General features: G+C 57.3%; 49 protein-coding genes, 1 tRNA gene and 1 riboswitch (1 of these 51 running past the window's edge). Of the genes, 15 read left to right on the top strand and 35 right to left on the bottom strand.

Features of this window, described 5'->3' with window-relative positions:
• Together ACN080_RS00250 and ACN080_RS00245 are read left to right on the top strand one after the other, a co-directional pair.
• Positions 1–3,016: the 3' portion of an SNF2-related protein gene (locus ACN080_RS00250; protein ID WP_419112744.1), read on the top strand. Its footprint begins 671 nt before the window's first position; 3,016 of the gene's 3,687 nt are visible here — the last part of the coding sequence; its start codon lies beyond the left edge, outside the window; it ends in the stop codon at positions 3,014–3,016.
• Between the two features lie 103 nt (positions 3,017–3,119).
• Complete coding sequence (locus tag ACN080_RS00245; protein WP_419112743.1) at positions 3,120–4,433, top strand: MFS transporter; 1,314 nt, start codon at positions 3,120–3,122, stop codon at positions 4,431–4,433.
• A 99-nt stretch (positions 4,434–4,532) separates the two neighbouring features.
• Here ACN080_RS00245 and ACN080_RS00240 read toward each other — a convergent pair whose 3' ends face one another.
• Together ACN080_RS00240 and ACN080_RS00235 are read right to left on the bottom strand one after the other, a co-directional pair.
• A complete protein-coding gene (locus ACN080_RS00240) occupies positions 4,533–5,372 on the bottom strand; it encodes an aldo/keto reductase (RefSeq protein WP_419104366.1) in 840 nt (279 codons plus the stop codon).
• Between the two features lie 100 nt (positions 5,373–5,472).
• Entirely contained in the window at positions 5,473–7,836 is a 2,364-nt protein-coding gene (locus ACN080_RS00235) for a Tex family protein (RefSeq protein ID WP_419112742.1), read from the bottom strand.
• Between the two features lie 282 nt (positions 7,837–8,118).
• On the opposite strand from ACN080_RS00235, the gene ACN080_RS00230 reads away from it, so the two are divergent.
• From ACN080_RS00230 to ACN080_RS00220, 3 genes are all read left to right on the top strand, one after another.
• The gene (locus ACN080_RS00230; protein ID WP_419112741.1) at positions 8,119–9,567 is read left to right on the top strand and encodes a TY-Chap domain-containing protein; all 1,449 of its coding nucleotides are present in this window, start codon (positions 8,119–8,121) and stop codon (positions 9,565–9,567) included.
• Positions 9,568–9,639: 72 nt separating this feature from the next.
• Entirely contained in the window at positions 9,640–10,470 is an 831-nt protein-coding gene (locus ACN080_RS00225) for an HNH endonuclease family protein (protein ID WP_419112740.1), read from the top strand.
• Positions 10,471–10,546: 76 nt separating this feature from the next.
• Positions 10,547–11,803, top strand: a complete 1,257-nt coding sequence (locus ACN080_RS00220) for an MFS transporter (RefSeq protein WP_419112739.1) — start codon at positions 10,547–10,549, stop codon at positions 11,801–11,803.
• Between the two features lie 81 nt (positions 11,804–11,884).
• On the opposite strand, the gene ACN080_RS00215 is transcribed toward ACN080_RS00220, so the two are convergent.
• A complete protein-coding gene (locus tag ACN080_RS00215) occupies positions 11,885–13,342 on the bottom strand; it encodes an amino acid permease (protein WP_419104361.1) in 1,458 nt (485 codons plus the stop codon).
• Between the two features lie 224 nt (positions 13,343–13,566).
• Here ACN080_RS00215 and ACN080_RS00210 point away from each other — a divergent pair, with 224 nt between their 5' ends.
• Together ACN080_RS00210 and trmB are read left to right on the top strand one after the other, a co-directional pair.
• Positions 13,567–15,249 carry an alanine/glycine:cation symporter family protein gene (locus tag ACN080_RS00210; protein ID WP_419112528.1) on the top strand — a complete coding sequence of 561 codons (1,683 nt, stop codon included), beginning with the start codon at positions 13,567–13,569 and terminating at the stop codon, positions 15,247–15,249.
• A gap of 96 nt (positions 15,250–15,345) precedes the next feature.
• A complete protein-coding gene (gene trmB, locus ACN080_RS00205; protein ID WP_419099960.1) occupies positions 15,346–16,167 on the top strand; it encodes a tRNA (guanosine(46)-N7)-methyltransferase TrmB in 822 nt (273 codons plus the stop codon).
• Between the two features lie 165 nt (positions 16,168–16,332).
• Here the strand turns inward: trmB and ACN080_RS00200 are convergent, their stop codons facing one another.
• The 10 genes from ACN080_RS00200 to ACN080_RS00155 form a co-directional block, all read right to left on the bottom strand.
• Positions 16,333–16,692 (bottom strand): hypothetical protein, encoded by a 360-nt coding sequence (locus tag ACN080_RS00200; RefSeq protein ID WP_419112738.1) that lies wholly within the window; start codon positions 16,690–16,692, stop codon positions 16,333–16,335.
• A gap of 14 nt (positions 16,693–16,706) precedes the next feature.
• Positions 16,707–17,291 carry an ABC transporter ATP-binding protein gene (locus tag ACN080_RS00195; protein WP_419111229.1) on the bottom strand — a complete coding sequence of 195 codons (585 nt, stop codon included), beginning with the start codon at positions 17,289–17,291 and terminating at the stop codon, positions 16,707–16,709.
• A 47-nt stretch (positions 17,292–17,338) separates the two neighbouring features.
• Positions 17,339–19,282 (bottom strand): hypothetical protein, encoded by a 1,944-nt coding sequence (locus ACN080_RS00190; RefSeq protein WP_419112526.1) that lies wholly within the window; start codon positions 19,280–19,282, stop codon positions 17,339–17,341.
• Positions 19,283–19,382: 100 nt separating this feature from the next.
• Positions 19,383–19,688 (bottom strand): lactococcin 972 family bacteriocin, encoded by a 306-nt coding sequence (locus ACN080_RS00185; RefSeq protein WP_419112737.1) that lies wholly within the window; start codon positions 19,686–19,688, stop codon positions 19,383–19,385.
• A 203-nt stretch (positions 19,689–19,891) separates the two neighbouring features.
• Positions 19,892–20,317: a heat shock protein transcriptional repressor HspR gene (locus tag ACN080_RS00180; RefSeq protein WP_419099961.1), complete on the bottom strand. Its 426-nt coding sequence runs from the start codon at positions 20,315–20,317 to the stop codon at positions 19,892–19,894.
• A gap of 2 nt (positions 20,318–20,319) precedes the next feature.
• Entirely contained in the window at positions 20,320–21,324 is a 1,005-nt protein-coding gene (locus ACN080_RS00175) for a DnaJ C-terminal domain-containing protein (protein WP_419112736.1), read from the bottom strand.
• Between the two features lie 185 nt (positions 21,325–21,509).
• Entirely contained in the window at positions 21,510–22,103 is a 594-nt protein-coding gene (locus ACN080_RS00170; RefSeq protein WP_419099963.1) for a nucleotide exchange factor GrpE, read from the bottom strand.
• Positions 22,104–22,105: 2 nt separating this feature from the next.
• Complete coding sequence (gene dnaK / locus ACN080_RS00165; RefSeq protein WP_419099964.1) at positions 22,106–23,953, bottom strand: molecular chaperone DnaK; 1,848 nt, start codon at positions 23,951–23,953, stop codon at positions 22,106–22,108.
• Positions 23,954–24,715: 762 nt separating this feature from the next.
• Positions 24,716–25,438 (bottom strand): hypothetical protein, encoded by a 723-nt coding sequence (locus ACN080_RS00160; protein ID WP_419112735.1) that lies wholly within the window; start codon positions 25,436–25,438, stop codon positions 24,716–24,718.
• A 94-nt stretch (positions 25,439–25,532) separates the two neighbouring features.
• Positions 25,533–28,292 (bottom strand): DEAD/DEAH box helicase, encoded by a 2,760-nt coding sequence (locus ACN080_RS00155; protein WP_419112734.1) that lies wholly within the window; start codon positions 28,290–28,292, stop codon positions 25,533–25,535.
• A gap of 127 nt (positions 28,293–28,419) precedes the next feature.
• Between ACN080_RS00155 and ACN080_RS00150 the strand changes: the two genes are divergently transcribed.
• A complete protein-coding gene (locus ACN080_RS00150) occupies positions 28,420–29,067 on the top strand; it encodes a hypothetical protein (RefSeq protein ID WP_419111224.1) in 648 nt (215 codons plus the stop codon).
• A 13-nt stretch (positions 29,068–29,080) separates the two neighbouring features.
• Positions 29,081–30,301 (top strand): multidrug effflux MFS transporter, encoded by a 1,221-nt coding sequence (locus ACN080_RS00145; protein WP_419099968.1) that lies wholly within the window; start codon positions 29,081–29,083, stop codon positions 30,299–30,301.
• A gap of 48 nt (positions 30,302–30,349) precedes the next feature.
• On the opposite strand, the gene ACN080_RS00140 is transcribed toward ACN080_RS00145, so the two are convergent.
• The 5 genes from ACN080_RS00140 to ACN080_RS00120 form a co-directional block, all read right to left on the bottom strand.
• A complete protein-coding gene (locus ACN080_RS00140; RefSeq protein ID WP_419112521.1) occupies positions 30,350–31,231 on the bottom strand; it encodes an aminotransferase class IV in 882 nt (293 codons plus the stop codon).
• A 51-nt stretch (positions 31,232–31,282) separates the two neighbouring features.
• On the bottom strand, positions 31,283–32,083 hold the full coding sequence (locus ACN080_RS00135; protein ID WP_419099970.1) for an energy-coupling factor transporter transmembrane component T family protein: 801 nt from the start codon (positions 32,081–32,083) through the stop codon (positions 31,283–31,285).
• Positions 32,073–33,683, bottom strand: a complete 1,611-nt coding sequence (locus tag ACN080_RS00130; protein ID WP_419112733.1) for an ABC transporter ATP-binding protein — start codon at positions 33,681–33,683, stop codon at positions 32,073–32,075. Before ACN080_RS00130 ends, ACN080_RS00135 begins: the two co-directional genes overlap by 11 nt.
• Before the next feature lie 4 nt (positions 33,684–33,687).
• On the bottom strand, positions 33,688–34,314 hold the full coding sequence (locus tag ACN080_RS00125; RefSeq protein WP_419112732.1) for an ECF transporter S component: 627 nt from the start codon (positions 34,312–34,314) through the stop codon (positions 33,688–33,690).
• Between the two features lie 55 nt (positions 34,315–34,369).
• A riboswitch (TPP riboswitch) is annotated at positions 34,370–34,472 on the bottom strand.
• A gap of 352 nt (positions 34,473–34,824) precedes the next feature.
• The gene (locus ACN080_RS00120) at positions 34,825–35,193 is read right to left on the bottom strand and encodes a thiol-disulfide oxidoreductase DCC family protein (RefSeq protein WP_419112731.1); all 369 of its coding nucleotides are present in this window, start codon (positions 35,191–35,193) and stop codon (positions 34,825–34,827) included.
• A gap of 267 nt (positions 35,194–35,460) precedes the next feature.
• Here ACN080_RS00120 and ACN080_RS00115 point away from each other — a divergent pair, with 267 nt between their 5' ends.
• Positions 35,461–35,730 (top strand): DUF4235 domain-containing protein, encoded by a 270-nt coding sequence (locus ACN080_RS00115; RefSeq protein WP_419099974.1) that lies wholly within the window; start codon positions 35,461–35,463, stop codon positions 35,728–35,730.
• A 124-nt stretch (positions 35,731–35,854) separates the two neighbouring features.
• Entirely contained in the window at positions 35,855–37,180 is a 1,326-nt protein-coding gene (locus tag ACN080_RS00110; RefSeq protein WP_419104346.1) for an MFS transporter, read from the top strand.
• 119 nt (positions 37,181–37,299) lie between these two features.
• Here the strand turns inward: ACN080_RS00110 and ACN080_RS00105 are convergent, their stop codons facing one another.
• Positions 37,300–38,454, bottom strand: coding sequence for a hypothetical protein (locus ACN080_RS00105; RefSeq protein ID WP_419112730.1), 1,155 nt, complete (start codon positions 38,452–38,454; stop codon positions 37,300–37,302).
• 12 nt (positions 38,455–38,466) lie between these two features.
• Complete coding sequence (gene dcd, locus ACN080_RS00100; protein ID WP_419104344.1) at positions 38,467–39,063, bottom strand: dCTP deaminase; 597 nt, start codon at positions 39,061–39,063, stop codon at positions 38,467–38,469.
• A 398-nt stretch (positions 39,064–39,461) separates the two neighbouring features.
• On the opposite strand from dcd, the gene ACN080_RS00095 reads away from it, so the two are divergent.
• A complete protein-coding gene (locus ACN080_RS00095; RefSeq protein ID WP_419112729.1) occupies positions 39,462–40,541 on the top strand; it encodes a MauE/DoxX family redox-associated membrane protein in 1,080 nt (359 codons plus the stop codon).
• A 109-nt stretch (positions 40,542–40,650) separates the two neighbouring features.
• Here the strand turns inward: ACN080_RS00095 and ACN080_RS00090 are convergent, their stop codons facing one another.
• Positions 40,651–41,346 (bottom strand): hypothetical protein, encoded by a 696-nt coding sequence (locus ACN080_RS00090; RefSeq protein WP_419099979.1) that lies wholly within the window; start codon positions 41,344–41,346, stop codon positions 40,651–40,653.
• A 65-nt stretch (positions 41,347–41,411) separates the two neighbouring features.
• Here ACN080_RS00090 and ACN080_RS00085 point away from each other — a divergent pair, with 65 nt between their 5' ends.
• Positions 41,412–42,392, top strand: coding sequence for a hypothetical protein (locus tag ACN080_RS00085; RefSeq protein ID WP_419099980.1), 981 nt, complete (start codon positions 41,412–41,414; stop codon positions 42,390–42,392).
• 244 nt (positions 42,393–42,636) lie between these two features.
• On the opposite strand, the gene ACN080_RS00080 is transcribed toward ACN080_RS00085, so the two are convergent.
• Positions 42,637–44,568 (bottom strand): NHL domain-containing thioredoxin family protein, encoded by a 1,932-nt coding sequence (locus ACN080_RS00080; protein ID WP_419112728.1) that lies wholly within the window; start codon positions 44,566–44,568, stop codon positions 42,637–42,639.
• 267 nt (positions 44,569–44,835) lie between these two features.
• On the opposite strand from ACN080_RS00080, the gene ACN080_RS00075 reads away from it, so the two are divergent.
• Positions 44,836–46,227, top strand: a complete 1,392-nt coding sequence (locus ACN080_RS00075; protein WP_419112727.1) for an amino acid permease — start codon at positions 44,836–44,838, stop codon at positions 46,225–46,227.
• Between the two features lie 248 nt (positions 46,228–46,475).
• Positions 46,476–46,652: a hypothetical protein gene (locus ACN080_RS00070; protein WP_419099983.1), complete on the top strand. Its 177-nt coding sequence runs from the start codon at positions 46,476–46,478 to the stop codon at positions 46,650–46,652.
• A gap of 72 nt (positions 46,653–46,724) precedes the next feature.
• Here ACN080_RS00070 and ACN080_RS00065 read toward each other — a convergent pair whose 3' ends face one another.
• From ACN080_RS00065 to ACN080_RS00005, 13 genes are all read right to left on the bottom strand, one after another.
• Complete coding sequence (locus ACN080_RS00065) at positions 46,725–48,938, bottom strand: cytochrome c oxidase assembly protein (RefSeq protein ID WP_419112726.1); 2,214 nt, start codon at positions 48,936–48,938, stop codon at positions 46,725–46,727.
• Between the two features lie 50 nt (positions 48,939–48,988).
• A complete protein-coding gene (locus ACN080_RS00060) occupies positions 48,989–50,332 on the bottom strand; it encodes a Dyp-type peroxidase (protein WP_419111215.1) in 1,344 nt (447 codons plus the stop codon).
• Positions 50,333–50,419: 87 nt separating this feature from the next.
• The gene (locus ACN080_RS00055) at positions 50,420–51,091 is read right to left on the bottom strand and encodes a copper chaperone PCu(A)C (RefSeq protein ID WP_419105451.1); all 672 of its coding nucleotides are present in this window, start codon (positions 51,089–51,091) and stop codon (positions 50,420–50,422) included.
• A gap of 33 nt (positions 51,092–51,124) precedes the next feature.
• Entirely contained in the window at positions 51,125–51,718 is a 594-nt protein-coding gene (locus ACN080_RS00050) for a copper resistance CopC family protein (protein WP_419112513.1), read from the bottom strand.
• A gap of 35 nt (positions 51,719–51,753) precedes the next feature.
• Positions 51,754–52,341, bottom strand: a complete 588-nt coding sequence (locus tag ACN080_RS00045) for a hypothetical protein (RefSeq protein ID WP_419105452.1) — start codon at positions 52,339–52,341, stop codon at positions 51,754–51,756.
• Positions 52,342–52,578: 237 nt separating this feature from the next.
• Positions 52,579–52,866 carry an HU family DNA-binding protein gene (locus ACN080_RS00040; RefSeq protein WP_419099989.1) on the bottom strand — a complete coding sequence of 96 codons (288 nt, stop codon included), beginning with the start codon at positions 52,864–52,866 and terminating at the stop codon, positions 52,579–52,581.
• 80 nt (positions 52,867–52,946) lie between these two features.
• On the bottom strand, positions 52,947–53,252 hold the full coding sequence (gene rpsN / locus ACN080_RS00035) for a 30S ribosomal protein S14 (RefSeq protein ID WP_419099990.1): 306 nt from the start codon (positions 53,250–53,252) through the stop codon (positions 52,947–52,949).
• Between the two features lie 3 nt (positions 53,253–53,255).
• Positions 53,256–53,426, bottom strand: a complete 171-nt coding sequence (gene rpmG, locus ACN080_RS00030; protein WP_185173514.1) for a 50S ribosomal protein L33 — start codon at positions 53,424–53,426, stop codon at positions 53,256–53,258.
• 2 nt (positions 53,427–53,428) lie between these two features.
• Positions 53,429–53,665 (bottom strand): 50S ribosomal protein L28, encoded by a 237-nt coding sequence (gene rpmB, locus ACN080_RS00025; protein ID WP_083090534.1) that lies wholly within the window; start codon positions 53,663–53,665, stop codon positions 53,429–53,431.
• A 557-nt stretch (positions 53,666–54,222) separates the two neighbouring features.
• Positions 54,223–55,026, bottom strand: coding sequence for an SGNH/GDSL hydrolase family protein (locus ACN080_RS00020; RefSeq protein WP_419112725.1), 804 nt, complete (start codon positions 55,024–55,026; stop codon positions 54,223–54,225).
• Between the two features lie 137 nt (positions 55,027–55,163).
• Positions 55,164–55,919 carry a siderophore-interacting protein gene (locus tag ACN080_RS00015; RefSeq protein WP_419111210.1) on the bottom strand — a complete coding sequence of 252 codons (756 nt, stop codon included), beginning with the start codon at positions 55,917–55,919 and terminating at the stop codon, positions 55,164–55,166.
• A 333-nt stretch (positions 55,920–56,252) separates the two neighbouring features.
• Positions 56,253–56,326: transfer RNA gene (locus ACN080_RS00010), tRNA-Thr, on the bottom strand.
• Between the two features lie 135 nt (positions 56,327–56,461).
• Positions 56,462–57,349: a DsbA family protein gene (locus ACN080_RS00005; protein WP_419111201.1), complete on the bottom strand. Its 888-nt coding sequence runs from the start codon at positions 57,347–57,349 to the stop codon at positions 56,462–56,464.
• Between the last annotated feature and the right edge of the window lie 322 nt (positions 57,350–57,671).

Raw genomic sequence — 57,671 nt, 5'->3', positions numbered from 1 at the left:
CATTGAAGCTCGCCCCCTGATGATGGGTGCCCGTGACCGCTGGATTAAAGGCGGGCTAAGCTGGGAAAAGTTCTCGGGAAACGCCGCGGGCTCCGCCGGAACCGGACTGCTAGCTGAGCACGCCACCTGGTTCAACGAGTTCTACGCCGTCATTCGCGGCTCCCAATCCATATACACCTCCCACCGCGACTGGGCATCGCTTTCCACCGTAGATTCATCCCTACTCTGGCAGATGCTCCGGGCCGCCGACGATATCAACCTGCCCATTCTGCTCCACGGCAAAGAAACCGGGCTGGTCATTGCCGACACCCCGCAGGTAGAACTGGAACTCACGCCCGTCCCCGAACGCGGCAGCTCCCAGGACGCCCTCCAACTCACTCCCCTGCTCCGCTGGGGCTCCTACACCATTCCGGCAAGCTACACCCACAAGATGGGCACCAACCGGCAGGGCTTAATCGCCCTGGGTGGGAGTGCCCAAGCTAATTACGTAGAAGCTGCCGCCGCCGCCCGCTGGGACTCCGCCCTGCCCTCGGCACTAGCCCATGTGGAGGAAAGCGCCCCCATTCACACCGGCCAGCCAGAAACTCAACAGGCCCACCAGGCACCCGTGCCCCACCAGCACCGCCCTCGCTGGCTCAGCCCAGAAGCCGAGCTAGTCCTTATTCCGCTGGACGAACCGCTCGATGCCGTCGCCGAATCCCTGATGTCCAGTCAACCGGTCACCGTTCCTTCCAAAGACCTACCGGCCTTTTTCTCTGACTTCTACCCCGCCCTCACCCGCGCCCTGCCGGTAGCGACCACCTCCGAAAAGCTGGAGCTCCCCACAGTACGCACCCCCTCCCTGGTTCTGACCATCACTTTTAGTGAACCCGGCCCGCCCTTTAGAGCCAGCACCGCCTGGCACTGGGAGTACCCCGCCAACCCCACCGGCACCGACGACGAAACCATCGTGCTCGATGCCCTGGGCTACCCCGGGGAAGACCGCGCCGATATCCGCGACACAGCCCACGAATATCGAGTACTCAAAGACGTCAAGCGAATCCGCCCCGGTGTGCCCTTTACCAAGCACATCATCGAAAACTGGGACACCCGAACCCTGCTCGAAACCTACCTACCCGCCTACCAGAAGATTGACGGGGTCAGGGTTCAGGTCCGGGGGCCACAGCCAGAGTTCAAGGAACTCGACCAGGCCCCAGACATTGTTGTGACCGTTGATGACACCCGCCGCCGAGACTGGTTCGGGCTGGGTATCGCCATCAAGGTCGGTGAATGGACTGTAGGCTTTGCCGACATCCTGGCCGCTCTGGCTAAAAACCAGACCCACCTGCTCCTGGGCAACGGCCAGTACTTTGCCCTGGACCGGCCCGAGTTCATGAAATTACAAGACTTGCTCCGTGAAGCCCAGCAGCTCACCGATAAGACAGGACCCCTGGAAATCAACCGCCACCAGGTAGGCCTGTGGGAAGAACTCGAAGAACTCGCCGCCGAAACCCACACCGTCACCGCCTGGGACGAGCAGGTCAGCGCCCTGCTTAACCTCGAACACCACCGTCTGGCGGAAGTACCCGCCTGCCTGCACACCACCCTGCGCCCCTACCAGGTAGAGGGCTACCAGTGGCTTACTTTCCTGTGGGAGCAGTCCTTGGGTGGCGTGCTAGCCGATGATATGGGCCTGGGCAAGACACTGCAAACCATTGCGCTCTTTGTGCACGCCGCCGAACAAGCCAGCGAGCGCCGGGAGCAGATGGCACCTTTCCTGGTAGTTGCTCCCACCTCCGTTGTACCCAACTGGGTACGGGAGATTAAGAAGTTTGCGCCCTCGCTGACCGTGGTAGGAGTCGAGGAATCTGTCCGTAAATCCAAACGCCCCCTGGAAAAGACCATTGCCGGGGCGCAGGTTGCGGTGACCAGCTACGCCCTCTTTAGACTCGATGAGGAAAGCTACTACTCTCTCGGTACCGCCCAGCCCTGGAACGGACTGATACTCGACGAGGCCCAGTTCGTTAAGAATGCCAAGACCAAGGCCCACCAGGCTGCCCGCGACTTACCGGCCCGCGTCAAAATTGCGGTCACCGGTACCCCCATGGAAAACAACCTCATGGAACTGTGGTCCATGTTCTCCATTACCGCGCCGGGGCTCTTCCCCTCCGCCCGCGCTTTTAAAGATTCCTACGCTACTCCCATCGAATCGGGCGAGGAAACTAAAGCTCTGGGCCGCCTGCGCCGCCGGATCCGCCCACTCATGAAACGGCGCACCAAGGAAGTAGTGGCCGCTGACCTACCTGAGAAGACAGACACCCGCATTGACGTCCCACTGGCCCCGGCTCACCGCAAGGCCTACGACACCCACCTGCAACGGGAGCGACAGAAGATTCTGGGCCTGCTACAGGATATGGACAAGAACCGTTTTACTATCTTCCAGTCCCTCACCACCCTGCGCCGTTTGGCGCTCGATGCCTCACTGATTGACCCCGAAAAGTACGCTCAGGTGGACTCATCCAAGCTGGACTACCTGGCAGAGAACCTGCCCGAGATCATTCACGACGGGCACCGGGCCCTCATTTTTAGCCAGTTCACCGGCTACCTGCGCAAGATTGCCGACCGCCTCGCAGAGTTGGGCATCCCCTACCTCTACTTGGACGGCTCAACCCGCAACCGGGGCGAGCTCCTGCGGTCCTTTGAAGAGGGCGCCGCCCCGGTCTTCCTCATTTCGCTCAAGGCTGGTGGCTTTGGGCTTAACCTGACCACCGCCGATTACTGCTTCATCATGGACCCCTGGTGGAACCCCGCCGCCGAACAGCAGGCTGTGGACCGGGTCCACCGCATCGGGCAGACTAAGAACGTTATGGTTTACCGCCTGGTTTCCGCAGGGACGATTGAGGAGAAGGTCATGGAACTCAAAGAGTCCAAGGCCGCCCTCTTTGATGCTGTTGTTGATGAGGGTGCCTTCTTTTCCTCCCAGCTCACGGCGGCACAAATCAGGGACCTGCTTACCGACGCGGAACCCACAAGCTAGGTAACCGGTGCGGGCTTTCCTTCCAGATGCGGGGGTACCGCGCGTGTTTAGCAGGAAACTGTGTATCTGGAACCAGGACAAGGGTACGAAAGGAGAATAAGGGGTGGCTAAACTGCTGATGGATCTGACCCCTCTGAGCTACTCCCCTGCCTTGAGGCGAATCTGGTTGGGCGGTATTTTCTCCACCGTGGGGTACTCCATTACCGGTGTTGCTATCTCGCTGGAAATCTACGCGCTGACCTCATCGGCGGCGGCAGTAGGAGCGGTTGGCCTGGTGGCGCTGGTGCCGCTTGTTCTGGGTGGCCTCTACGGCGGGGTTATTGCTGATACCTATGATCGGCGCAAGGTGGCCCTGGCCGCGACGCTGAGCATGTGGGTGCTGACCGCGCTCATGGCCGCTCATTCCTGGCTCAATATCCACTCGGTCTGGGTGCTCTATGCTCTGATTGCCGCCGAATCCCTGTTTCAGCCCATTAACCAGGCAGCTCGCGGTGCCATTATTCCCCGGCTGGTCAAGCCCCGCCTACTGCCAGCGGCCAATACTCTCATGATGTCGGTGGGTACTCTGGGCATGAGCCTGGGCCCCATTCTTGGTGGTGTTCTGGTGGCGACTCTGGGCTATCAGCTGACTTATTCCATTAATGTTCTGGCTATGACGGTGGGTATCTGGGCGCTCTACCGGCTCCCGGCCATGAAGCCTGAGGGCACCGCCGAGCAACCACGGCGCGGCGGCCTGTCGTCCATTGCTGAGGGCCTGCGTTTTGTGCGCGGTAACCAGGTGGTGGGCATGTCCTTCCTCGTGGATCTTTTGGGTATGTTCTTTGCCCAGGCCCGCCCTATTATTCCGGCGCTTGCGGCCCTGTCCTTTGGTGGCGGTGAGATAGGGGCAGGGTTCCTGCTGGCGGCTGGCCCTATCGGGGCTCTCACAGGTATTGCCTTCTCGGGTTTCCTCAAAGACCTCTCGCGCCAGGGCCGCTTTTTGACTCTGAGCTATGCGGGCTGGGGGCTGGGCTTTACCGCTTTCGGTCTAATTGCCTGGGTTTTTGACGGCCAGGGGCAGGGGGCCTCGGTGCGCGAGAGCCTCCTGAGACTTTCGCTGGCGGGGCTTGCTCTTGCTTTTATGGGCTGGGCCGATGCCCTGGGCGGGGTCTACCGTTCTACCATTATTCAGACGGCTGCCCCCGACCATATTCGAGGCCGGATGCAGGGGCTCTTCATTATTACCGTGGTCGGTGGCCCCCAGTTGGGCACCGCTGGGGTGGGGTTTGCGGCTGAGGCTATGGGTGCCCCACTGACGGCGGTTATGGGTGGTGCTCTGGTGATTATCACGATTGCCCTGGCGACGGTGCGTGTGCCGGCCCTATGGCGCTATGTGCCTGAGCCGGTCCCTGATACCCGGCAAATTCCCTCCGTCTAGCCCAGCGGTCTAACAAACACCCGCCCTTTATCTCTTGCCCCCGGACTTATACACCGGGGGCAAGAGAGAAAGGGCGGGTGTTAGATGTAACGGGCCGATTTAGAAGTCGATGGTTGCCGGGTCGGGGCCGATGCGTCCCTCGGCAGAAGAGAGCGCATCAATGGCGGTGATGTCATCATCGGTAAGAGTGACCTTCAGTGACTCAAAGTTAGAGACAATACGCTCGGGGGTCACAGATTTAGGGATAGCCACAATGCCGTGAGCACGATGCCAGGCCAGGATAACCTGCGCCGGGGTTGCGCCGTGAGCCTGAGCGATTTGACCAATGACAGGGTTTTCCAGCAGGCCAGAACGGTTACCCATACCCAGCGGGCTCCAGGCCTGGGTGATAATCCCCAGCTCTGCGTGCACCTGGCGCAAGCGCTCCTGGGCAAAGTAGGGGTGCAATTCAATCTGGTGAATCGCCGGGGTCACCCCGGTCTCGGCGATAATCTCGCGGAGCTGTTCTTCGGGGAAGTTGGACACACCAATCGACTTAGCCCTACCCTGCTTCTGAAGCTCGATCAGGGCCTTCCAGGTCTCCACGTAGAGGCCCTGAGAAGGCTTAGCCCAGTGAATCAGGAGCAGGTCAACATAGTCGGTGCCCAGACGTTCCAGGGATGCCTCCACAGCGGTCATAGCCTGCTCGTAGCCCTGCTCGTCGTTCCAGACCTTGGTGGTCACAAAAACTTCCTCGCGGGCAAGACCGGAAGCCGCGATAGCCTTGCCGGTGCCTTCTTCGTTCCCGTAGATTTTGGCGGTGTCGATGTGACGGTAACCGGCTTCCAAGGCCAGGCCCACCACCTTTTCGGCTACGTCGTTCTCTACCTGCCAGACACCGTAGCCTAGCTGGGGAATGGTCTTGCCGTCGTTAAAGCTTAGACGGGGTGCAGAAGTCATGGAAGGTATCCTTTCGCGGGGGGTTGGCTACCTCCCACTGTATGCCCGTGATCTGGCTCCCGGCTAGTAGTGTTCGGTAGTGGTGAACCAGATCTTAGGCTCAGGGACGTTTTTTACCTTTGTGCTGGGCGCCCCGCCCACGATGAGCCGATCGGGTATCTTCCAGAAGCAGGGAAAGCGAAATACGGCGGCGCTGAGGGTCAGCCTCCACCACCCGCACCTGCACAATCTGCCCCGAGTGGACGATGGTGTGCGGGTCTGAGACAAAGTTTTCGCTCATCTGCGACACGTGAATCAGCCCGTCCTGGTGAACCCCAATATCCACGAAAGCACCGAAAGCAGCCACGTTCGAGACGGTGCCCTCCAAAATCATGCCCGGGGCCAGGTCCTTGATGTTTTCCACGCCCTCAGCAAAGGCGGCGGTGCGGAAGCAGGGGCGGGGGTCGCGCCCGGGGGCGCTAAGTTCAGCAAAGATATCGGTAACGGTGGGCAGGCCCACGCTCTCGGTCACAAAGTTACGGGGGTCAAGCTGACTGAGGGCTTTTGAGGGCACCCGGCTACCGTCCAAGCCACCGGCGGCCTGCACGATGGTGCGGGCCAGCGGGTAGGACTCGGGGTGAACCCCGGAGGCATCCAGCGCTTCGCTCCCACCCACAATGCGCACAAAACCAGCGGCCTGCTCGTAGGCTTTAGGCCCCAGGCGGGGTACATTGAGCAGGTCACGGCGGCAGGTGAAAGGGCCGTGCTCGGTCCGGTAGGCCACAATATTCTCGGCAATCGTCTTATTGAGGCCAGCTACCCGCGCCAAAAGAGCCGGGGAGGCAGAATTGACCAGCACGCCTACCGCGTTCACGCAGTCCTCTACCACAGCATCTAGTGAGCGCGTCAGGGCTGCCGGGGTGACGTCGTGCTGGTACTGGCCCACGCCAATGGATTGGGGGTCAATTTTGACCAGCTCGGCCAGGGGGTCTTGCAGGCGGCGGGCGATGGAGACGGCTCCGCGCAAGGAGACGTCTAACCCGGGCAGTTCACGCGAGGCCAGTTCTGAGGCGGAATAGACTGACGCCCCGGCTTCGGAGACCACGACCTTTTGAACGCCCCGGTGCCCGGCGGCGGTCAGGCCTTGAATGAGCTGGCCGGCCAGCTTATCGGTTTCCCGGCTGGCTGTGCCGTTACCCACCGCAACCAACTCTACTGAGTGCCGGGTCACCAGTTCTTCCAGGGTGGTCAGGGCGGTCTCCCACTGGTTGCGGGGGGCATGCGGGTAGATCACGGCGGTCTCCAGCACCTGGCCGGTAGCGCCCACCACGGCCACTTTAACCCCGGTCCGCAGGCCGGGGTCCAGTCCCAGGGTGGGGCGGGAACCGGCCGGGGCGGCTAGCAGAACATCGCGCAGGTTAGAGGCAAAGACGGCAATGGCATCCTTCTCGGCCTGCTCAAAGAGCTGAGTACGCACCTGGCTGGCAAGACGCGGGAGCAGTCGTTGCCGCCAGGCCAGCCGCACCGTCTTGGCCAGCCAGCCCAGCACCATCTGCTCATCCGAGACAGTGTTGAGTACCTGGGCACCAATGCCCAGGGCCTCAGCTACGGTGCGTTCGTACCAGCCGCGCTCGCGCTCGTATTCCTCGGACAGGATCTCGGCGGCTTCGCGGGCCGCACCCTTGAGCTGGCTCTTGGGCGGGGGCAGAACATCTACATCGATATTGACTTTGACGGCCCCGGCTTTCTCCGCACGGAACAGGGCCAGCACCCGGTGGGAGGGGATCCGCCGGATTTCTTCGTTGAACTCAAAGTAGTCACTGAACTTAGCGCCGGTTTCCTGCTGTCCAGCAATGAGCCGGGAGGTAATCACACCCCTGCGAGTAAAGCGCTGGCGCAGGGTCTCTGCCAGGGTGGGGTCGCTCACGGCCTGTTCAATGAGCAGAGCACGGGCACCCTCCAGGGCATTCTCAACGGAGGCGACGGTGGCTTCTACGGTTCCGGGTTTAGCGTCTGCAAGCTCCGGCTCAACGTAGGCATCGGCAATATCTGCGGTGGGGGCAAAGGGTACTTCTAGCAGGTCCTCCACCAGAGAGTCCAGGCCAGCTTCGCGTGCTAGGTAAGCCAGGGTCTTGCGCTTGGTCTTGTGCGGGGCGTAGAGGGCTTCTAGCTCGTTCTTTGTCGGTGCCAGCGCCAAGGCCCGGGCTAGTTCCTCGGTCAGGACAGCCCGCTCGTGCAGGCTATTGACGATGGCTACCCGGCGCTCTTCCAGCTCGCGCAGGTAACGCAACCGCTCAGCAAGGGTACGAAGCTGGGTATCGTCTAACCCACCGGTCGCTTCCTTGCGGTAGCGGGCGATAAAGGGGACGGTAGCGCCGTCATCGAGCAGGGCAAGAGCCGCTATCACCTGCTCTGGCCGGACGCCCAGCTCCTGGGCAATCCGCTGCTCAATGGGGGAAAGTTCTGCCTCACCTGCTCTTGTCATAGTTTCTAGTTTCTCATTAAGACAGAGTGCCCAGAACCTATGCCGCTAGGCGGGCTATTTATACCGTGCTGACCGGCCAAGGCACCGCCTTGTACCATGGCAGGTTCGAGAGTCATAATGAGCTTATTTGTCTGTAACAGTTGGGCCTATGGTGGTCAGACAGGTGCCCAGCCACCTAAAGTGGTGTCAGGGGACTCAGGATCTCATATATCTATGGCCTAGCCTCAGCTACAGGTTTCTTCCCCCTCCAGTTCACCCGTCCCCTTTGCTTTGGAGAACCACGTGCCAGATGCAACCGATTTCGAATACGCCGACTTCTGCGAGAATTATGGCTCCTTGCTAACCGGCCTCGCCCGTATGGGGTGGACTGCATCTGAGGCCTTTAGCCGGATCGTTGTTCTTTACCCCAGCATTGACCGTGAGCTGCTAGAACGCGCTATCAACTCGGGCCGCTGGGTCTTTGAGGGCCGCAAAGAGCAGATTCACACCAATGTGCTGATGGCTTCAGCCCTCTGGTACGCGGTTGCTATCACCTACGACCTAGAAGCTGACTACGAGTACGCCGCGACGGGCCTTGACCCCACCATCGTCCAGGACCTGCCCCGCATGCTGGAATCTTTCTCAGTACCCGCTCAGGTGATCGCCGAGGTGGTGGGCCGCATCGGTGCCGCTCTCAAATACATGGCAGAGCACCCCTACACCGAGCTCGATGAGCAGACTTACGACGATTTTGTAGTCAACCTACCGGCAGAAGTTGATTACATCTCTCGGGACGACTTCGCCTGGCCGCCCTCTCGCGCTCTCATCGAAGACCGCCTGGGCAACCGTTCCTGGAGCAGGGCTCTGCTCAAAGTCGGCATCTGCCCGCCGCATGCGGACTCCCACGGGCTCAAACTGGCCGCAACGAGCCTGAGCGAACGCACCTTCCGCAATACCCTGGGCGATTTCCTCAGCTACTGCATCCGCTACGACCGTAAACCCTCCGTCCTGCTCTACGGTAGCTGGGCCGAAGACCCCGCCCGTACTGGCCGGGTGCCTCACCTGGGTGCTGTCCGCGCCAAATATGACTCTTGGAACCGGGCCCTACAGGTAGGCCGCCAGATGATTAGTGATGCCCTGAGCAGCGCGGCCGCCAGCATACCCGCCGGTGGAGGGCATCAGCAGGCTTCTACGCCCACAGGCTCCCTCAAAATCAAAGATATCCAGGCGCAGGGAATCGGCGTTGTCCGGCCCAAGCCTCTCACCGACGATGAACAGATAGCCCGTGCCTGGCAGGAACTCACCGATGTCATGCGTCAGCGCCTTGAAGAGCTCCCCTGGAACCTGTCCCTACGCCTTTACTACATCTCACCGGAGGTTGTAGAAACCGGTGACTACACCAGCTACGTCAATATCCTGCGCTCACCGGCTGGCTATTTCTGTGAACTCACCTCACCCGACGAGTTTGAGACAGTCCTGGTTCAGCTCGACACCCAAGCCCTGCTCAACCGGGGCTGGACCGCCCCCACGGGCTCAGGTCGCTGGACCCGGAACTTCCTCTCTGTGACCGACGCCGCCGATGGAATTATTAGCGCCATGCGCATGGGCATGGGGTGCGGCCAGCCTGACTACTACCAGTCTGATGACCCCACCGGTAGCGCCACCGTAGATGCCGCCCACCCTGGCACCGGGTCTATCCCCATGGTGCCGGTAACAGGCCAAGGCTACGTTGTGGTCGAGGACTTTAGCTAAAGCTCACCTCCCGCTCCGTTTGAGGTTCTGAGCCCTGCGCTTTCTTGCGCGCACCGCTAGAATGGTGTGCCTATGGCAATCTTCAAGAAGGCCCGCAGGGCACCACGTCTTCCCGCTTCCGGTTTTACGGGCAAGCGCCGGGGAGTTTCTTCCTCCTCGGGATACAAGCCAACCCTGGCGATCATTCTTCTGGTTCTTCTGCTGGTCACCGGTGTTCTATGGTTGCGATCCCATAACTGGGATCTCCGCGCCGGTTTTGAGAGCATCACCGGTGGTGGACGACCGGTCAGCACCGGCTTCGCGGGCTCAGGGGTCGAAACCTACTCGACTGCCTCCCAGGTCCTTGAAACCATCACCGTGGCCAAACCCTATAGCGGGGGCGGTTACAAGCGTTCAGCTTTCGGCCAGGCCTGGGAGGATATTGACGGCAATGGGTGTGACCAACGCAATGATATTCTGGCCAGGGACCTCACCGACCTGGACCTATCTAAGAACTGTAAGGTGCTTTCCGGGACCCTTACTGACCCCTACACCACCGAGATCATTAGCTTCAGGCGCGGTGAAAAAACCAGCGAAGCTGTGCCCATTGACCATGTTGTAGCGCTCTCTAACGCCTGGAGTTCAGGGGCCTGGCAGTGGAGTCTCACAGAGCGCACCCTCATAGCAAACGACCCGCTCAACCTCCAAGCAGCCGGGCAGTTCAGCAACACCACCAAGTCCAATAAGGACGCCGCTAGCTGGCTCCCCCAAACAGGCTACCGGTGCGAGTACGTTGCCCGGCAGATTTCAGTCAAGGCTGCCTATCATTTGACCATCACCTCAGCGGAAAAACGAGCCATGCAGGGGGTCCTGGCAACCTGCCCAGATCAGCCCGCCTACCGTTCCAGCTTTGCTCGTGGCTAGCGCTTTGACCGGCTTGCCGGTGTGTCACCCAGCGCAATAAAGACACTCACAGAGATCTCCCCGGTTAAGGTTAGATGTGCCACCTGTCACCAAGGCCCGGAGGAAGACCTTGACCTACACCTTTGAAGGCTACCGGGGCGGAAGCCGTGAATACCGGCGGCTGCTCACAGCCCTCTTTGCTGCGGGGGTCGCAACCTTTGCCCAGCTCTATTCCCCCCAGCCACTGATTCCCCAGATAGCCCGCGACCTGGCTATCTCAGCGGACCGCGCCGCTCTCACCATCTCCTGCTCCACCGCCGGTCTTGCCCTCTGCACCCTCCTGTGGGCGGCATTAGCTGACCGTTGGGGGCGGGTGCGCACCATGACCCTAGCTCTGTGCGGGGCAACCCTTCTGGGGCTCATAACCCCCTGGATCCAGCTCTACCCTCTGCTCCTTGTTCTTCGAACATTCGAAGGGGCCTTTCTGGGCGGTGTTGCGGGTCTGGCGGTAGCCGTCATTGTGACAGAAGCCCATATTTCGGTCCGGGCTGCGGCCGCCGGGCTTTATATCTCAGGAACCAGCGTGGGCGGGCTCATCGGTAGATTACTCTCCGGGGCACTGACCGAACTGTTAAGCTGGCGGGTAGCTATGTTCTCGGTCTCCTTCACCGGCTTCATGGCCGCGCTAATCTTTATCGTGCTCATGCCTGCCTCACATGACCGGCCCTGCCAAAGAACTGCAGCCTCTGCCCCCTACGCTGACAGCTCCTGGGCAAAAGTGGGGGCACTGCTGCGCAACCGTCAAGAAGTAACCCTCTTCACCGCAGGGTTTGCCCTCATGGGTGCCTTCGTCAGCATCTACAACTACATCGGCTTCAAGCTCCAGGCCGCTCCCTACCACCTCTCACCGCTCCTGCTCTCTTTTATCTTTCTGATCTACCTGCTGGGTACAGTTTCATCGGGGTTTGGCGGTAAGCTGGCCCAGCGCGGAGGGCTCAAACGGGTTTTCCTGGCGGCCTGTCTGCTCATGGCTGGAGGAATCCTACTCACCCTGGCCCGCCCCCTGCCACTGGTCATAGCTGGCCTAGCGCTTCTGACTGCGGCTTTCTTTGCCGCTCACGCGCTTGCCTCCGGCTGGGCAGGTGCGCTGGCTGGCCCTGCAAAATCGCAGGCGACTGCGCTCTATAACTCCTTCTACTACGGGGGTTCAGCTCTTATCGGTTGGGGGGCAGGGCTACTTCTGCCCCATGCAGGCTGGGAAGGGCTGGCGCTGAGCTGTACCGCCTTGGTTTTCTTCTGCTGTCTGCTCTCTGCGCTCTATCTCCCCTCTCAAGGGGCAGACACTGCGGGATAAGAACTTGTATGCCATCAGCTAGGGCAAAGGCCCGCCACCGGGTGTACCGGTAGCGGGCCTCAGCAACTTACCCTCTAGGGCCTATTGAGCTGATGAGTCATGTTCCTGGTGCTCCAGCGCCTTCTGGCGGGCACGGGCTTTCAGAGTTGTTCCCTGGTTGTTACGGTGAATGAAGAACCAGCCAAGGGCAAGCAAGGCGTACCAGAAAGGCATAGCAATCAGGGCCTGGCGGGTGTCTTCATAGCTAAAGAGCAGGACAATAACACCCACGAAGAAAGCCAGAACAAGGTAGCAGGTGTAGATGCCGCCGGGGAGCTTATAGACAGATGACTCGTGTAGTTCGGGGCGGGTCTTACGGTACTTAATGTAGCTGACCATAATCAGAGACCAGGTTACTACGGTGAGCACCGAGGCCACGGTGGTCACCAGTGTAAAGGCCTCAATTAAGGAGTCTCCCGAGTAGAGCAGGATAATGCCTGAGAAGAGTAGCACCGTGGTGAGGAAAAGGCCATTGCGCGGTACACCGTTCTTGGAGAGGCGGCCAAAGATAGCCGGGGCGCTACCGGTCTGAGCCAGACCGAAAATCAGGCGGGAGGTAGAGAAAATACCCGAGTTGGCCGATGAGGTAGCGCTGGTCAGCACCACAAAATTAATCAGGTGTGCGGCAATAGCTAGCCCTGCCAGGGTGAACATTTCAACGAAGGGGCTCTGCTCAGGGTCAATAGTGCGCCAGGGTGTGACCATCAGAATAACTGCCAAGGTCAAAACGTAGAAGACGATAATACGAAGAGGCACCGCGTTGATAGCGCGGGGAAGGGTCACAGTGGGGTTCTTGGTTTCGGCAGCTGTAGTGCCTATGAGCTCGGCACCCAGGAAAGCGAAAATACCGATCTGGAAGGCCGCGAAGAAGCCGCTGGCGCCCATGGGGAAGAAACCGCCGTCATTCCAGAGGTTTTCCACCGATGCCCGCTGTCCGCTGGGTGAGGTAAAGCCGGCAATTACCATAATCGCTCCCACGATGATAAGAAGGACGATGGCAACAATTTTGATCAAAGCGAACCAGAACTCGATTTCGCCAAAGTTCTTGACGCTGGGCAGGTTCAAGGCAAGGAGCAAGCCAATCAAGCAGACAGCGGGAATCCAGGCGGGTAAATCAGGCCACCAAAAGTGGACATAGCCGGTAATGGCGATAATATCGGCAACGCCGATGACAACCCAGGTAAACCAGTAGGACCAGCCCATGAGAAAGCCAGCACTGGGCCCCAGGATATCGGTGATGAAATCGTTGAAGGTTTTATAGCTCAGGTTAGAGAGGAGCAGCTCTCCCATGGCCCGCAGAACCAAGAAAATGACGACCCCAATAATCGCGTAGACCAGAAGCAAGGATGGGCCAGCCAGTGAAATCGTTTTGCCGGAGCCCATGAAGAGGCCGGTACCAATCGCTCCACCGATAGCGATCAGCTGAATATGCCGGTTGGAAAGCCCGCGTTGCAGGCCTTCCTTTTCTTCTAGGCCCGGTGTGTTCTCGGTTGTTGCCATAAGCACCCCCTGATGTTGTTGTGTCCTGTCTGCTTTTGCCCTCTTCATCCGGGGCCAGTGGGTCCCTGGGAGGGATGATCAGGCTCATAAGACTAAGTGGTTATGGTCAAGTCTAAGCCCTCTTGCTCCTCATATCTTTCAGTACCGGGTAGTAGGTAGGATTCATGATAAATTGATGAAAGTTCGCTCACTCCAAAAAACATAATTTAGATGGGAAAAATCGCGTGGACGCTCTCCAGCAGGTACTCGATGAAACCAGCCGTATCATTTGGGGTCCCTGGCTTTTGCTACCGCTTCTCGTGGGCACCGGCATTTTTCTGACTGTCCGCCTGGGCCTAATTCAAATCAGACTTTTTACCAAGGCAATGAGCCTGCAGTTTGGTCGCCGAGCCAGGCAGGAGGGCGCAAAAGGTGACATTTCATCTTTCCAGGCTATGAGCACGGCCCTGGGGGCAACGGTGGGTACCGGCAACATTGTGGGTGTCGCTCTCTCCCTGAGTATCGGTGGCCCCGGGGCGCTCTTTTGGATGTGGGTTACCGCTATTATCGGCATGGCCTCTAAATACTCAGAATGTTTTTTGGGTGTCCGTTTCCGTCACCGTGACAAGATGGGGGAACTGACAGGAGGCCCCCAAGCCTACCTGCAACGAGGCATCCCTAACCGCTTTGGCAAGTTCCTGGCAACAATGTTTGCTATCTGCTGTGTTTTCGCCTGCTTTGGCATTGGTAACATGACCCAATCCAATGCTATCTCCGCTAACCTGGAGCACTCTTTAGGGGTACCATCCTGGGCTACCGCCCTTGTCCTTGCCCTCCTAACTGCCTTGGCTCTTTTGGGTGGCATTAAGACAGTCTCGAAGATTGCCGCTTTTTGTGTTCCCCTGATGATTCTGCTTTATCTAGGCTTCGGTGGCTACATTGTGGCACGTAACGCCGCTATGATCCCGGAGGCCTTTGCTATGATTCTGCGGGGAGCTTTCACCGGGCAAGGAGCCCTGGGCGGGGCGGTCGGTGCAGGAATGATTTTTGCTCTACAGGTCGGTGCCCAACGCTCCCTCTTCTCTAACGAGTCAGGGATGGGTACCGCCTCTATCCCCGCTTCAGTTGCCACGACGTCGCACCCTGTGCGCCAGGGCCTGGCCTCCATGACCCAGACTTTCGTGGATACCCTTGTGGTGATTTCCATGACCGGTTTCATTCTGCTGACCACGGGCACCTGGACTAACTCCGAACCGGCTACTGCCACCGCCCAAGCATTTTCCTCCGGTATTCCTGGGCCCTGGGGCGGCTATGTGGTAACCCTCTGCCTGGTGCTTTTGGGGTATTCAACCGTGCTGGGCTGGTCCTACTACGGTGAGCGCGCCCTTGAGTCCCTGGGCGGCGGTAAACGAGCCATTACTGGCTACCGCATGGTCTTTGCCCTCATGTGCGGGTTGGGCGCAGTCGCTCCCCTGTCCGTAGTTTTTACTTTCTCCGATATCATGAACGGCCTGATGGCTATCCCCAACCTCATTGGCCTCATCCTGCTCTCAGGCCTGGTCGCCCGTGAAACCAAGAAGTACCTGACCCACGACCCCAACTTTGTTGCCACGGTCGATACTATTGACGGCTTCATGTACGGCCTACCCGGTGGCTTGGATGCCCAGATTGACCACGAGGTAGACCTCAGCCAAAGCGAACCCGCCCTAGAGCACCCCGACACCACCCGCCTCAAAGTAATCACTCAGAAGATGATTGAGGAAGACCTTATGACCAAGGAAGATTCCAAGGTCTACGATGTGTCCGTTGAGCAGGTGCATACCGGGAGCATCCCCCTGGTCACTGGTTCTCTGCCGATTATCCAGCAGGCCAAACCCACCTTTGGCTCCCCCACCGATCCCAGGGCAGCAGAGCCCCCTCAATCCTAATTAGGGGGGCGGGGTCTATAATGGGTGCCTTAGCTACCGGTGGCGCTTAGAGTTTCCGCGAGCACCGGCTACCCTTTCAACCTCGCAAGGAGAGTTATGGAAACCAATAAGCAGAAGCAAGACCTCGAGCAGAAGGCAGCACGCACCGCTGCCGGGGAAGATTTAAACGCTCCGGTGCCCGAGAAGTTCCACCGTCAGCCCTACTCTTTTGTTCGTCGCGGTGACCGCCTGACCGCCCGCCGCCAGAAAGCCTGGGATGCTTACGCCCCCACCCACCTGCTGGACCTCCCCCGTAATATTGGTGACACCTCAGTTGCCGAGGGTGCCGTCTTTAACCCGGAAGAGCTCTACGGCCGCGCCGGTGCGCCCCTGGTCCTTGAAATCGGCTCTGGCCTGGGTGAGGCCATTGTCCACCGGGCAAGTCAGGTCCCCGAAGCCAATTTCCTAGCTGTTGAGGTTTACACCCCCGGCATTGCCGACCTGCTGCTCAAGATGGGCCAGGCCGGGGTAGAGAATGTGCGTGTAGCGCAGGCTAACGCCCCAGAGCTACTCGATAACCTGCTTGAAGAGAACTCTGTCGATGAGCTGTGGGTTTTCTTCCCCGATCCCTGGCATAAGGCTCGCCACCATAAGCGTCGCCTGGTCTCCCCGGCTTTTGCCGATAAGGTAGCCCGCGTGCTCAAGCCCGGCGGTACCTGGCGACTGGCAACCGACTGGGAAGAATACGCCCTGGTTATGCGTGAAGTTCTCGATGCCCACCCCGACTTTGTGAACGCTCACGCCGGTGAGAACACCAGTGAGGATGACCCCGTTGGCGGTTGGGCTCCCCGCTGGGAGGGCCGTGTGGTGACTTCCTTTGAGCGTAAGGCCGGTGAGGCTGGCCGCCGCGCCCACGACCTGACCTATATCCGCCGCTAAAGCTCGGTATATAAAGAGACCATCATAGAAAAGCCCTGCCCATCTAACAAGGGCAGGGCACAGTGAAAGCATTTAAGGTCAAAACGGTTCCACGCAGATTATAGATAGTGGTAATAGTCTTTTCATCCGCTATTTCAGGTTCTCTTACAAATCCTGGCGACAGATTTATTTTTTTACTACCTCTAGTGCTACTCCATAACCACCAGTATTTTTGAGAAGATTTTGAATTTCTTCAAAAGTATCTAAATCACCGCTGTAGCTCACAGTGATGAGTGCTTTTTCATTGTCGCAGGTAACTGTCTTAGATACAGAAACTGATGGTGATATATTCTCTAAATTTTTTGTAATCGCAGAGTGGGAATCCAAAGCCGAATCAACATCTTCAATGCTCGATAAACCACTACAGGCGGGGCGATCTGTTTGCCCCTCAGATTTATTACCCAAAAAACCCAAAACACCCACGGCAAAAATACAAACAAAAAATAAAGCTGAAATAAGTACAAACAATGTTTTTTTATTTTTCATTTTTATCACCCATATTACCTTTGCTGAGTTTCAAGATGGTAAGTCATATCACAAGCGAGAATCATGTTTTCATCATGGGTGGCAATCACAACATGTGAACCCTGATCTGCAACGGCTCTTAATAATCTCTGAACATTATCCCGATTGCCTTCATCCAGACTGGCAGTAGGTTCATCAACAAAAAGGTAGGATGCCTCCCGATAAAGAGCCCGGGCAATTCCCACACGCTGTTTTTCACCACCGCTTAACCTACTAGCTTTCTCACCCTGTCGGCCATGAAGAGAAACACTATTCAAGACTTTCTCCATCTTATCTTTCTCCCTTCTTGGAACGTGCTGGGCTACGGCAAGGTTCTGCGCCACTGTCCATTCATCAATGATTCCATAATCCTGGAATACGAACGCCGCCTCATCTCTCCAAAATGATAATCTTTTTTTATTCGACGGATTACTAAAATCTCTACCGTCAATCTCAATAGATCCAGTAGTTATTGGCTGAAGAAGACCAAGGCAATTAAGTAATGTAGTCTTACCGCTTCCACTCTCACCTATTAAGCCAGTAACCCTCCCAGGCTCAATGAATATTTCATCAATAGCCATAATAGTTCGCCCCTTAATCTGAACACTAATATCGCGTCCTCTAATCATCAGGAAACCTTTCTAAGGACAGTTTTGGAAAATATAAATTGAGCAAATGATGGTTGCAATATCAAACTAAGGGTTACACACAGAAGAACAACTCCAAAACATGCAAAATTATAGGAGCCGGCTTGACCAATCACGCTTATCCAGGCAAGAACCCCAAGAGCTGTAGCTATTATCGCTTCACCCAAAAGACGCTTTCTAAGGATAGCTAGCCAGCTATTACCTGATACTCGCTGGGTATAGTGAGTCTTCGCCTTACGAAGAAGATAAATATAGCTTGCCAGTACAGTACTAAGGACAAGAGAAGTCATATTGAGCACAAGAGACAGAAGTAGCGACCTAGTACGCGCTTCTGCCATCTGGCTTGACTGCAGGCCAGCATCGCTTGCCCGATCTACGGAAAGTATGACCCCACTCAGTTCTGATTCTTGCACCTTCTTTGTAAGCTCAAAGGAATCGTCAAAAAATATATTATTTGTTGAAATAACTGACGTGATAAAAGAAGGTGAGTAGGTATCAGAGAGTGAGCTAACAGATACAACCAATGGAGTTTCATAGAGCTCTAACTGAGAGTTTCCAGTACCAGAAATAGCAGGCAGGGACCCTTGCTCAGCAGCCACGAGAAAACGAACTCTATCCTGCGCTTGGCTTGAGGGAATCCACAGTTTTAATTGCTCTAAAATAGACTCTCTCAAAGCAATCGGTATTTCTTTTTTATCAATATCCACATATTTACGATGGTAGCGATCTTCAAGTTTTTTCAGATAGCTATCATTAGTAAGCATAACTCCATCAAAAGGCTCAAGATTATCCCCTAGAAATTCACCTGGATTGACACCATAGGTGAAGTACAACTTATTTTCATCTTCTGCATCTGTAACCACCCTCAATAAATCTCCCTCTGCCTGGGTTAACTGCTCATCATTACCCCCTAGCCGTAAGCTCTGCGCCTGAGAGAGAGCATCCCAATACGATGCCTGCTGGGCAATTCCCAGCTGAGTGAATCCCTGCCCAACCAAGGCAGGAAGACTCACTGCAGTAATAAAAATTGCTAGGTATTTCGCTCCTTCTGAGGCAAACCGATAATTCTGAATCCCATCCTCCCGACCTGCTACATTCTCTAGCCGTGGTGCCGTCAAAATGCTGGTCAAGAATACACACAAGCCTGTTATTAGCACCATAGCGACAAAGGCAAGTAGCGCAACCCAAATAAAGGAGCCCAAGGCATGGAATCCCCTGAGAAGGAAGACGGCTAACAGGGCAACAAGAAAAGTTCCTAGAGCGGGAACACAAAAACAAAGCAAAATATTACCCAACTGGGCAGCAAGTATCCGCCAGTGAGGTAAGCCCGCAAGAGTCTGTAGTATATGGACTCTTGCTCGTGATGCAGAATAGGCTAAGGAAGCTATACCAAGAAGCAGGCATACGCTCACCAGAGCCAAGCCATAGCCGTTTGCCCACACTGTCTGTACGAGAACCTCAAACCATCCAGCTTTTTTATAGGAAAAAACTGCTCCTAGACTTGTCAGCTCTTTCGAGAGGATGTCAATATCGTCAGGTGAGGAGATGTGGGCGACATAAACCCCTTCTAAAGAAGCGTTTCCTAGGTCAGCTGCGACCTCTTGAGAACCGCTGTAATCTGGACGATACCAGTTGATTGGCCCTGTCTGAATATCTTTGTTGGTAAAGTAGTACAGAGACCTATCCTTGAGAAAATTTTCAGGATTCGGGACCACTTTTGCCAGTTTAATATTTCTTTCATCAGAAATATGTGAAAGACGGTCAATAATTTTGTTTTTGGTTTCTACGCTCTGCTTGAAGCTTGCTGAAATAACAAGATTCGCCCCTTGCGGAGTATTTTCATCCACGGTAGCACAATAGGTGTCAGCGACTAACAAAAAAACTGATGCAACAAGAACTGCTACTAAACGAACAATATATCTCACATCAACCCTTAAAAATAAATTTATTTTCGGTGCTAAGCTAAAGCCTAGGGAAAATTTAAATTTACCCTAGGCTTTAGTCCAAAATAGGCCTCAACTAAATCTAGCAAACCCTATAATAATACTTATTATTAGTAAAAATAGTACCGAATTTCTCCGCAACTGCACGTTTCCCAGCAGCGGTGTCGATGCTACGAACGGTACCCCAGTCATTCTGAGCTGTGGAACCATGACAGCGAGACCCGTGATCGTAATAGGAGCGGGCGTATGCGTTCCAAAAACCATATTCCCAATAGCCACCTTCAGCAGGCCATTGAGCTGCAGCATTAGCAGCAGTCATAGCTCCCAATCCAACCCCAGCTACCAAGGTAAAACTTGCAACCATTTTTCTAATCTTTGTGGGGAACATTTCTCTCCTTTGATTATATTCCGCTTAGGAATCCTGTGACTACCACAGGAACCTCAGGAAAATACATCAATAAAGTACGGAAAGTGATTTATAAATCACCACGCCTGATGTGTATTATCTCCTGACACCTATATCTAAAAGGTGTTGAAAATCATACTACAATAGGCTTTGCATGTTTGGCAACCCTGGACGTAATTAATCCCTTAGCGGGGGCGGTAGAGCACCACGGCCTGGGACTTGGGGCGGGGTGCCGGACGCTGTCCGCGCGCCAGGTGCACCGCACCGCCAGACGTCCCGGCGGCAAACACACGAGCGCCCTCCTGTAGGCGGTGGCGTAGGACCTCATTCTCACGCAACAGCTCCGCGTTACGGGCCTTGAGGGCCTCTACCCGGTTCTCCAACTGCATGATACGTTTAATCCCCTCGAGGGAAACACCGGACTGGGAAAGCTCCTGAATCTCTTGGAGCTTGAGCACATCCCGCTCCGAGTAGCGGCGAGCCCGGCCCGGAGCTCGTGAGGGCTGAACCAGCCCCATGCGGTCATACTGGCGCAGAGTCTGGGGGTGCATACCCGCCAACTCTGCGGCCACAGAAATCACAAAGACCGGCCGGTCAGATTCAAGTTCCATGGTTACTCAGCCGCCTTCCGCAAAAGCTCAGCCCGTAGGTTAACCTGAGGTGCCAGCGCCAGGAAGTTATCCAAGGCATCAGAGGCCTCCTGACTCAGGTCGGTAGGTACCTGAACCTCGGGAATGACCAGTAGGTCGCCGCTACCCTTCTTGGTGACGAAGCCCCGCCCCTTGGCCCGCAGTTTCCGGCCGGCTGGTGAGCCGGCAGCCAAGCGGAGTTTGACGGTAGAACCATCGAGGGTGGGCGCTTCAATAACACCACCGTGCAAGGCTTCTTGCAGGCTGACAGGAACCTTGACCAGCAGATGATCACCCTGGCGTTCAAAAACGGGGTGGGCATCGACTCTCACCCTAACGATGAGGTCGCCCGCTCCCCCGTGACCGGGGTGGCCTTTGCCGCGCAGGCGGACTTTCTGGCCGTCCTTAACTCCGCGGGGCAGACGGACCGTGGTTTGGGAGCCTCCGGGGCGGAAGACCGATACTTCACCGCCCTGGTAGGCCTGTTTCAGAGAAATGCGGACGCTAGTGGTGGCATCCTCGCCCTTGGGAGCCGGAGCGGAGAAGCCGCCCCCGCTGCTGGCGCCGAAACCGCCGCCACCGAACATGCCCCCAAGTAGGTCCTCAATATTAATGTTGGCGCCGCCGGAGGAGGTATGAAAGCCACCTGCGCCTGCGGGAAAGCCACCGGCGCTTCCAGGAAAGCCACCTGCGCCTGCGGCGCCTGCGGGAAAACCCCCGGGGAAACCACCACCAGCCCCTGCGAAGCCTGCAGCCCCGTACTTGCGGATCTGGTCGTATTCTTCTTTTTGCTTGGCATCTGAGAGGACGTCGTAGGCTTCGGAGACCTCTTTGAACTTCTTTTCTGCGGCCGTGTCCCCTGGGTTCTGGTCGGGGTGGTACTTGCGGGCTAGCTTGCGGTAGGCCTTCTTGATGTCTGCCTCGGAGGCAGACTCAGCTACGCCCAGTACCTTATAAAAATCTTGATGGAGCCAGTTTTCGCTCGCCATTGCCTCTCCTTCCGAGGTAGATCTTAAGTCTTTTATGCTGTTCTTATTATCTTGGGGTCTTACTCACGGCAAACCCCTCTTCATGTGTGCAGGTAGGGGCAACCCAGTATTCTGGTTCCCTGCCTGGTGTAAAAGGCGGGCACCCAACCTGATCTATCAGGCCGGGCGCCCGCCCCTTGTCTGTTTTATTCGGCCACTGCCACAGCTACCTGGGCGGTGCGGACCAGGCGGTCCTTGACCCGGTAGCCATTACGCAGGACCATGCAGACTGCATCCGGTTCAACCTCGCTGGTCGGTTGCTGCAAAACAGCCTCGTGGACCTGCGGATCGAAAGGCTCCCCTACCTCGCCAAAGCGCTCTAAACCTTGCTTAGTGAGGGTCTCTTCCAGCTTGGTTGCGATAGCGGCAAAGGGACCATCTTCCAGGTCGCCGTGTTTGCGGGCGGCATCAATATCGTCAATCACCGGCAGCAGCGCAGAAACTAGGTCAGCAACCACGAAGTCGCGGAGCTGTTCCTTCTCCTTGGCCGTGCGGTTCTTGAAGTTGGTGAACTCAGCCTTGAGGCGAAGCAGGTCTTCCAAACGCTCAGCCGCTAGGGCCGCATCGGGGCTAACCTCAGCTTCTGATTCCGCTTCGGCGGCGGCAGACTCTTCGCCTGCCGCAGCCTGAGCGGAAACACCGTCGGGCTCAGGGTGGCCCTCAGCAGCAGGTGCCTGGAAGGCTTCTTCCAAGGGGTCACCGCCCTGGGGTTCTGTGGGCTCTTGGGTGTTCTCAGCCATGATTAGTTCTTCTTCTCGTCGTCTTCATCGATTACTTCGGCATCAACAACGTCATCGTCTTCAGCCTGTTCCCCCTCGCCGGCGGCGGCATCAGCCTGAGCCTGGGCGTAGAGAGCTTCACCCAGCTTGGTCTGTGAAGCCTGCAGCTTCTCGAAGGCGGTCTTGACGGCTTCGTCGTCTTCACCTTCAAGGGCAGCCTTCAGGGCGTCAACGTCAGCCTGAACCTCGGTCTTGACATCCTCGGGCAGCTTGTCGCCGTTTTCCTTGATGAGCTTCTCGATGGAGTAAGCGGAGTTCTCGGCGGCGTTGCGGGTCTCGGCGGCCTCGCGGCGTGCCTTGTCCTGCTCTGCGTGGGCCTCGGCGTCCTTGACCATGCGGTCGATGTCGTCCTTGGAGAGTGAGGTACCGCCGGTGATGGTCATGGACTGCTCCTTGCCGGTGCCCTTGTCCTTAGCGGAGACGTGAACGATGCCGTTAGCGTCGATGTCGAAGGTGACCTCAATCTGGGGTACGCCACGAGGAGCGGGGGCGATACCGGTCAGTTCGAAGGTGCCCAGGTTCTTGTTGTCGCGAGTGAACTCGCGCTCACCCTGGAAAACCTGAATCGATACGGAGGGCTGGTTGTCCTCAGCGGTGGTGAAGGTTTCAGAGCGCTTGGTGGGTATCGCGGTGTTGCGCTCAATCAGCTTGGTCATCACGCCGCCCTTGGTCTCGATACCCAGGGAGAGGGGGGTGACGTCAATCAGCAGAACGTCCTTGCGCTCACCCTTCAGCACACCGGCCTGCAGGGCTGCACCCATGGCGACAACCTCATCGGGGTTAACACCCTTGTTGGGTTCGCGGCCACCGGAGAGTTCCTTGACTACCTCGGTTACTGCGGGCATACGGGTTGAGCCACCGACCAGAACGATGTGAGCGATGTCCGAAACCTTGACGTCTGCCTCAGCGATAACGTCGTTGAAGGGCTTCTTGGTGCGCTCGATCAGGTCGCTGGTCATGTCCTGGAACTTGGCGCGGGTCAGCTTCTCGTCCAGGTGGATGGGGCCCTCGGGGGTAACGGAGAGGTACTGCAGGGAGATGTTGGTGGAGGTTGCAGAAGAGAGTTCCTTCTTGGCCTGCTCAGCGGCCTCACGCAGACGCTGGAGAGCGATCTTGTCCTTGGACAGGTCGGCGCCGGTCTTGGACTTGACCTGTTCCAGGAGCCAGTCAACGATGCGCTGGTCCCAGTCGTCGCCACCCAGGCGGTTATCGCCCGAGGTTGCGCGAACCTGGATGGTGGAGAAGCCGTCTTCGTCCTTACCAACTTCGAGCAGGGAGACGTCGAAGGTACCGCCACCGAGGTCGAATACCAGGATCAGTTCGTCTTCGTTGCCCTTGTCCAGGCCGTAGGCGAGTGCTGCGGCAGTGGGTTCGTTGACGATACGCAGGACGTTGAGGCCTGCGATTTCACCGGCTTCCTTGGTGGCCTGACGCTCAGCGTCGTTGAAGTAGGCGGGAACGGTAATAACTGCGTCGGTGACCTTATCGTTCAGGTAGGCCTCCGCGTCACCCTTGAGCTTCATGAGGGTACGAGCTGAGATTTCCTGAGCGGTGTAGGGCTTGCCGTCGATCTCCTGGGTCCAGGTGGTGCCCATATGACGCTTGACGGATGCGATGGTGCGGTCAACGTTGGTAACTGCTTGACGCTTGGCGACGTCGCCTACCAGGACTTCGCCGTCCTTGCTGAAGGCAACGACGGAGGGGGTGGTGCGGGCACCCTCGGCGTTTGCGATAACGACGGGCTCGCCGCCTTCGAGGACTGATACAACTGAGTTGGTGGTACCGAGGTCAATGCCTACTGCACGTGCCATGATGTGTTCTCCTATTGAGTTGGGTTACTTGAAAGTCTTGCAAACATCTTGAGTCAAATAGGCTCAATCCGTTTGGCTCACTCTCTAGTGTGACAGATTTGAAACAGAAGTCAAGAGAGTTGAGTGTAAAAGACTCAACTTTTTTGCAATAAATTTGTTCATCTGCAGCGGGCAGTCAGGCCACCCCAGGCAAAACACCCACTTCTCAGCTCTACAGGCTTCACGACCCCAGCACCCCGTTACTTCATTTAATACCCCTGGGGGTATAATTATTTGTGAAAGATTCCTCGCTTTAGGAGAAAATAATGTGCCGTCCTGTTAACTGCAAGCTGTGTTCTAAGACCACTTGGGCTGGCTGTGGTCAGCATATAGATACCGTGAAGGCTTCAGTCCCTCCTGGACAATGGTGCAATGGCAAGCATACTGAAGCAGAGAAAGCGGTAGCTGTACCAAGCGGTGGCTTCTTCGCCAAGCTCTTTGGGCGCTAACCTGCTTGTCCGATTCTAAGTGTGTGTGCCGGGTAGTTACCTAGCATCTTTCTGGGCAACGCAAAAGCCCCGTAGGTGTGTGGCCTACGGGGCTTTCGTCATCTCGAAAGAACTCAAGAAACTGGCGTATGGATACTCAACAGCTCACTGCTGTATGAACCGGAAGCTAGACAACCTCTCAAGAGCACCCATCAAGTGTGTGTACCTGTGTATTATACACAAGCCATCGAAAACTCTCAGCGACAGGCGCCTACAACGCCGCCAAAAGGAGCTTTTACTCTTTGCTCTCAGCCAGGTTTCCACCCAGAGTTTTTTGAGCCAGCTCCTTAGCATCATCTACATTAGAGAACACACCCCAGTGATCATCAGCCAAAGACCATTGCCCATCTTCTAATTCCCCAAGGTCACCAAAATCTTCTCTGGTAAATTCACTCGCCGAGAAGAGCCCCACCATCATTTTAGGATTCTGAGACATATCAGCAGACATCAGGGTCTCCAAGCTAGTCATATCCACCGAGGAGCAGAAAAAGACCTGAGTGTCATCGGGAATATCTTCAACCTGATCCAGGGGCTTAGCGTCATTGAGCACAGTGTCCTGATAGTCAGCGCAGAACTCCATCCCTTTCTCTTTACCTATTTCTGTCATGCCCTGAGTAAGGTCCTCATAGGTCTTGGTCTTTGGGCCAGACAGCAGAAAGAAACTACTCGCAACAGCAATGACCACGCCCAGGACCAGCAGAAGACCAATCATCAAGCCTTTTTTACTCTTCGGGGCAGGCTCCCCCGCTCCAGGCTGAGCCGGCGCAGGAGGCAGATTACTCTCGTGCTGGGGCAAATCTGCCCGCCCATCAGCCAGGGGCTCCTGGCCAGGGGTAACTCCCTGCTCAGAATGAGGAGTATTAGTCTGCTCAAGCCCAGGAGTAGTTTCAGGATGATCGTGGTTCTGCGGGTTCTGCGGGTTTTGCGGAGACTGGGGATTATAGGGATTTTGAGACACAGCTTGCCTTCTCTCTTCTTATAACCAGGGCATCTGAGATGACCTAGAACGTCCCTGTAAAACTATCATCTTCTCTTCCGGCTGGAGAACAATATTACTTATCGCTCTGACTAGCCTGGTCATCAACAGGCACTTCCAGAGGCCGGTTATCCTCTCCTCCTAGGTCAGCTTGGGTTCTCGGATCATCTTGGGTTCTCGGATCATCTTGGGTTCCCTGGTCATCCTCCAATGATCGGTTGGATTCCAAACCCAGGCGTGCACGCTCTTCGGCAATAATTTGCGAGGCCATCTTGGAGTCTGAAATATCCACGGACTCGGCGGCTGAGTCCTTGGCCGCCGAGATGCGGGCGTATTCGTCGAAGAGCTGGGATTTGATACCCAGCAAGTCAATCATGCGTTCGTCCACGGTATCTGCGCCGAGCAGGCGGAAGACATCCACGGTGTGGGTTTGGCCCATACGGTGAGCTCGGGCAATAGCCTGAGCCTCAATAGTGGGTTTGAACTGGGGTTCAGCCAGCACCACAATAGATGCGCTTTGAATGTTCAGTCCAGCACCGGCAGCGGTAATTTGGGCCAGTAGGACGGAGCCGGAGGGCGCGGTGGCTAGGCCGTCAACGGTATCTTGGCGGTCGGTGGGAGGCATAGCGCCGGTAATAAGGCCGACAACCTTGTCACCAAGGGCGGCTTCGAGACGGGAGAGCACGCTCAGGAAGAAGGAGAAGACCAGGACCTTGCGGTCGGCGGCGGTGGCTTCTTCTACAATTTCGAGCAGGCGCGTGAGTTTGGCGGATTCATCGGCGGACCAGGCGGCGCGGCGCATAAGGGAGAAGTTTCCATCGGCTACGGCCTGGCGGTAGGCGTCGGTGTCACCGGGGGTGAGTTCGAGCCAGTCGCGGTGCTCGGTCATATCCGGTAGTTCGGAGAGCACGTCTTTTTGGTTGCGTCGTAGGTAGGCGGGGGCAATGCGGGCCCGGAATTCGCTGGCTAGGAGGCTGTCCATGCCGGCTTCGGCTACCAGCTGGGGTTGCAGGTAGTCCACCAGGGTGACGAACTCACTGACCTTGTTTTCCATGGGGGTACCGGAGAGGAGGACGGCGTATTCGGCACTGCGCACCAGGGCGGATACTGCCTGTGAGCGCTGGGCATCCTTGTTTTTGATGAGGTGGGCTTCGTCGGCTACCACGGCGTCGGCGCGCCAGGTGCCGTCGGAGTAGAGACGGGCACCGTCGTAGGTGGTAATCAGCAGGCCGCCTTTAGCTTTCCAGTTGGAGAGGGCTTCTTCGCGGCTGTCGCCGTGGGCCAGGTAGGTACTAATGGCGGTGAATTTTTGGGTTTCGCGCTCCCAGTTGATGACGAGAGAGGCGGGGCAGACCACGATGAAGTGAGTTTTGCCCTTATTGGCCAGGTGGGTGAGGGCGGCAAGAGTTTGCATGGTTTTACCGAGGCCCATTTCGTCGCCCAGGATAATTTTCTTTTGGGCCAGCATGAATTTAGTGCCGTAGTTTTGGTAGCCGCGGAGGGTGGCCTTAAGGCCGGTAAGGTCGAGGGGGAATTTGCGGATGCGTTCGAAGATTTCAGCGGGCAGATAGGCGTCGCCGATGGTTTCGTTACCCAGGTAGTGGGCAAGGAGGGCCTGGTGGGCGGCAGGATCAGCTAGGTAGCCTGCCCAGGCTTGGTCGGCGGTGAGCCAGGTGGCCGCAGGTACGTTCAGGGGCGCATGGGTGCGGCACCATTCTAGGTCGGTGAGGAGTTGCTGGTAGTCGGTGGGATCATCGCCCACAGCGATGAAGAGGGGGCCGGTGGTGGGCACGGGCTGAGTGAGGAGGGGCGCATAGCTGCTCAAGCGATCCAGCAGGTCGCTGTCGCCGATAGTGGAGTCAATGACGCGCAGACGGTCGAGACCGATGAGGATGCGCTCGGCGGCCGGGGTGCGGGTTTGGCCCAGGTTTTCTTTTTCTTGGCCTGCGGCTTCGTCGAGCAGGCGGGTGGCGGCCGCGTAGATTTGGGCGGCGGTGGTTTCCCCTACCCCGGGGATTCGGGTGAGGGCGGCAGGTGAACCTTGGGAGAGAACCTGGGCGACGGTAGTGATGCCGGCTTGGGTGAGTGGCGCGGTGCGCACAGTTCCACTGGTAATATCCCGGAGCTTATCTACGGGCATATCGGCCAGAGTCAGCTGGGCACGTTCTGCTTTGAGAGCCTGCATATCCCTTCCCATGCCGGTCATCAACTGAGCACGTTCGGGAGTGTTAATGGCCTGCCAGATGGCCAGGTAGGCAGCATGGGCCTCTACAGGTACTTCTTCAAAGACAGGGTTTTCCCACTGCTCACCCGCAAAACGGGCAACAGCACGGGCAGCTACGTCCCTGAGGCCCAGCTTGTTCTCGGCTAGGGCAGCTTCGGGGCTGATGGTATCGAGCTGGGCTACCTGCTCAAAGAGGGGCTGGAGCCTGCTCACAGCCGATGAGGTACTGACTACGCGTTCGGAGAGAGCGGCGGTAGCGGCCTCAGCGCGCCGTTTCTTCTCACCGCCACCGAAGAGCTTACTGACCAGACCGCCGGAAGCGGCCTGAATATCTGCGGTCATCTGGGCCAGCCCAGCATCGGCAGCGGCTAAAGCACGCAAATCATCCAGGGTCGCGGGGCTCTGCTGACGCCAAAACTGCTGGTGAAGCCAGGAACTCAACCCCGCAATACTCTGGGGCGAGAGCGGCGCAAACCGGTAAAGGGACCCGCTATAGCCCTCGGGCAAGCTAAAACGCGGTGCGGTTGGCTGGCTCAGCTCGTCCAAGGCCTGGCGGCTACGCTGGGCATAGCCCTGAAGTATCTCTGCCTGGCGCAAAAGATCAGCTGTCATGGGGTCTCCTTAAAAGTTATGCCTTGCCCCAGAGCGTGAAGGGCCGGGGATAGGTGCTCTGAGTCCCATTATGGCCCAGCAGACCGGCACCGTGCGATAGCCTGGAGCAAAAGGAAAGGAAACCTTTGTGCCCACATTCACCAGCGCCGATGATTTAGGTAGCTTCATGCTGGAGGCCCACGCGCAGGCCACCCAGCTGGGCAAACTGGCTCAAGGCCCCTACCTGGTAGCTATCGACGGGCGGAGCGGCTCAGGCAAAACTACCCTGGCCCGCCAGATACAAGATATTCTGGCAACCGCCGGAACCACCGTTGAGCTCTTCCACCTCGAGGACCTCTACCAGGGGTGGGACGGCCTAGCTCAGGCTGTGCAGACCTGGCAGGAATTAGCGCTCAGCCTGACCGGGGACGGCACTGACCCAGGGCCCACTCCTCTCTGGTACGGCTGGGACTGGCAGAGCGGGCAAGCAACCGGCCCGCATATTTTTACCCCAGCCCAGGCACCGGCCGGCAGTATTGTCCTGGCCGAAGGGGTTGGCGCGCTCTGCGGTACCCACGACCTGGGAATCCTCATAGAGCTAGATACCCTCACTCGCAAAGACCGCGCTCTGATCCGTGACGGTGACACCTACCGCCCCTACTGGGACAGGTGGGCCCTGCAGGAAGAAGCCCTCTATAGCCACTACCGCCACATCTACCATGCGGTACAGGTCACCTACCGCCCAACTGAGGGCCCCCACACCGTAGAATATGCTTGGCCCGAGACCACCCGATAAGCAAAGAGGAAGCATGACCCCCAAACAAGCCCACCTACAGGCAGATAGCCCCTCAGCAGGGCTCCCGCTGATCGCCATCTTCACTCTTGCTTCCCTAACCGCCGTAGGTCCTCTGGCTATCGACATGTACCTGGCAGCCCTACCGACCATTGCAGAAGAATTTTCTAGCAGTGCAGCGCTGACCCAGTTCACCTTAACTTCTTTCATGCTGGGCATGGGTAGTGGCCAGTTTTTGGTGGGCCCGCTCTCAGACAAAACAGGCAGATTACTGCCTCTGCGCATCGGTGTTTTCTGCTGTGCGCTAGCTACCCTTGCCTGCGCCTTCGCGCCCACTATTCAGGCCCTGATTTTAGCCAGGTTCTTCATGGGGTTCGCAGGTTCTATCGGCCTGGTACTTTCACGAGCTATCGTCACCGATAGCACCAGGGGCAAAGAAACAGCTCGCCTGATGAGCATTATGATGATGATTAACGGCCTAGCCCCGGTGCTAGCACCCATCCTCGGGGGAATAGTTCTTAGCTACGGTAGTTGGCAAGATATTTTTAAGCTCCTGGCTCTGATCATCACCCTGTCCATGATCCTGGTTCTTACCTTTATCAAGGAATCCCTGCCCCTAGAACGCCGACGTCGCGGCAGCCTAGCCTCCACCTACAGGGGCGTGATTGAAGTAGCCCAAAATCCCTCTTACCGGGGCTTTATGCTGACTATGGTCCTAGCCTTCGGCGCGCTCTTTGCCTATATTTCTGGCTCCTCCTACCTGCTACAAAAGGTGCTAGGGCTAGATGCGGTTCATTTCACCTACGTCTTTGGTTTTAACTCTCTGGGTATTGTTCTGGTCTCTAGCCTTAATGCCCGCCTGGTGAGCCATTTTGCCCCGGTTAGGTTGCTGACCTGGGGTGCCTGGTCTCTGCTTGCCTCCTCAGCCTTACTTACGGTGCACTTTTTAGCGGGAGCCTCACTGCTACCGACCCTGATTCTGCTCTTTACTTTTACCAGCTCCCTGGGCTTAGTCCTGGGTAACGCTTCGGCTCTAGCGCTCAGCCAAGTCCGGCAAGAAGCTGGTGCAGGGTCCGCTCTACTGGGTACAACTCAGGCCCTCATGGGTGCTTTAGCGTCTCCGCTCGTAGCCCTAGGCGGTAGCCAGGCTTACCTGCCCATGGCTGTGACCATGTTCGGCTTCGCGCTGTTGGCGGTTCTGGCTCTGATGAGAACACCCCGGGAAGCTAAGAACTAGGTTCTCCTTCCCCGGAGTGCCGCGCTCTCTAGTATTGGACGCTGTCGGTTAGCCTGCCAAGTAACCCATCAACTCATCAGTCAGGGCAGAATCCAGCGCTAAGGGCGTACCGTTCAGGTGGGTCACCGGCGCCAGCAGACGCACCGAGGAAGCCAGCCACACAGCATCCGCTTCGAGCAGGTCTTGGGGGTAAAGAGGGCCATAACCCAGCTCCCAGCCAGCTTGACGGGCCCCCTTAAAAATTGCCCCCTGGGTAGTACCGGGTAGGATGCCGTGGGCAGGCTCAGGGGTATAGAGCACCCGCTGGTCACCGCTTCGCTTGGCAACAATGACAGAGGAGGTAGCGCCCTCCAAGATACGGCGGTCATCGGTCACCCAGATAGCATCATCTGCACCGTGCTTACCCACATAGCGCAAGACCGACATGTTCACAGCATAGGAGAGGGTCTTAGCCCCAGCTAGAAGCCAGGGGTAGGCAGAGTCGTCGGCGGGGTCGTGGCCGCGCGGTAGCAACATGGCCCGCACGCCCTCCTGGCGCTGGCGAACAATGGTAGGTGAGGAGGGGGCCACTGTCACCCAGGTATGAGCCCCCTCTTCCGGGGTTCCCCGCGAAATAATGATTTTGACGGTGTGCTCTTCGCCCAGTACCGTCTGGGGGCCGGCAAGAGCAGAATCAACGGCCAGTTGCACCGCAGAGCGCAGTTTCTCTTCCTCCGGCAGAGGCAAATCAAGGATTCGGGCTGATCCGGTCAAACGGCTCAGATGGGCCTCGAACTTACGCACCTTGCGGTTGGCAGCCAGCATGGTTTCAAAGACACCGTCGCCGCGGGTGAGGCCCTGGTCTTCAATATTAATCAGCGGTGTGGAGGCATCAACCAGCTCCCCTGCGGGGTTCTGCTGGGTCAGCATTACTACGGTTGTATGAGTCATAGTCTTAAGCCTACTCCTGACCAGGCCCCCAGTAAGAGCGAGATAGCTGGCTTACTGCCAGACCCAGGTCAGGTTCCCGGTGTAAGCGGCCAAAAGATAGCCGCAGACCAATAGCCCAAGGGTACCCAGGGCGAACCAGAGGTCTGCCCACCGGTAGCTGGGCACGCGCGCCCAGGTGCGGGGTCCCGGGCCAAAGCCACGCGCCTCCATAGTGGTCGCTAACCGGCTCCCGCGCCGGATGGCCTGCACCAGCAGAGCGAAGGTCTGCCCGCCCAGGGTGCGAGCGCGAAGCCAGAGCGTATCTTGGGACCCCAAACCTCTAGCCCTTCTAGCCTGCCCCAGGGTATTCCATTCGGCCATCATCAACCCCACCAACCGCAGGGCTGCCAGGGCACCGAGCACGAACCTGGCCGGTAGCTTGAGACTCTGGGCTAGGGAGTCTGCAATATCGGTCGGGTCGGTGGTTGCTATGAGGAAGATGCCGGGCAGTAGCATAGCTAGCCCGCGAAGCATCAGGGCTATGCCTACCGCCGCTGATCCGGTGCTCACCCAGAGAGGGCCAAAGTGCAGCAGGGTGCTGCCGGTTTTTTCTGCTAGCAGGGAGGTGGACCAGCCCGAGAGCAGGGCGCCAAAGAGCACGGGCCAAAAGCGACCCAAGAGTGCCAGGGGGCTAAGTCCCAGCAATCGCAGGGCCAGTAGCTCTAGGCAGAGCACCGTCAAGGAGGTAACCCAGTCCTGAGTTAAAAGTAGCCCCAGGGTCAGGGCGAAGGTCGCCCCCAGTTTGACTCCGGCGTTGATTCTACCGAGGGCGCCTTGCCGCTCAGCGGTAGCGGCGAAGGGATCATAGGCCACGGTTTCCCCCTCCTTCTAGGCTGTAGGTATCCCCGCCCAGGGCGGCAACATAGTCGGCATCGTGAGTGATAGAGATGACTGCCGTACCTGCTTGGATCAGCTCTCGGATGAGGGTGACCAGTTCCTTCCAGGTTCGAGCGTCCTGGCCGAAAGTGGGCTCATCCAGTACCAGGATTTTAGGCTGGGTCGCTAGCGCGGTAGCCACCGAGAGCCTGCGCTTTTCACCACCGGAGAGCGTGAAGGGGTTGGCCTCTTGCAGGTGGGTAAGCCTCAAGCGTTCTAGGAGCTGGTCGGTAGCCTGGGCCAGGGAGGCTTCATCGAGGCTTTGCTTGCGGGCCCGTGCCAGGTGGCGGGGGCCAAACTCCAGTTCAGCTCTAACAGTGGGTGCGATGAACTGTTGCTCTGGGTCTTGGAAGACCAACCCAATTCGATCGGCCAGTTCAGCTGCTGGCCAGCTGGCTATGTCCGACCGATAGCGCTCAGCCAGATCACCGGTCAGGTGGGGGTGGGCAATGACATGCCCGGCCACCGGGTAGAGCAGGCCGGTCAGGGTCAAAGCCAGGGTTGATTTGCCACAACCGTTGGGGCCTAGCAGGGCTAAGTGACTGCCAGCGTAGAGCTGAAGGTTGATACCCTCAGCAACTACAGGTAGGTCTAGGGTAGGTTTTTGACCCGATGCCAGGGCGCGAGCGCGGTGCTTGAGCTGGCGACGGCTGGGGTAGGCGCGAGTAAGGGTCAAGTCACGGGCTTCTAGCACAAGTGGACCCAGCGCAGGGCTGTCCTTTGTGGGTGCCGGTGGGTGCGGCTGGTAGCCTGGCACCCAGACACCAGCATCAATGAGTTCCTGGCCTGCCTGGCTGAGCACGCGTTCAGGTGGACCATCGTGGCTGATACCGCCCTTGGCGCCGAGCACTATGATCCGGTCCATGTGCCGAGCCCAGATATCCAGGCGGTGTTCGATAACAACAAGGGTTGAGCCTGTCTCTTGGCAGGCTGCCACCACAGCGTCTCGAACCTCTATGACACCTGCTGGGTCCAGGTTGGCGGTTGGCTCATCGAGCAGCAGGGCGCCTGGGTTCATGGCTAGGATGCCGGCTAACCCCAGCCGTTGCTTCTGCCCGCCGGAAAGGGCCGATGTTGACCGGCTGTAGTCTAGGTGACCTAAACCCACGGCCTTGAGGGCGCTTTTGACCCGCTCCCAGATCTGGGTGCGGGGGACGGACAGATTCTCGGGGCCAAAAGCAACGTCATCACCAACCCTGGCTAGGACCACGGAGCTTTCCGGGTCCTGTTGCATGAGCCCGCAGGTCCCGCGTGATTGGGCGGGAGTCAGGCCGTTAACGGACAGCTCCCCCAACTGGGATTGGCCGTCTTCGTCTTCTAGCAGGCCACCTAAGGCCTGGAGCAGGGTGGTTTTACCAGCGCCGGAAGGGCCCACCAGGAGCACCTTCTGACCGGGTTCAATCTCGAAGGTCAAGTTAGAGAAAGTGGGCTTGGGCCGCCCCGGGTAGTGCCACCCGAACTCCCGGGCCCGGAAGTGGGTCCCCCGGCCTCTTGACTCTGGGCTGGGGGACGCAAGCTGATGATCTTCTGCGGTCAACGCCCTAGCCCTTTGAGCTAGCTGATCCGCCCCGGCGGGAAGGCCTGCGAGCGGCCCGCCCTGCTGCCAGGGAATCTAGCGCGCCGGTTGAGACCAGACCGCGCACCAGCAACCAGGAGACCAGACCGGCCAGAACCAGGCCCGAGATCATAGAGCACAGAACATAGATGACTGCTTTTTGACCCACCATCTCACCGGCATAGTAAATGATGATTTCTGAGATCCCCATAGCGGCACCTGAGGCTAAACCGGCCAGCATGGCGGTGGCGAGGTTCCAGACCTTGTAGAAGAAGATCAGGAATATCAGCTCAGCACCCAGGCCCTGAACTAGGCCAGAGATTACTACAGTGAAGTTGTAGTGGGTGCCCAAGAGGGCCTCGATGACTGCCGCCAGAAGCTCGGTGTAAAGGGCTGCACCGGGTTTGCGGATGACCAGGGCACCCAGCAGACCCGCAAGTAGCCAGACACCCCCGGCTAAGGGGGAGTATTCAGGGGCCAGGGCTAGGGTGGTAGTGATGGCGGAGTAGCCAAAATTTGACCAGAGCCAGAAGATCAGGGCGCAAGCTACGGCCAGCACCGATGCTACGACGATATCGTTGACGCGCCAGGTGAGCGCGGATTTCTTGGACATAAAGCCTTCCTTTGGTGAGAACAGCAAAGGGGGCATGCACCGGCGCACCTGGGTACGCCTATTTACTTCGACTCCCTAGCGCCGGTACTAACCGGATCAGGTTGGAGGGTCTGCATGTGCACTCTCAGCGCCAGTCTGGCGCTCCCCTGTCGTTTATGGTTACCCGCCGGTCTCAGAGCGGGGTCCCAAGCATGGAACCCTTCCAGTATAGAGCAAGCCGGGATACCCACGAAAAATGAACAGTTATCCAGGCTGCGGGACTTCCCTAGTGTCTTTGTGCATAAGCTACAGCAATCATGAGGTGGCTCATGATCCACCCATCGACGGTGAGGAAGGTGAACTGCCGCGCCCTCCACATTCCACTACAGCGGCTGAATAAAGGCCCCCAGCACAACACTGGTTACTATCCATTCATTCCAGGCATTGTGAAAAAATAAGACCGAAACTGGGAGTTTCTATTTTTATAATCAGACTCGTGTCTATAAAAACTACTCTTTAAATACTCTAGGGCTAGCAATTATCTTGCCTATCACACCAAGGGGTAGTTCCTGGAAGGTACCTCCTATTCTTAGCGACAAGTCTATAAACGGCCTCCATGCAGGAACCCAGCAAGGGAAAATTATAGATTCTTGAGAACAGCGACAGGCCGGTAATTCTATCTAAAAACTTCATAAAACCCCTTGCCCCAGTAAAATACTGACGGTTCTTTATGTAAACAATAGATTTACTAAAATCACACGCATATTCTTGCTCGCTAGATTTTTCAAACACCTGGTAAGGAATAAAATCCACCAGATTATTTCTGTCTAGTTTAATAAGATAATCAACGGTTTTTGTACAAAAACCACAATTTCCATCAAAGATAAACAATTCTTTCATCTAAAAACCTCCATCTTGTTTATCAGCCTAGGCCATACGTCCATAAAATACAGGGCATGGCCCCACCAGGAGCACCGTGAGGATCCCCCCTTACCCGAACACCTACCTAAGCCCCTGATAAGCTCTTCAGTCATCAGGAGCAGACCGCGCTCACTTTGCCTGCCCTATACCCCAACCCTAGCGGGCAACTCACACCCTAACAATAAGTACTGATAGTCTTAGGGCAAGGGGCCATCCGGCCCGCCACACCAACAGAAGGGATCCCTCATGAACCCCCTCACAAAAATTGCAGGCTCGGCCGCCTCTCTAGGCGGTATCGCCCTGGCCAACAAGGTACTAGCCGCTAGCTGGGTTCGCATCACCGGCAACGAACCGCCAGAAAACAACCCCAATGAGGAAGAACGCTGGCGCGACATCATCCTCTGGTCACTGATCACCGGCCTGGTAGGCACCCTCATCAAGGTATCCATCACCCGTGCCCAGCACAAGATTGAGACCAAGTCAAAGCTCAAAAACGGTGGGCAGGCAGAAGTCTAAGGCTGACCAGCTCAACTTTTTATCCGCCTTCTTAAACCGGCTCTGCGCCCCGCAGGGCCGGCTTTTTTACGCCACCATCCACAGAAAACACTGTTGCACCTGGTGAGGCAAGTATCATAGACCCATGACTTCACCACACACCGGTAGCTTAGAAGCCAAGCCCCCAGCCCCCCGCTCCACCGTCTTCGCCTGGACCCTCTGGGACGTTGGGAACGCCAGTTTCAACGCGATTATGACCACCTTCGTCTTCGCGGTCTACCTCACCAGCAATACCGGCTTTGGCGATAAGGAACACAGCTCCGCTGTCCTCTCTTACGGCCTAACTATCGCTGGATTCTGTATTGCTCTTTTGGCACCGGTTTCGGGCCAGCGAGCCGACGCCAGTGGCCGAAGAGCCCTGTGGCTAGGCGTCAACAGTATGCTCCTGGCGGCAATTATGGCCCTCTGCTTCTTCGTCGCACCCGCTCCCCAATATCTCTTACTGGGCGTTGCTTTACTTTCCTTAGGTAACCTGGTTAACGAGTTTGCGGTGGTCAACTACAACGCCATCCTGCCAGCAATTTCTACTAAAGCAACCATCGGCAAAATTAGTGGCTCAGGATGGGCCGCAGGCTATATCGGTGGCATTGTTGCCCTGGGCATCGTACTCCTAGGTTTCGTCACCCCCGGCCTGCTGGGCATCCCCACAGACCAGGCCTACAACATTCGTGCCGTAGCGCTCTTCTCAGCGGCCTGGGCATTTATCTTCTCCCTACCGCTCATGCTCAAAGCCCGTTCACTGCCCAAACCCGAACGCGCACCCCAGGAAAAGGCAAGTCTTCTCGACTCCTACAAGGAGCTCTTTGCCACGGTCAAGAAGCTCCGCAAGGAAGCACCCACCACCCTCTACTTCCTGGTCTCCTCAGCGGTCTTCCGTGACGGCCTCAACGGCATCTTTACCTTCGGTGGTGTCCTGGCAGCAGGCTCCTTCGGATTTAGCACTAACCAGGTCATTATCTTCGCGATTTTCGGCAACATTGTCGCCGGTGCTGGCGCTATGCTCGGTGGCTACCTCGATGACGCTCTCGGCCCCAAGCGGGTCATCATTTTCTCTCTGAGCGCTCTCATCGCTGTCTCCCTTCCCCTGCTCATCTGGCCCTCCACCACCATGTTCTGGGTCTGCGGGCTCACCCTCTGTGCCTTCGTAGGACCCGCCCAGTCAGCCGCCCGCTCCTACCTGGGCAGGCTCACCGAGGAAGGCAAGGAAGGCGAGATTTACGGCCTCTACTCCACCACCGGACGCGCCGCCAGCTTCCTGGCACCGGGTCTCTTCGGGCTCTGCGTGACCCTGACCGGCAACCAGCTCTGGGGCATTTTAGGTATCACCCTCGTCCTCTTTGTAGGCCTGCTTCTGATCATCCCCATCAAAGATCCCAAAGTCAGAAAATCAGCCAGCTCAGCTAACAGCTAGGACCAGGCAAGGTAAGCTCACAACAGCGCCGGAGCTAGCCCCCCAGAAGAACAAGCCCCGGCTACTTTAGGCCCTAGACAGCCTGAGATACCGGTCCCGGTATAGTGCCCAAAAAAAATTTAACCGACCAGCTCAATAATTCCAGCACCCACCAGGTGCTCAAGAGCCCTATCAAACTCAGGGCGAGGCACCGGGCCATACAGGGTCACCATCGCAGCGTGTAAATCATCGGCGCTCAAGGGGTGCGCCAAGGCCTCCCAGATATCCCACCCAATCAGAGATGTCCGGGTGAGCTTGCCCTGAGAAGCCACCAAGAAATCCTCCCCCGTTTCAAGCCCACTCGTGCCCGGTGCACGCCGGTAGCAGACCCCAGAAACCGAATTCACCTCAGCCTGCCCGGTTTCTACAAAGGTGTAGTCAGCCTGATGCGAAGCCAAATCCAGCTCACCGGCAAGCAGATCCTGAAAGAAAACCAGAGTATCAGTAATCTCACTGTAGGTTAGCCGAATAGCGCCACCCACCGAATTCACCAGATCCGCAAACTGCGCCAACCCCTGCGGCATTCTCTGAACACCAGACGACTGCTCCACCAGAGTAAAGAGCGCCTCCGCCAGAGGCACCCGCTCCCAAGACAGGGCCGCCTTACCCGCTTTATCCCGATCCAGAATCACCAAGTAACCAAGCCTAAAATCCTGGTCCGGTTCAGCCACCGTCAAACCGCGCTCAGCGGGGTCATACTGCTTCTTAGCCTGCCCCACCTCCTCAATAACCGACAGCGGCTTAGGGTAAGGGCTAACCCGCAAAGTACCGACATCAATAACCGCTGTCTCATCACTCAAATAGGTAAAATGGTGCCCCAAAAAGCGTGCGGCGGTCGTCTTACCTGTCCCTGATGCCGCCACCAGAGCCACCGTCTGCCCGGTCTTAGGGCTAGCCAAGGCAGCAGCATGAAGCAAATGCTTACGCCCCGCATAAGCTTTGAGCAGGTGCATCGTGACCTGCACAGTAAGCGTTTCAGCGGCCCAGGCAAGATTGCGCGGATTAATAACACTCACCTCTAGAGCCCTCGCATAATCCGCCTGAACCTCACTATCCGATCGAGGGCTCAAGACCACCAGACGGATACCATCAATGACCTGGGCGATACCGTCCTCAATCTGCTCAGGCTCCAGAGAAGCCCAGGCCTCACACGCACCGTCCCAGAGCTGAGGGTTAGGATCCTCAAAGCAAATCAAGACCGGAACACCGGCTGGACGAATCAGCAAACCGCGCATATAAAACCTCCGCTAGCTCTGGTCAGGGGCAAGAGGAATAGTAGTGCGGTGAAAGTTCATATAACTCCGTGAAGCCGTAGGCCCACGCTGCCCCTGATACCGGTTCCCATAAGCGCCCGAACCGTAAGCATGCTCAGTGGGGCTAGTCAGCTTAAAGAAACACAGCTGGCCCACCTTAGAACCAGGCCAGAGCATAATCGGCAGGGTAGCCATATTTGACAGTTCAAGGGTCACATGCCCCGAAAAACCAGGGTCAATAAAACCCGCCGTAGAGTGAGTCAAAAGGCCCAGACGCCCCAGGGACGACTTACCCTCCAAACGGGCCGCCACGTCATCGGGCAGGGTAACCTTCTCGTAGGTTGCGCCCAGCACAAACTCGCCGGGGTGCAAAACGAAAGGTTCGTCGGGGGCAACCTCTACCAGTCGGGTCAAGTCTTCTTGAGCTTGGCTAGGGTCAATATAGGGGTACTTATGGTTATCAAAAAGCCTGAAAAAACGGTCAATACGAACATCAACCGAGGCAGGTTGAATCATTGACTCATCGTAAGGTTCAAGGGCTATACGCCCCGCCTGAATTTCTTTGCGGATATCCTGATCAGAAAATAGCACACTTCCAAAATACCGCACACAGGTGCTCAATGAGCTCTCCAACAAGGTACAGGTATCGAAAGGTTGCGTGAGGCCACCGGACCACCAGGCCACCGGGTAGGCATGGTGCCTGCCAACCTCCCTTAACGCCAGCCCCGGGCCAGTTGGCAGGCACCATACCCACCCTCCCTTCAAAGCTAACCCCGAGCCAGTTGGCAGGCACCATACCCACCCTCCCTTCAAAGCTAACCCCGAGCCAATAGGCAGACACCATACCCACCCCCCTTCAAAACCAGCCCCGAGCCAGTTGGTAAACATGATGCTCACTAAACTGCCCTCAGGTGGCGAGCCCCACCCTTTTACCGGGGAGCTCCTGCGCGTAGGCTAAAAGTAAACGATTTCCTCCCTTAAGGCAGGCTATGAACCCCCTTGTGCTCTGCACCCTCACCATCATTGTGACCCTGGCCGTCAGCGGCTACGCCAAGGTCAAAGAACCAACCAGCACAGTCACCGCGATCGTGAACCTCAAGCTGAACAGATTCCTCCCCGTCAAGCTTGTTGCCCGGGTACTTCCCTGGGCTGAGCTGGCCCTCGCGGTGGCCCTCCTGGTGCTCCCCGGCACCTTCCAAATCCTTGCCGCCCTAGCTTCCCTTGCACTCTTCGCAAGCTACTGGGCAGTTATCGCCCGTGCCGTGGTACAAGGCAACACCGCAAGCTGTAACTGCTTCGGCGGCGCCTCAACCGCCCCCACCTCAGTCTTTACTCTCATTCGGAACACCGCTCTCTTCTTGGCCTCAGCGGGTGCGCTCATCGGTGCCCTCAACACCGGTGGCTCTGCTATTACCCAGCTGCTCGCTCTAGATTCAGCTGGTTGGCTCTGGCTCATTGGTGCCTTTTTAGCTTCACTCACCCTATGGTCCATCAACCGGGCCGAAAGCCTGAAAACACCCCCTAGCCAGCAGCCAAAGCAAGCACCCCCGGTGGCTGCCGCTCAGGCAGAGGACGACTATATCCGCACTCCCATCCCCTACTCCGCTCTCTACTACCCCGCGGAGGATCCCACCTCTTCTAGAGACGGCACCGGCCAGCAAACCAGCCTCCGTGACCTGGCACTAGCTCAGGCCCGCATCATCATCTGGGTCTCCCCCGGCTGCGGACACTGCCACAAGGTGGTGAACAAGCTCGCAGGTTGGCAGGAGCAAATCCCAATGATTGCTCTTCACCCGGTAGTTGCTAGCGGCAAGGACGTCAGCGCATTTGCCATGGCGCCCCATATCCAGGTCCTCATTGACCCCGGCTTTATGACCCGCAAACTGTTCGGTCAGGGAACCCCCGGCGCCCTAGCGCTGGGCATGGACGGTCTTCTAGCCGGCGGACCTGTCACCGGGGGTGACAATGTCATCACCTTTGTCGAAGACATCATTACGGAAGTCACCCAGGACTACCCCAACCATGTCCAAGACGGTTCCTCTACTCCTGACGGTACCCGCCAAGCCTAAGCGCGTCCCCTCACCCCTTCATGGGGTAGATCAGATTGAAAAGGCCGGTCTAGCTCATCAACCGAGCTAGACCGGCTTCTGCTCAAATAGCCTGTGACCCTTGCCCAATTTAGAGGATACTGAACTGCTGTAGAGTCTCCTCTGGGAGGAAAGCCGCCACCGCCAAGGCAATCAGGAAGGCTAAAGAGATAGCGCCGAGTACCGTGGACTTCCAGCCGGGGTGAAGCTCATTGAAGGTTACAAGCCCGGGGTGCTGGGTTTTCATCTGGGTTACGTTAATAACCTTGTATACAGTGGTTTGCGGTGAGATAGCTGTAGCAATGGCGCGCATAGTCTTGGCGTCCCAGATACGCCCATCAAGACGGAAAATCCGTTTCTGCTTCGAATTAAGAGCCCACAGGGCTGGGGCCCCTTTGAACCGTAAAGCAGCGATACCCTTTAGTTCTTTACCCGATGCTTGTTTGGGGGTAAGGCGCTCAGCCAGAACGGTATGTTCGATGTCGGCAAGGGGAACAGTTTCCCAGCCCACGAGTTTGCCCCGCAAAATATGGCTATTGGTTTTGACAATAATCTGGGGTCGTAAAACGGAATAGATAGCGCATATAGCTCCCAGGGCAATAAACACCAGTATGACCATCACGATAGGGGTGGGGCGTTTAGTCAGCATGAACCAGATGCAGGCTAAGGCAAGGACGGTGCTGGGGACACCGGCGATAAGCCTGCGATGGTAGGAGTGGATACGAGGGTGGTAGATAGCCCTTACTTGGCCGTATTTCTCGGGTACTTGGTGCACGTGTTCTGCCATGGCTCTACTCTATCGACATAGTCGTGCCTCTCCGGGCACAACCCGGCGTGAGCTACATTTAAAGGGTGCATTTTCGTTCTTCTGTTGATCGTGTCCTTGCCTACTGGGTAATGGGGGTTGCTCTTGCTATCCTCCTAGCGCTCGGCTCTCTCGCCCTCATTAACCGGCTGGTGTACGGCCCCGAGGGGCAGGTTCGTGCCTATTTTGCGGCTTTGCGGGAGGGGGACGGCGCCAAGGCACTCGGCATCTTGGGGGTTGAAGCACCCGATGCTGGAGCGGCTGTGCTCGACGGCAAGGGGCTTAAGGCGGCAGTTGATTCTCTGCACAATGTTGATTTGACCACCCTAGAAATTACCGATGGAGGGCAGAAGGCCACGGTTCGGGCCTCTTATACTCTGGACGGTCAGGAGGCCAGCACAGATTTTTCTCTGCACAAGGTGGGCTCCCACTGGGGTGTATTCGATAGCTGGAACATAGATCTGGAAGAGCTACCCACGGTTAAGGTGGAGTCTCCCATGGTGCAGGCGGCAACCCTCAATAATGTGAAAGTAGCTATTGCCGACGGCGATGAGGACTTTGGTGCTTTCTTTCCAGGGCTTTACACCGTGACCTATGAGTCAGCTCTGTTCTCTGCAAGTTCTGACCGGGTGGCACTCACCTCAGCCGAGGGTGAGCCGACACTGAAGGTGGCTTTGGAGCCCTCCGATGCGGCTAAAGCCTCAGTTCAGCAGCAGGTGCGGACCTACCTTGATAGCTGTGCCACCCAGAATTCGCTCTACCCTGCCGGTTGCCCTTTTGAGTATGACTTCACGGGCCGGGTCAGCGGGAACGTGACCTGGACGATTAAGGAGTACCCGGAGCCAGCAGTGAGCCTCGATGGCAATAGGTGGAAGCTCGGTCCGGGTAAGGGAATCGCTGAGATTTCGTTTACACAGCTTGATCTCTACACCGGTAAGACCAAGCAGGTCACGGATCAGGTTCCTTTCAAGCTTTCAGGAAGGCTAACTACTTCTGACCAGACCATTACCTTTACACCGGCTACGTAACTTATTGGCTTTTACGGAGCTCATCTCACTGTCTGCCCTCCTAGGAGGGCAGACAGTTTTCTATGGGTTTTAACTGTGGGATGTGTGCCTTGCTCATGCCGTGTTCGCCAACTGGCTCGGGGCTGGCGTTTAGGGGTGTTGACGAACGAGTGACTGGCCTTGAGCATGCCGTGTTCGCCAACTGGTTCGGGGCTGGCGTTTAGGGGTGTTGACGAACACCGTATGAGCAGAGGCAATAAGCACCCTAATTAACCCCGCGCAGATCAAGCACCAGGTCTGATTCATCTCCCGGGTCGCCGGTCACAACTACAGGTAGCCCCCAGTCCTGCTGGTAGAGATGGCAGGCCGCGTGATCCGGAATCTCACCCCCAGGTTCCCCATCACAGGCAGCCGCGCGGGCGGTAATGTGTAGGACCGCTTCGGTAATTTCTGGGTTGAGGCGCAGGGTGCGGGTGAGCCCCTGGGCGGTACCAGCTCCCTCCAGGATGAAATTTTCGGGGGTGGACGAAATCTTGAGCTGGGTGGGGTCGCCCCAGCGGGTGTCGAGTTTCTGCCCGGTGGGTGCGCTGAAGCGGGCGGTGAGGTTGAGGGTGCCTCCGGTGAGACGGGTAGAGTTGCGGGTGACCTGAGCGGTGCCTTCGTCCACGTGTTGTATGGCTTCAGGGATGCTGATGCGCACGAGCTGGTGGGCGTTGGCTTCTACTGCGATGAGGCGGAAGCCGCCGTCATGGGTCTGTTCTACGATCAGGTCGGAGGGTTCTGCCAGGCCGCGTGCCAGGGTTCCTAGCTCCCCGCTGGCAGGGTCAAAGCGGCGGATTGCGCCGTTGTAGGTGTCGGCAATGGCGATGGAGCCGTCGGCTAGTTCGGTCAGGCCCAGGCAGTGTTGCAAGCGGGCTTGGGGGTGGGGTCCATCGACGAAGCCGAAGTCGAAGAGGCCGATGCCGATTGCGGTGCTGACGGTGGCTTCTGCGCCATTGAAAGTGATGTGGCGTAGGGCGCTGGTTTCTGAGTCGGCAACCCAGATGGAGCCGTCAGCGCTTTCGATGATGCCGGAGGATTGGGCGAACCAGGAGTCTGCGGCGGCACCGTCTTTGAGGCCTTCGGCACCGGTTCCGGCGAAGACGTCGAGTTGGCCGGTTTCGGGGTTGTAGCTAAAGATTTGGTGGGTTCCGGCCATGGCGATGAGGAAGGCTCTGGCGGTGCGGGAATAGACCAGGTCCCAGGGGGATGAGAGGGCCACGGTGAGGGGGTCGGCGCCGGTGACAATGTAGTTGGGGTCTTGGCGAGCGCTTTGGCCATCGATCAGGCGTTGGGTTCCGCTTCCGGCCAGGGTGGTGACTTCTCCGGTAGCTAGCTGGAGGCCGCGGATACGGTGATTGACGGAGTCTGCGATAAGTACGTCAGCGGCAAGTTCTTGGCGCAGGTGTTCGGGGACGAGGGCTAGACCTTGAGGCTCGTTGAAGCGGGCGGTGGCGGCGTTACCGTCTGCGTAGCCTTTTTCGGTGCCGCCGAAGGTGGCCAGGGGGGTTTCGAGGTCTGCTCCTAGGTGGACGAGCCGGTGGTGGGCGGTGTCGGTGACCAGGTAGGTGCCATCGACTCCTGCGAGGTCGGCGGGCAGGGCCAGGGCTTTGCCGGGGAAGGCGAAGGTGCCTTGGGCTTTGGGGCGGGGAACGTAGGGCCCGTCGCCGCGGTGGAGGGTGCCCTGCACTTCGTGGGTTTGGACGAGTTCTTCGACCAGGGAGGTGAGCCCTTGGACGTGGCCTTCGCCGGAGAGGTGGGCGATGATGTAGCCTTCGGGGTCGATGACGACCAGGGTGGGCCAGGCCCGGGCGGTGTAGGCGGCCCAGGTCTCGAGGTTAGGGTCATCGAGGACGGGGTGGGTGATGTCGTAGCGGTCTACGGCGGCGGCGAGCGCCTGAGGGTCTGCTTCGTGTTCGAATTTGGGCGAGTGGACGCCAATGGTGACGAGCACGTCGGAGTATTTTTCTTCGAGGGGGCGTAGTTCATCGAGTACGTGCAGGCAGTTCATGCAGCAGAAGGTCCAGAAGTCCAGGATGACGATTTTGCCCCGGAGTTTTTCGAGAGAGAGTTCTTGGTCACCGGTGTTGAGCCAGCCTCTACCGACAAGTTCTGAGGCACGGACTTTGCTCTGGCGTGCGGCTGCATGATCTGCCATGGGTGTACCTTTCGTGTGTGCCCTGTGGGCGTTCGGTTTGTTCTGTACCAGCCTATCCAAGGAGCTGGGTGGCGGTTATTTGTTGCGCTCTGTGTAGTGGGAGCCGGTTATAGAACTCAACTGTGCGTAATAGTTGTGTAACAGCTAGGATTGTCTGCGGTTGCTACCGTTGGTGGGGCCTGACCACGGGGGAAGTTTTTCCGTATGCCGATGGTTATGTTTGGGGTGCGTGCCGGTTGGTGCGCTTTTACGCTAAAGAAGGTTCATGTGAGCTCTCCGCATCAAGCTGGTTCTTTACCCCCGGCTTCTCAGAAGCTGGCGAGGTCCTTGCGGCCGCGTCACCTGTCGATGATTGCCCTGGGCGGGGCGATTGGGGCTGGTTTGTTGGTGGCTTCGAGTACGGCCATTGTGACTGCTGGTCCGGCGGTTATTTTGACCTATCTTTTGGCTGGTGGTGTGCTGGTTTTGGTCATGCGGATGCTGGGTGAGATGTCGGCCCGGACTCCTGAGACGGGGTCGTTTTCAGTGTATGCGCGACGTTTTATTGGCCCGTGGGCTGGTTTTTCTGTGGGTTGGCTGTACTGGTGGTTTTGGTCGGTGACGGTGGCGATTGAGGCTACGGCGGCGGCTCAGATTGTGACGGCGTGGCTGCCTGCTTTGCCCCAATGGTTGCTTGCACTGGTGTTTGTGCTGGCTTTTATGGGGTTGAATCTGCTGTCGGTGCGTTCTTACGGTGAGGCTGAGTTCTGGTTTTCGTCCATTAAGGTGGGAGCTATCGCCGTCATTATTGTGGTGGGGGTTCTTGCCCTGCTGGGGATTATTCCCAGTTCCACAGCTTCTTGGGGTAATTACTCGGCTTCTGGTGGGTTCTTCCCTCACGGTGGGGGTGCCGTGTTTGCGGCCCTGCTGGCGGTTATTTTTTCGATGTTTGGGGCTGAGATTGCCACGGTGGCGGCTGGGGAGTCGAGTAACCCAGCGGTTGCGGTGACTAAGGCTGTGCGTTCGGTGATGTTCCGGGTCCTCTTCTTCTATGTGGGGTCTATGGCGGTTACCCTGCTGGTGATTCCGTGGACGGCTGTGACAGGTGGTGTTTCGCCTTTCGTGACCATGTTTGAGGTGCTGGGTATTCCCTGGGCTGGTTTGGTCATGAATGTTGTGGTGTTGACTGCCTTGTTGTCTTGTTTGAACGCTAGCCTGTATGCGGCGTCCCGCATGGTCTTTGCTTTGGCGGAACAGGGCGATGCTCCGGCAACCTTCTCCCAGGTATCGAGCACCAGGGCCCCGCAGAACGCTATTGTGCTCTCTTCTCTCATTGGGTTGGCCTCGGTTCTGCTCAACTATTTCATGCCGGATCAGGTCTTTGCGCTGCTGGTGAATTCAACCGGTGGGGTAGGCATTTTTGTGTGGTTGATTGTGGCTGTCTCCCACCTGCGGAGCCGCCGTTTGCTCCCTGCCCGGAGTGAGCAAAGTGCTCTGTACTCCCCCGGCTGGCCCTGGGTCAACTACCTGCTGGTTTCGGCCCTGGTGGCCCTGCTAATTTATATGGGGGTTACGGAGGCGCACAGGCTAGAGGTGCTTATTTCGCTGGCTGTGGCGCTGACTCTGTCGCTGATTGGTTTTCGGGTGCATACGGGTGGCCCAGAGAACGGTATAAAATAGCCAGATTTTTTGGGGACAAATAGTGGGGACAGAACCCAGGCGTACGGAGGATACTGGGGAGTAACCCCTGGTCGGTAGAAGCACCTTGTCCCCATATATGGTGGGACGTTCAGGCTTTTGACAGAGAACCCCCATGTCACCTGCATACCTACTGGCTATAGTGATGGTAAAGCAGACCTGCGGTTGGTCTTCCCACTCTCTACCGCCGGTAGCTCTTCCCACCTGTCCCTGCTGTTTGGAGGCTCCCTATGACTCAACAGACCGATTCTTGCCCCTCATCTGCCCTGTACCAAAAAATTGCCAGAATTTCTGCCCGCTTGGAGCAGGTCACCCCGCAGTTCGATGGGGCTGTTTCTGTTATTTCTCCTGCTCACCGCGCTGAAAGTGATGAGCAGAGCGCCAAGCCCTGGGGCAAGGCATCCTAGGTTTGATGAGCTATCACCAGCTCATATTGGCGTGGGGCAGGTCTTGTTGAAGACCTGCCCCACTTTTTCTGCCTAATGCTGGCGGGAGTCCTCATCAGCGAGCTTGGCTAGCATGTCGTTGTAGGCATTGAGCTCCGCGTTGCCGTCGCGGTCGGCTTGACGGTCCACACGGCGCTGGACTTTCTTGTCGTTCATTGACCATTGGACAGCCACAGATACGGCAATCACCATGGTTGGTATTTCGCCAATTGCCCACATGAGTGAGCCACCTAGCTGTTGGTCCTCGATAGCCGATAGACCCCAGGGCCGCCCTAGGTTCCCGAACCAGGAGGCTTGAAGGAGGGTATCCATTTGCATGATGGCGATCCCTACAAAGGCGTGGTAACCCAGGGTCGCGATGATCAGCAGAAGTCGCATGAGGTGGGCTGGGCGGTAGGGGATGGGGTCGATCCCGATGAGCACCAGGCTAAAGATGTAGCCGGTAATCAGGAAGTGAATCAGCATAAATTCGTGGCCTACATGGTAGCGGAGCATGACCCCGAAGAGCGGGGTAAAGTAGACAACCACAATGGAGCCAGCAAAATTCACCGCCGCGAAGATGGGGTGGGTGATGACCTTTGACCAGCCGGAGTGAACCAGTCGCAGGATCCATTCGCGGGGGCCGCGGGTGCCGTCCTGCCGTGGCTCTAGAGCGCGCAGGAGCAGGGTAATGGGGGCTCCGAGCACCAGGAAGATAGGGCAGACCATGGTCAGGAACATGTGCTCAACCATGTGTGCTGAGAAAAGTACACGGGCGTAGACCGTCAGGGCACCAGAGGTGATGTAGAGCAGGATAAAAAGCCCGAAGAACCAGGATAGGGTACGCCCGATGGGCCATTTACCGCCCACACGGCGAACTTTGAGCAGTGCCCATAGGTAGGAAAAACCTGCGCAAGAGATGAAAGCGACCCAGAACCAGTCAAAGCGCCACTGGGTGAACCACTCGGCTACATGGGGTTCGGGGGGCATGTCGTAGAGGGTGATGATGCGGACCGGTTCCGCACCGGTGGGCAGGGTTTCTGGGGCAGGTGGCGGGGTACGTGAGAGGGAAACGGCTAGACCGCTGGTGATGCCCATGAGTACCAGCTCGCACAGGATGGCTGACCAGATGCCGCGTGCCGCCCCCAGGTTTCCTGCCTGCATCTGGGGTATCAGGCGCAGGCGGTGGATAGCGCCCAAGGCACCCAATGCCAGGGTCAGGGTGAGCTTGGCCAGTACCAAGGCACCGTAGGTGGTAGTGAAAAGTTCACCTAGGTGGTTGAGCCGTACCAGGGCGTTCACCATACCGGAGAGTAAAACCAGAATAAAGCCAAAGAGCGCAAGAGTTGAATAACGGCGTAGAACAGCAAGGGCCAGTGGTGCCCTGCGTGAGGTGGCGGTTTCTTGCCCGCGTTTGGTTTCTACCAGGGTGCCGCTACCGGCGTCCTTTGCTGAAATTGTGCGGCAGATGTAGGCCAGGGTGATGAGCCCGCCGCACCAGAGCACCACGCCGAGTAGGTGCAGTCCCAGAGAGTTCACAGCTCCCATGTGGTCATCACCGCCAGAAGAGTGACCGCCCAGGGCCATGGTGACAATTCCTATCAGGGAAAGGCCAAAGGTTAGGAGTAGGCCGGTCAGGGACCGCACAGCAAAAACCAGGGTAGCGACGACTGCCGCAACCACAATCATGGTGGCCTTTTCTTTACCCGAGTCGATGGTGGTCATGAAGCTGATCAGCTCGGAGGTGTAGTCTGCACTCCCTGAGGGGGCACGGCCCGAGATATCTGCATAGCTAAAAATCAGTACCGCGATAGCGGTCAGGGTCCAGGTAACCGAGGCCGCTGAGGCCAGGTTCATGATCGCGATGAAGGCCGGGTGCTCTGGACGGTGCAGGTTCTTTTCACGCTGGCGGGCAGTAGATGCATGGGCCATGTTGACATTGACCCGCCCCCGCGCAGAGTCGAGGAACCGAGGAACCAGCCCCAGAGCAAACAGCAGGGCACCCATGGTCGTGGCCATAGCAAAGTTTTGAACTGTCTCAGCTACGGGTAGGCCCCAGCGCACTACCGGGCCAGCATCGGCCAGGTCGGTGCCGGTGTTAATACCGGTCACCGCCATGCTAATCACCAGGGCCACGAGGGCTACAACAGGGAAAGCCCAAATCAAGTTTCCAGCAAGCCCCTCCCCTGTGCCTGCCGGTCGAATCCGGCCTGCGGTAGGTGAGCTGTAGGATCCCCGCGATTCCTTGCCTGTCTTCTGCGCTGTCATGGTGTGTGTCCTGCCTTCTCTCTCAAGCTAAGTCTGCCTGGGGGGGTGGTTTAGCGGAAAAGGCTCTCGCCGATAAACCCGCCTTCGGAGCACCCGGCGGGCAGGGCAAAGACCGCAGACCCGATCGGAACGGTCCAGGTGTTGAGCATATCCAGTTCAGCCAGCCGTTGCTGAATGGGAAGGAACTGGGTCAGGGGGTTAGCCTGGTAAGAGCAGAAGATGAGGCCCGATGAGCTGACCCCGCCCTCTGCTTGGTGGTGCTCAGAGAAGCCTGAGGCGTTCTGGACTGGCTCGTCGTAGTTGTAGCCCCGGCGGAGTATCTGTTCCACCCGTTTTTGGGGCGCAGCCCTGCGAATGTGGGCGTAGGGCGCAATGACGGTGAAGCCCATGTCGTTAGTTGCCGACAGGTCAGCGGGGTCACGTTCCTGGGTGCCGGTTAGGGGCGCGCCGTTGGTGAGGTTGCGCCCGATAGCGTCCTCGCGGGCAGGACGATCCGCCTGGTCCCAGGTATCCAGGTTCATGTGAATACGTCGAATCACCAGGGAGGCCCCGCCCTCTTCCCAGGGGCTCAGTTCCTCGTGATTACCCCAGACAAAGGAGTCCATAGAGCCGTCCTGGGCGGATGGATTGATGGTGCCGTCCACCTGCCCAAAGAGGTTGCGCATGGTCTGGCCTTGGTTTTGGCTGCCGTAGGCGCGGCGGAAGCCCTCCTGAACCCAGCGTACCGACCCGAAAGTACGAATGTTCTTGAGCAGGACGCGCTGGGCATGGGCTAGGGTAAAACGGTCGTCACTGCACAGTTGGAGCAGTAAATCACCGTCCTTCCAGCGGTCTTGGAGCTGATCAATCTGCTCAAAAACGGGCAGGGGTTTGAGCCAGTCCGGTTTCTTTTCTGGGGCAACGATGTCAAAGATGCGTTCGCCAAAGCCGAAAGTGACCGTCAGGTTGGCAGGAACCAGAGCTAGCTCTGGTTCCTGATCGGTCAGGGGTGCGGTCCCCCCGGTCAGGCGGGCCGCATCAGCGGTAAGAATCCGCAGTAAGCGGCGCACACCCTCGCGGTCTAGTCCGCTGTTGAGGTCAATAGCGATAAAAGAGGCGTAGCTGGGGGCTGGCGTGTCGATGCCAGCCTGTCGGGGTCCATAAAAGGGAACCTGTGCGCTCTGAAGCGGCGCTGTAGTTTCGGCCTGGTTCTCTGTCTGCTGGGCACCGGCGTACTGGCTGGCAAGGGTAGCGGCAACACCCGTTCCCGCGCCCAGGGCCCCGGTTAGAGCTAGTCGACGGTCTATACCCCGGGGTTCTGGTGAGTCTTGGCTTGTCTTGTAGCTGGCGTCGTCCTGTGCCTTATCTGCGCCGCCCAGGGCCCGTTCTAAGTCCTCATTAAATGAGCTACTCATGGTGTTTTCCTTTGGTGGTACCTGCCCCGGTAACGCGGTGCGGAACCGGGGCAGGTCAGTAGCTAGCGTGAGCTAGCTAGGGTTGGGTTAGGCGCACTGTGGCAGGGTTGCTTCTGCGCTTGCGGTGCCGGAGGTGTCCATGGAGTGCATGGAGTGCATGGAGTGGTCGGTGGAGTCGCCCATGGTTTCAGCAGCAGGGCTTGTTGCCTGACCGGGAGCGTATTCTTCCTTAGCTCCACTGTAGTCACGGACCTCGGCGTCAAAGCTGTATTCACCAGCTGAGGTTTCCAGAGTGATGGTGTCACTTGCACCGGCAACCAGTGAGCACTTCATGCCCATGAGCATGATGTGGTCGCTACCGGGTGCCAGTTCCAGGGTTGCGCCGGGTTCAATGGTGAAGCCACCCTCTACTTTCTTCATGGTGCTGGTTCCGGTAGCAGAGTCGATGACGGTGGTGTGAAGCTCCACCATACCCGCAGCGCTGCTCCGGGCACCGGTGATAGTGATGGGCTGGTCGCCGGTATTGGTGATGCGGGCAAAGGCACCGGTCATATCGCTGGTATTGGCTTTGATCCAGCTTTCTTCTGCGACCAGGCCGGTTTGGCTGGTGGCGCTGGGAGCGGCACTGGCGGCAGATGAGCTTGCAGTAGCGGTGGCGCTACCGGTGGCAGCGGTCTGGTCTGATGAGCCGCAGGCGGTCAGAGCGAGCAGGGCGACAGCTGCCAGGGCAGCAGGGCGGTAAATCTTATGTGATGACATAGTGAAATCTTCTTTGTTTAAAAGTTGGTGGGTTTACTTGCGCTTAGTTTTAGCGAGTACGACGGTCAGGGCAGTACCAAGTGCGGCTGCCGCAACCACAGCAAGAACAATTTTCATGGGGGTCGAGAGCCCCTCTGTTGCTGAGGCTACAGGGTCAGATGCAGCGACGTTCGATGCCGCTGAGCTACTGGGATTGGTAGCAGTGACAGTTGACCCAGCATCTGTGCTTGCGCCCTGACCCACATCGTAGGTGAGGGTTCCCTGGATCGGGTGACCGTCGGATGAGACCACACGCCAGGCAACGGTGTAGGTCTCGTCCTCATCACCTGCTGTCAGGCCCTGGGTTACGCTTGTTCCCTTAACCTGAGGGTCACCCTGGGTAACGTCTTCCCCGGCTGCGTTGGTCACACGTACCTGGTTGGCACCGTCCATCTGCATGATGTTGCCGCTAAAGGTGAGTTCTAGCTGGCGGGGAGCTTGGGACAGGCTAGAGCCGTCCGCAGGGTTCGTGGAGATAAGCTCGTCATGGGCCGTCGCGGCGCTTATTCCCAGCAGGCTGGTACCTGCCAAAGTGGCTACCGCTAAGAAAGCACGAGCTGTTGTTGAGGCTGTATGAGCCTTGGTCATTATTGTTCCTTGCTATCGCATCGATACATAAGTTGTTAGGGGTGCATAGCAAGAGCGGGCGGGCCGCGCGTCAGCCGGCAGGTGCCCAGGGTAGCGCCCCTTATTGAGCCTGGGCGCTGGAAACCGGGGATGTGGTGTTTGGCGGGCAAGAAGCCGCGCAGATGGAAAGGGGTGAAAAATCTCTGTGCCGCTTTGAGCAGAGCCCTGAGCAGGGAGTACATCTGCTCACCATAGGCCAGCACAGCGTAGGTGGCTAGAGCAGCACAGAGGTGCCCAAACCACATGGCTAGGCTCTGAGGCTCGGCATGAAGGGCGCTGACCTGCAGTTGCGCGCCGTGGATGTGGCTCGTATGTACTTGACTGCCGGCCGTCAGGGTAGCCGACTGGCTGTGGCTGTATAGCCCGTGAAGTAGGCCCTGTCCGGCTAGTACACCAGTAGCCAAACTGAACTGACTGAGTTTGACCCGTGTAGCCCCTAGCGTCAGGAGAGCAGCCAGGGAGGTAGCCAGAGCAAGAATCAGGGGGTTGGGCAAGTGCCCGCCGGCAAGCAGGTGAGAGCTTGCGCCGAAGCCAGTGGCTGCGCAGGCAACGAACCAGGCGCGTATGAGCTGACGCTGGCGCATAGTTTCTCCCCTCCCTCATGCTGTAGGTCAGAAGATTAAAGCTTTGGTCCCAATCTTCTGCGGTGGCCTACCCCGGAGAAAAATTTATCTACGATCCTAGGAACACCCGGGGTTACAGGCTTATTATCTCACAGGCTAGTGGTCTCAGGCCCCTCGGCTTGGTCCTGATTATAGTTTGAGAAAGCAAAAGGGCCACCCCGTACTCGGGGTGGCCCTTTTCAAAGTCTGCTCAAGAATTTACTTCTTGGAGGAGACTGCTGCCTTCAACTTTGAACCAGCGGTCAGCTTGACGCCGTGACCAGCAGGAATCTGAATGGTTTCGCCGGTCTGGGGGTTGCGACCGGTACGAGCTGCACGGTCAGTGCGCTCAATGGCCATCCAGCCGGGGATGGTGATTTTCTCGCCCTTAGCAACAGATGCTTCAAAGACCTGGAACAGTGCGTCAAGGACGCCGTTCACTGCAGCCTGGCTGGTGCCGGCCTTCTCTGCTACCTCTGCTACGAGTTCGCTACGGTTCTTAGCCATGGAATGCTCCTCCTGAGACTTTACAAAAAGTGAGTGGCTTGGGTTAGCCCTTTCACAAGGCTAACCGTATCAGCTACAGATTACCAGCTTGACTTGGTAACACCGGGTAGCTCGCCACGGTGTGCCATCTCGCGGAAGCGGACACGCGAAATGCCGAACTTCTGGAAGGTGCCACGGGGGCGGCCATCGATCTGGTCGCGGTTACGAAGACGAACGGGTGAAGCGTTGCGGGGTAGCTTCTGGAGACCCAGGCGGGCTGCTTCGCGCTCTTCGGGGGTTGCGTTTTCGTCAACCAGGGTCTTCTTCAGTTCCAGACGCTTTTCAGCGTAGCGTGCAACGATGACCTTGCGCTGCTCGTTGCGAGCAATCTTGGACTTCTTAGCCATTGTTTAGCGCTCCTCTCGGAAGTCAACGTGCTTACGGACAACGGGATCGTACTTCTTGAGAACCATACGATCGGGGTTGTTACGGCGGTTCTTACGGGTAACGTAAGTAAAGCCGGTGCCCGCAGTGGACTTAAGTTTGATGATAGGACGAACGTCCTTAGCCTTTGATGCCATGTTTAGATCTTCTCTCCGCGTGCAAGAATGTCAGCAACTACTGCGTCGATACCACGTGCGTCGATCACCTTGATGCCCTTTGCAGAGACGTTCAGGGTTACGTTGCGACGAAGTGAGGGTACGTAGTACTTCTTCTTCTGCACGTTCGGATCGAAACGACGCTTGTTGCGGCGATGCGAGTGCGAAATGCTGTGTCCAAAGCCGGGAACAGCTCCGGTCACCTGGCAGACAGCTGCCATAGTTTTCTCCTCCAAATGTTGACGAAATGACGGTACGCAGTTGGCGCTTACCAGCCGAAGCCGATAATCAGCAATGGGCGTCCCGTCACCTAATAGGTAGAGCACCGGGTTATTCTCCAAGGCTAGAGTGTTTGAGACTCATCTTCGGGTGAGAGGCCGAAGTGAATCCCCGCCGCGGGAAAAACGGTGAAGCTTAGGCGAACGAGAGGTGTTGCCACCACTACGAACAGCCTTAAAGTCTAGGTAATTACGGGAAACCACGCAAGCTCAGACCCCAATAAAAAGCTTGCGACAGCCGGTGCTGGGCTACCTGCTCCGGTCTTCGCAAGCTTAATCCTCGGGCCCAAATTTGCGCTTGAACCTTCCGTCAATTCTACCGTTTATTTAACTTTTCGCAAGTCATTTCAGGCTTTAATCGGCACTCTCAGGTTCTTTATGCGCGTTTTAAAACTCGCGCTCTCACAAGGGCAAGAAGCTAAATTACACGTGTGTAATCTTGAGTGTGACGTTAACTTCTTAACTCTTTTAATCCTTTAAGGGAGCTGTTAATCTACCTTCTACCCCTCTTCGGGGAGCGCATCAAAGCGGGTCCATTCGGGGTATTTGGGTGCGATGTTGTCGCCGGAACTTGTTCCGCGCAGACGGCGGCCGATCCAGGGCACCACAAATTCACGGGCCCACTTTGCATTCGCCAGCGCCTCCTGGGCGCGGGTCTGAGGCATTGATTCGGGTACGACGGGGTCACCAATACGGATGTTCTCGGCGCTCAGGGTTTCCAGTGCCCGGCGGGCAACCAGAGTATGGCCAGCAGGGTTCATATGGAGGCGGTCCGGTGCCCAGTACCTCAGATCTCTCAGCTCGCGCATACGCCAGTAATCGACGATAGCCACGCCCCGGTCCTCTGCGACTTCACGCAAGAGCTCGTTGAAGAGCGCCACACGGGCCCGGTTGCCGCTAAAGAAGCCCTTGGGTCCGGGGTCAAAACCGGTCATGGTAAAGACCTCAATATTTTCGTCGCGCAGGGTTTTGAAGGCCGCATCATAATGTTGGATGAGGGCGTCAACATCGAAGCCTGGGCGGAGTGAATCGTTGCCGCCCCCAATCAGGCTGACCAGGTTAGGTTTAAGCTCAAGGGCGGGTTCTAGCTGCTCTTCAATGATGGGCACGAGCAGGCGGCCCCTGATTGCCAGGTTAGCGTAGAGAGCCTGGGGGTCAGCCAGCATAAACTGTTCAGCCACCCGGTCGGTCCAGCCGCGTACACCGTTGGGGCGGTCGGGGGCATCGTCGCCTACGCCTTCGCTCAGAGAGTCGCCCAGTGCTACATAGCGGATACTTTCGTCGCGGCCAAGAATGGACATCATGGGTGTGCCTCTCAGGTGTAAATGCTCAGTACACCCGCCACTTTACTCCTTTTTGCAGAGATGCAAAGAACTCTTGCCCGTGATATCAGTCCCCTGGCTTTCTGCTATCCCCTGCCTCCATTGGCGCTCCAAGGATTTTACGAGTCTGAGAGCTCTCTGCTCTTGCCCATTTCCTTACCCTGTATCCAGTAGGCGTGCACGTACATAAAGTCTTTGGGTATTTTAGCTTCTTTGAGTAGGTAGCGACGGGTGGGTAACAAGACTTTTGCTTCGCAGACTAGGTGGGGGTACCAGCCCTTCCAGTCTGTGCTTTGAGCTTTCTCTAGCAAGGTTTCAGCGCTGGGTTGGATCCACTCAATCGTGATGTTCTGATGGTGGCGTAGCGGGATTTGGTGGTGGCTGGGTTGCCAGTCTAGCAACCAGACTTTGAGTGGGAAGCTGTCTGCCAGCTGGTCTGCCAGAGCATTGACGTAGGGTATGCCTGCTGCGTCTGCCACAAAGATGAAGCCTTCAGGCTTGTTTGGGGGGAGGGAGAAGGGGCTTGAGCCGTAGTAGGAGGCTTCAAAACGGTCACCGGCAACGGCAGTTTCTGCCCACCGGCTGGCTGGGCCGGCGGGTTGGTGTAGAAGAAAGAGGAGGGTGAATTCGCCGGCTTTGGGGTCGATGTCGATCATGGTGTAGCCACGCATGACTTCTTTGGCGGGGTGGTCTGGGTCTGGGAACCAGCAGCGCAGGTATTCCCCTTCAGCCGGGGTGTAGGTTCTGAGGAACTCTGGGGAGGATATTCGTAAGGCTTTCATGGTAGGGCTGTGCATCCAGGTTTTAGTGACGGTGCAGGGGAGGTCTTCTGCCCGTAGGAGTTTCAAAATTGCCCCGTTAATGCCCCTGCCCATTGCGGCGCCCCTTCCTTAGCCTGTCTTTAGATTGAGCTGGTTACAAGTCCAGCCTGTTCTCATTCTGTATTTCTTAGGCTACCCTAACTTAGCCGAGGAGTTTAGTAGATCAGGGAGCAGTTTCCGAGCGCGCGAGGAAAAAAACTGCGACCGAATGGTCACCGGTTGATGGTGCACTCTTCGGTCGCAGTCTTAATCTCTATTTCAGAGCCCCCTACCGGATTCGAACCAGATGAGGGAGCAGTTTCCGAGCGCGCGAGGAAAAAAAACTGCGACCGAATGGTCACCGGTTGATGGTGCACTCTTCGGTCGCAGTCTTAATCTCTATTTCAGAGCCCCCTACCGGATTCGAACCGGTGACCCCCTGTTTACAAGACAGGTGCTCTGGCCAGCTGAGCTAAGGAGGCAACGACATCCTAGTATACCGGATATTACTCTTATACGCATATCTGGTAGGAGCTTGGGGTCTTGCTTCTAGCCTTCTAAGCCTCAGCGAATAACTTGGGTTGAGGATGCCGTCAGGATGGGGCTAAGTTTGCCAGCTATTCGCTGATCTTCTTATCGGTGATTTTCTGGTTGATCCACTGGGAGAAGTCAGCGCTGGTAGCGTTGTAGAGGTCTCCGTCTGCGAAGATCGTGGGGGTTCCGCTAATACCGTTGCTTGCAGATTCTAGGGTGACAGTGTTGATGAAAGGGCGCCAGGTGTTGTTGGCGACATCGTCCTTAACATCTGCCCCGTACTTGGAGGCAATATCAACCAGTTCTTCGTTGGAGAGGCCACCTGTGCCCTGGTGGGAGAAGATTTCGCGTTGGAAGTCTAGGTACTTGTCGGCCGAAACCTGGTTAGCTACCGAGTAGGCTGCGTTATTGGCTCGTGAGGAGTAGTAGGTGGGGCTGTGGGCGTCCAAGAAGGTCAGGTTACGGATTTCTAGGGTAATCTTGCCACTATCTACTAGCTGCTGAATTTCGTCACCGTAGGTGCTCTCAAAGTCTGCACAGTGGACGCAGTCAAAGTCCTGGAAAATGGTTAGTCGGACGGGTTGCCCATTGTCTTTTGCTTGATCTGGCAGGGCCACACCCAGGGGCATAGCTGTCTCTTTACCATCAATACTGGTGTAGGTCGCCTCCGACTTGCCGAGGTCCTGGCTGTCCCGACTTTCCTCAGCGCTTGTACCTTGGACGATTCCGTCTTTGGTAAGCACAATGCCACCGTACTGGTTTGCAGAGGTGGGGACAGGCCCTGCTTCAGGAATTTTGTTACGGTTGCCGTTGATTACAACAACTGCAACGATAGCGATGATAAGGGCAATAACACCGAGTACGGTGAACTGGATCCAGCGAGTGGATGACTTAGCAGATTTCTTAGCCTGTTGGGCTGCCAGCTGGCGGGCCTTCTCACGGGCATCTGCTGCAGAGCTTGTCTTGGACACAGCTATGCTCGCTTTCTGTATAGGTTTCTGATGTTTTAAGCCTACCTTGCTTTGGAGCCGATAGTCCCCTAACCTCCGCCCTAGGCTACTTTCCTATGAAAATATTGGGTTAGTATCAGCCGGTTGTGAGCTGGAAGGTTTAGCTAGCTGTTCGGACAGCTGAGAACAGCCGTCCTTCTTAGAGACAAGCTGTACCAAGGTCAGGGCGGTGACAGCCTGTGGAAGGCCATTGCGTGTGGTTCTTGCCAGCCTGAGCTTCTGAGTGGCACTCGGCATGGTAGGGCAAGCCTTCAATAAGCTCACAGCATGTAACTCTTTAAAG

It is taken from the genome of Rothia sp. CCM 9416 (assembly GCF_048513535.1).
Taxonomy (GTDB): domain Bacteria; phylum Actinomycetota; class Actinomycetes; order Actinomycetales; family Micrococcaceae; genus Rothia.
This window is presented reverse-complemented; position numbering and strand designations above follow the sequence as displayed.

Excerpts from the sequence above, each read along its gene's own strand:
- ACN080_RS00240 (WP_419104366.1), bottom strand. The coding sequence starts at position 5,372 with ATGACTTCTGCACCCCGTCTAAGCTTTAACGACGGCAAGACCATTCCC.
- ACN080_RS00235 (WP_419112742.1), bottom strand. The coding sequence starts at position 7,836 with ATGACAAGAGCAGGTGAGGCAGAACTTTCCCCCATTGAGCAGCGGATT.
- ACN080_RS00225 (WP_419112740.1), top strand. The coding sequence starts at position 9,640 with ATGGCAATCTTCAAGAAGGCCCGCAGGGCACCACGTCTTCCCGCTTCC.
- ACN080_RS00215 (WP_419104361.1), bottom strand. The coding sequence starts at position 13,342 with ATGGCAACAACCGAGAACACACCGGGCCTAGAAGAAAAGGAAGGCCTG.
- trmB (WP_419099960.1), top strand. The coding sequence starts at position 15,346 with ATGGAAACCAATAAGCAGAAGCAAGACCTCGAGCAGAAGGCAGCACGC.
- ACN080_RS00200 (WP_419112738.1), bottom strand. The coding sequence starts at position 16,692 with ATGAAAAATAAAAAAACATTGTTTGTACTTATTTCAGCTTTATTTTTT.
- ACN080_RS00195 (WP_419111229.1), bottom strand. The coding sequence starts at position 17,291 with ATGGCTATTGATGAAATATTCATTGAGCCTGGGAGGGTTACTGGCTTA.
- ACN080_RS00185 (WP_419112737.1), bottom strand. The coding sequence starts at position 19,688 with ATGTTCCCCACAAAGATTAGAAAAATGGTTGCAAGTTTTACCTTGGTA.
- ACN080_RS00180 (WP_419099961.1), bottom strand. The coding sequence starts at position 20,317 with ATGGAACTTGAATCTGACCGGCCGGTCTTTGTGATTTCTGTGGCCGCA.
- ACN080_RS00175 (WP_419112736.1), bottom strand. The coding sequence starts at position 21,324 with ATGGCGAGCGAAAACTGGCTCCATCAAGATTTTTATAAGGTACTGGGC.
- ACN080_RS00170 (WP_419099963.1), bottom strand. The coding sequence starts at position 22,103 with ATGGCTGAGAACACCCAAGAGCCCACAGAACCCCAGGGCGGTGACCCC.
- dnaK (WP_419099964.1), bottom strand. The coding sequence starts at position 23,953 with ATGGCACGTGCAGTAGGCATTGACCTCGGTACCACCAACTCAGTTGTA.
- ACN080_RS00155 (WP_419112734.1), bottom strand. The coding sequence starts at position 28,292 with ATGACAGCTGATCTTTTGCGCCAGGCAGAGATACTTCAGGGCTATGCC.
- ACN080_RS00145 (WP_419099968.1), top strand. The coding sequence starts at position 29,081 with ATGACCCCCAAACAAGCCCACCTACAGGCAGATAGCCCCTCAGCAGGG.
- ACN080_RS00140 (WP_419112521.1), bottom strand. The coding sequence starts at position 31,231 with ATGACTCATACAACCGTAGTAATGCTGACCCAGCAGAACCCCGCAGGG.
- ACN080_RS00125 (WP_419112732.1), bottom strand. The coding sequence starts at position 34,314 with ATGTCCAAGAAATCCGCGCTCACCTGGCGCGTCAACGATATCGTCGTA.
- ACN080_RS00120 (WP_419112731.1), bottom strand. The coding sequence starts at position 35,193 with ATGAAAGAATTGTTTATCTTTGATGGAAATTGTGGTTTTTGTACAAAA.
- ACN080_RS00115 (WP_419099974.1), top strand. The coding sequence starts at position 35,461 with ATGAACCCCCTCACAAAAATTGCAGGCTCGGCCGCCTCTCTAGGCGGT.
- ACN080_RS00110 (WP_419104346.1), top strand. The coding sequence starts at position 35,855 with ATGACTTCACCACACACCGGTAGCTTAGAAGCCAAGCCCCCAGCCCCC.
- ACN080_RS00105 (WP_419112730.1), bottom strand. The coding sequence starts at position 38,454 with ATGCGCGGTTTGCTGATTCGTCCAGCCGGTGTTCCGGTCTTGATTTGC.
- ACN080_RS00095 (WP_419112729.1), top strand. The coding sequence starts at position 39,462 with ATGAACCCCCTTGTGCTCTGCACCCTCACCATCATTGTGACCCTGGCC.
- ACN080_RS00090 (WP_419099979.1), bottom strand. The coding sequence starts at position 41,346 with ATGGCAGAACACGTGCACCAAGTACCCGAGAAATACGGCCAAGTAAGG.
- ACN080_RS00080 (WP_419112728.1), bottom strand. The coding sequence starts at position 44,568 with ATGGCAGATCATGCAGCCGCACGCCAGAGCAAAGTCCGTGCCTCAGAA.
- ACN080_RS00070 (WP_419099983.1), top strand. The coding sequence starts at position 46,476 with ATGACTCAACAGACCGATTCTTGCCCCTCATCTGCCCTGTACCAAAAA.
- ACN080_RS00065 (WP_419112726.1), bottom strand. The coding sequence starts at position 48,938 with ATGACAGCGCAGAAGACAGGCAAGGAATCGCGGGGATCCTACAGCTCA.
- ACN080_RS00060 (WP_419111215.1), bottom strand. The coding sequence starts at position 50,332 with ATGAGTAGCTCATTTAATGAGGACTTAGAACGGGCCCTGGGCGGCGCA.
- ACN080_RS00055 (WP_419105451.1), bottom strand. The coding sequence starts at position 51,091 with ATGTCATCACATAAGATTTACCGCCCTGCTGCCCTGGCAGCTGTCGCC.
- ACN080_RS00050 (WP_419112513.1), bottom strand. The coding sequence starts at position 51,718 with ATGACCAAGGCTCATACAGCCTCAACAACAGCTCGTGCTTTCTTAGCG.
- ACN080_RS00045 (WP_419105452.1), bottom strand. The coding sequence starts at position 52,341 with ATGCGCCAGCGTCAGCTCATACGCGCCTGGTTCGTTGCCTGCGCAGCC.
- ACN080_RS00040 (WP_419099989.1), bottom strand. The coding sequence starts at position 52,866 with ATGGCTAAGAACCGTAGCGAACTCGTAGCAGAGGTAGCAGAGAAGGCC.
- rpsN (WP_419099990.1), bottom strand. The coding sequence starts at position 53,252 with ATGGCTAAGAAGTCCAAGATTGCTCGCAACGAGCAGCGCAAGGTCATC.
- rpmG (WP_185173514.1), bottom strand. The coding sequence starts at position 53,426 with ATGGCATCAAAGGCTAAGGACGTTCGTCCTATCATCAAACTTAAGTCC.
- rpmB (WP_083090534.1), bottom strand. The coding sequence starts at position 53,665 with ATGGCAGCTGTCTGCCAGGTGACCGGAGCTGTTCCCGGCTTTGGACAC.
- ACN080_RS00020 (WP_419112725.1), bottom strand. The coding sequence starts at position 55,026 with ATGATGTCCATTCTTGGCCGCGACGAAAGTATCCGCTATGTAGCACTG.
- ACN080_RS00015 (WP_419111210.1), bottom strand. The coding sequence starts at position 55,919 with ATGGGCAGGGGCATTAACGGGGCAATTTTGAAACTCCTACGGGCAGAA.